56 protein-coding genes and 1 pseudogene (2 of these 57 running past the window's edge) are annotated in these 57,671 nt (G+C 43.5%); 18 read left to right on the top strand and 39 right to left on the bottom strand.

The annotated features are described in order from the left end of the window. The 10 genes from smc to NZ875_00755 all read left to right on the top strand — a co-directional run. A protein-coding gene (smc, locus tag NZ875_00800) for a chromosome segregation protein SMC (protein MCS7174279.1) crosses the window boundary here: on the top strand, positions 1-3,413 show its 3' portion. The gene continues 115 nt to the left of window position 1, outside the view; 3,413 of the gene's 3,528 nt are visible here — the last part of the coding sequence; the start codon falls outside the window, past its left edge; it ends in the stop codon at positions 3,411-3,413. Between the two features lie 6 nt (positions 3,414-3,419). Next, positions 3,420-3,947 carry an NUDIX hydrolase gene (locus NZ875_00795; GenBank protein MCS7174278.1) on the top strand — a complete coding sequence of 176 codons (528 nt, stop codon included), beginning with the start codon at positions 3,420-3,422 and terminating at the stop codon, positions 3,945-3,947. Between the two features lie 4 nt (positions 3,948-3,951). Further along, positions 3,952-4,530, top strand: coding sequence for a hypothetical protein (locus NZ875_00790; protein MCS7174277.1), 579 nt, complete (start codon positions 3,952-3,954; stop codon positions 4,528-4,530). Continuing rightward, positions 4,530-4,931, top strand: a complete 402-nt coding sequence (fliS, locus tag NZ875_00785) for a flagellar export chaperone FliS (protein MCS7174276.1) — start codon at positions 4,530-4,532, stop codon at positions 4,929-4,931. Before NZ875_00790 ends, fliS begins: the two co-directional genes overlap by 1 nt. A gap of 12 nt (positions 4,932-4,943) precedes the next feature. Next, positions 4,944-5,783, top strand: a complete 840-nt coding sequence (locus tag NZ875_00780) for a GNAT family N-acetyltransferase (protein ID MCS7174275.1) — start codon at positions 4,944-4,946, stop codon at positions 5,781-5,783. A gap of 9 nt (positions 5,784-5,792) precedes the next feature. Continuing rightward, positions 5,793-6,767 (top strand): 2-hydroxyacid dehydrogenase, encoded by a 975-nt coding sequence (locus NZ875_00775; GenBank protein MCS7174274.1) that lies wholly within the window; start codon positions 5,793-5,795, stop codon positions 6,765-6,767. Then, complete coding sequence (locus NZ875_00770) at positions 6,755-7,171, top strand: hypothetical protein (protein MCS7174273.1); 417 nt, start codon at positions 6,755-6,757, stop codon at positions 7,169-7,171. Before NZ875_00775 ends, NZ875_00770 begins: the two co-directional genes overlap by 13 nt. Beyond that, the gene (locus tag NZ875_00765) at positions 7,158-8,813 is read left to right on the top strand and encodes a penicillin-binding transpeptidase domain-containing protein (protein ID MCS7174272.1); all 1,656 of its coding nucleotides are present in this window, start codon (positions 7,158-7,160) and stop codon (positions 8,811-8,813) included. The genes NZ875_00770 and NZ875_00765 overlap by 14 nt, the downstream gene beginning before the upstream one ends. Beyond that, a complete protein-coding gene (locus NZ875_00760) occupies positions 8,810-10,600 on the top strand; it encodes a TIGR03960 family B12-binding radical SAM protein (protein ID MCS7174271.1) in 1,791 nt (596 codons plus the stop codon). The genes NZ875_00765 and NZ875_00760 overlap by 4 nt, the downstream gene beginning before the upstream one ends. Positions 10,601-10,688: 88 nt before the next feature. Then, positions 10,689-11,195, top strand: coding sequence for a CPBP family intramembrane metalloprotease (locus NZ875_00755; protein MCS7174270.1), 507 nt, complete (start codon positions 10,689-10,691; stop codon positions 11,193-11,195). On the opposite strand, the gene NZ875_00750 is transcribed toward NZ875_00755, so the two are convergent. The 8 genes from NZ875_00750 to NZ875_00715 form a co-directional block, all read right to left on the bottom strand. Further along, complete coding sequence (locus NZ875_00750) at positions 11,127-11,489, bottom strand: hypothetical protein (GenBank protein MCS7174269.1); 363 nt, start codon at positions 11,487-11,489, stop codon at positions 11,127-11,129. The two genes, NZ875_00755 and NZ875_00750, sit on opposite strands and share 69 nt — an antisense overlap. Further along, on the bottom strand, positions 11,486-11,854 hold the full coding sequence (locus NZ875_00745; GenBank protein ID MCS7174268.1) for a hypothetical protein: 369 nt from the start codon (positions 11,852-11,854) through the stop codon (positions 11,486-11,488). The genes NZ875_00750 and NZ875_00745 overlap by 4 nt, the downstream gene beginning before the upstream one ends. Positions 11,855-11,891: 37 nt before the next feature. Then, positions 11,892-13,064 carry an ATP-binding cassette domain-containing protein gene (locus NZ875_00740; protein ID MCS7174267.1) on the bottom strand — a complete coding sequence of 391 codons (1,173 nt, stop codon included), beginning with the start codon at positions 13,062-13,064 and terminating at the stop codon, positions 11,892-11,894. Beyond that, positions 13,051-14,052: an ABC transporter ATP-binding protein gene (locus tag NZ875_00735; protein MCS7174266.1), complete on the bottom strand. Its 1,002-nt coding sequence runs from the start codon at positions 14,050-14,052 to the stop codon at positions 13,051-13,053. Before NZ875_00735 ends, NZ875_00740 begins: the two co-directional genes overlap by 14 nt. A gap of 5 nt (positions 14,053-14,057) precedes the next feature. Then, positions 14,058-15,038, bottom strand: a complete 981-nt coding sequence (locus NZ875_00730) for an ABC transporter permease (protein MCS7174265.1) — start codon at positions 15,036-15,038, stop codon at positions 14,058-14,060. 14 nt (positions 15,039-15,052) lie between these two features. After that, complete coding sequence (locus tag NZ875_00725) at positions 15,053-16,204, bottom strand: ABC transporter permease (protein ID MCS7174264.1); 1,152 nt, start codon at positions 16,202-16,204, stop codon at positions 15,053-15,055. A gap of 76 nt (positions 16,205-16,280) precedes the next feature. After that, positions 16,281-18,113: an ABC transporter substrate-binding protein gene (locus NZ875_00720; GenBank protein MCS7174263.1), complete on the bottom strand. Its 1,833-nt coding sequence runs from the start codon at positions 18,111-18,113 to the stop codon at positions 16,281-16,283. A gap of 77 nt (positions 18,114-18,190) precedes the next feature. Beyond that, positions 18,191-19,426, bottom strand: coding sequence for an aminotransferase class I/II-fold pyridoxal phosphate-dependent enzyme (locus tag NZ875_00715; GenBank protein MCS7174262.1), 1,236 nt, complete (start codon positions 19,424-19,426; stop codon positions 18,191-18,193). A 100-nt stretch (positions 19,427-19,526) separates the two neighbouring features. On the opposite strand from NZ875_00715, the gene tdh reads away from it, so the two are divergent. Then, positions 19,527-20,558, top strand: a complete 1,032-nt coding sequence (gene tdh / locus NZ875_00710; protein ID MCS7174261.1) for an L-threonine 3-dehydrogenase — start codon at positions 19,527-19,529, stop codon at positions 20,556-20,558. On the opposite strand, the gene NZ875_00705 is transcribed toward tdh, so the two are convergent. From NZ875_00705 to NZ875_00665, 9 genes are read right to left on the bottom strand one after another with little or no spacing between them, the layout of a single operon-like run. Continuing rightward, positions 20,559-22,160, bottom strand: coding sequence for a DAK2 domain-containing protein (locus tag NZ875_00705; GenBank protein ID MCS7174260.1), 1,602 nt, complete (start codon positions 22,158-22,160; stop codon positions 20,559-20,561). 14 nt (positions 22,161-22,174) lie between these two features. Further along, positions 22,175-22,507 carry an Asp23/Gls24 family envelope stress response protein gene (locus NZ875_00700; protein MCS7174259.1) on the bottom strand — a complete coding sequence of 111 codons (333 nt, stop codon included), beginning with the start codon at positions 22,505-22,507 and terminating at the stop codon, positions 22,175-22,177. Beyond that, positions 22,476-24,353, bottom strand: coding sequence for a 1-deoxy-D-xylulose-5-phosphate synthase (gene dxs, locus NZ875_00695; protein ID MCS7174258.1), 1,878 nt, complete (start codon positions 24,351-24,353; stop codon positions 22,476-22,478). Before dxs ends, NZ875_00700 begins: the two co-directional genes overlap by 32 nt. Next, positions 24,319-24,555 (bottom strand): exodeoxyribonuclease VII small subunit, encoded by a 237-nt coding sequence (gene xseB, locus NZ875_00690; protein MCS7174257.1) that lies wholly within the window; start codon positions 24,553-24,555, stop codon positions 24,319-24,321. The genes dxs and xseB overlap by 35 nt, the downstream gene beginning before the upstream one ends. Further along, entirely contained in the window at positions 24,524-25,729 is a 1,206-nt protein-coding gene (gene xseA, locus NZ875_00685) for an exodeoxyribonuclease VII large subunit (protein MCS7174256.1), read from the bottom strand. Before xseA ends, xseB begins: the two co-directional genes overlap by 32 nt. After that, positions 25,726-27,222 carry a hypothetical protein gene (locus NZ875_00680; GenBank protein ID MCS7174255.1) on the bottom strand — a complete coding sequence of 499 codons (1,497 nt, stop codon included), beginning with the start codon at positions 27,220-27,222 and terminating at the stop codon, positions 25,726-25,728. Before NZ875_00680 ends, xseA begins: the two co-directional genes overlap by 4 nt. 4 nt (positions 27,223-27,226) lie before the next feature. Then, positions 27,227-29,278, bottom strand: coding sequence for a sodium-translocating pyrophosphatase (locus NZ875_00675; protein ID MCS7174254.1), 2,052 nt, complete (start codon positions 29,276-29,278; stop codon positions 27,227-27,229). Between the two features lie 12 nt (positions 29,279-29,290). Then, positions 29,291-30,595, bottom strand: a complete 1,305-nt coding sequence (locus NZ875_00670; GenBank protein MCS7174253.1) for a nucleotide sugar dehydrogenase — start codon at positions 30,593-30,595, stop codon at positions 29,291-29,293. After that, positions 30,589-31,725: a DegT/DnrJ/EryC1/StrS family aminotransferase gene (locus NZ875_00665; protein MCS7174252.1), complete on the bottom strand. Its 1,137-nt coding sequence runs from the start codon at positions 31,723-31,725 to the stop codon at positions 30,589-30,591. The genes NZ875_00670 and NZ875_00665 overlap by 7 nt, the downstream gene beginning before the upstream one ends. Before the next feature lie 125 nt (positions 31,726-31,850). On the opposite strand from NZ875_00665, the gene NZ875_00660 reads away from it, so the two are divergent. The 5 genes from NZ875_00660 to NZ875_00640 are packed head-to-tail and all read left to right on the top strand — an operon-like array spanning position 31,851 to position 36,111. Beyond that, complete coding sequence (locus NZ875_00660) at positions 31,851-32,225, top strand: cyclophilin-like fold protein (GenBank protein ID MCS7174251.1); 375 nt, start codon at positions 31,851-31,853, stop codon at positions 32,223-32,225. Positions 32,226-32,255: 30 nt separating this feature from the next. Beyond that, on the top strand, positions 32,256-32,837 hold the full coding sequence (locus tag NZ875_00655; GenBank protein ID MCS7174250.1) for a DUF4897 domain-containing protein: 582 nt from the start codon (positions 32,256-32,258) through the stop codon (positions 32,835-32,837). After that, entirely contained in the window at positions 32,837-33,571 is a 735-nt protein-coding gene (locus tag NZ875_00650; GenBank protein MCS7174249.1) for an NAD-dependent protein deacylase, read from the top strand. Before NZ875_00655 ends, NZ875_00650 begins: the two co-directional genes overlap by 1 nt. A 15-nt stretch (positions 33,572-33,586) precedes the next feature. Beyond that, on the top strand, positions 33,587-34,525 hold the full coding sequence (locus tag NZ875_00645; GenBank protein ID MCS7174248.1) for a ribokinase: 939 nt from the start codon (positions 33,587-33,589) through the stop codon (positions 34,523-34,525). Continuing rightward, entirely contained in the window at positions 34,522-36,111 is a 1,590-nt protein-coding gene (locus NZ875_00640) for a CTP synthase (GenBank protein ID MCS7174247.1), read from the top strand. The genes NZ875_00645 and NZ875_00640 overlap by 4 nt, the downstream gene beginning before the upstream one ends. A 19-nt stretch (positions 36,112-36,130) precedes the next feature. Here the strand turns inward: NZ875_00640 and rny are convergent, their stop codons facing one another. From rny to NZ875_00575, 13 genes and pseudogenes are all read right to left on the bottom strand, one after another. Then, complete coding sequence (gene rny, locus NZ875_00635) at positions 36,131-37,660, bottom strand: ribonuclease Y (GenBank protein MCS7174246.1); 1,530 nt, start codon at positions 37,658-37,660, stop codon at positions 36,131-36,133. Beyond that, on the bottom strand, positions 37,657-38,091 hold the full coding sequence (locus NZ875_00630) for a RecX family transcriptional regulator (protein MCS7174245.1): 435 nt from the start codon (positions 38,089-38,091) through the stop codon (positions 37,657-37,659). Before NZ875_00630 ends, rny begins: the two co-directional genes overlap by 4 nt. After that, complete coding sequence (gene recA, locus NZ875_00625) at positions 38,078-39,133, bottom strand: recombinase RecA (protein MCS7174244.1); 1,056 nt, start codon at positions 39,131-39,133, stop codon at positions 38,078-38,080. Before recA ends, NZ875_00630 begins: the two co-directional genes overlap by 14 nt. Beyond that, positions 39,126-39,689, bottom strand: coding sequence for an RNA 2',3'-cyclic phosphodiesterase (thpR, locus tag NZ875_00620; GenBank protein MCS7174243.1), 564 nt, complete (start codon positions 39,687-39,689; stop codon positions 39,126-39,128). The genes recA and thpR overlap by 8 nt, the downstream gene beginning before the upstream one ends. A 2-nt stretch (positions 39,690-39,691) precedes the next feature. After that, positions 39,692-40,210, bottom strand: a complete 519-nt coding sequence (gene pgsA, locus NZ875_00615; protein MCS7174242.1) for a CDP-diacylglycerol--glycerol-3-phosphate 3-phosphatidyltransferase — start codon at positions 40,208-40,210, stop codon at positions 39,692-39,694. Beyond that, positions 40,207-41,517: a 30S ribosomal protein S12 methylthiotransferase RimO gene (gene rimO, locus NZ875_00610; protein MCS7174241.1), complete on the bottom strand. Its 1,311-nt coding sequence runs from the start codon at positions 41,515-41,517 to the stop codon at positions 40,207-40,209. Before rimO ends, pgsA begins: the two co-directional genes overlap by 4 nt. 1 nt (position 41,518) lies before the next feature. Next, positions 41,519-42,055: pseudogene (locus NZ875_00605) on the bottom strand (DUF4416 family protein). After that, on the bottom strand, positions 42,043-42,624 hold the full coding sequence (locus NZ875_00600) for a helix-turn-helix domain-containing protein (GenBank protein MCS7174240.1): 582 nt from the start codon (positions 42,622-42,624) through the stop codon (positions 42,043-42,045). The pseudogene NZ875_00605 and the gene NZ875_00600 overlap by 13 nt, the downstream one beginning before the upstream one ends. A 23-nt stretch (positions 42,625-42,647) precedes the next feature. Then, complete coding sequence (locus NZ875_00595; GenBank protein MCS7174239.1) at positions 42,648-43,322, bottom strand: deoxynucleoside kinase; 675 nt, start codon at positions 43,320-43,322, stop codon at positions 42,648-42,650. A 1-nt stretch (position 43,323) separates the two neighbouring features. Continuing rightward, on the bottom strand, positions 43,324-43,974 hold the full coding sequence (locus tag NZ875_00590; protein MCS7174238.1) for a deoxynucleoside kinase: 651 nt from the start codon (positions 43,972-43,974) through the stop codon (positions 43,324-43,326). Then, positions 43,971-44,735: an inositol monophosphatase gene (locus tag NZ875_00585; protein MCS7174237.1), complete on the bottom strand. Its 765-nt coding sequence runs from the start codon at positions 44,733-44,735 to the stop codon at positions 43,971-43,973. The genes NZ875_00590 and NZ875_00585 overlap by 4 nt, the downstream gene beginning before the upstream one ends. Further along, entirely contained in the window at positions 44,719-46,695 is a 1,977-nt protein-coding gene (gene uvrB, locus NZ875_00580; protein ID MCS7174236.1) for an excinuclease ABC subunit UvrB, read from the bottom strand. The genes NZ875_00585 and uvrB overlap by 17 nt, the downstream gene beginning before the upstream one ends. A gap of 52 nt (positions 46,696-46,747) precedes the next feature. After that, complete coding sequence (locus tag NZ875_00575; GenBank protein MCS7174235.1) at positions 46,748-47,419, bottom strand: lipid-binding SYLF domain-containing protein; 672 nt, start codon at positions 47,417-47,419, stop codon at positions 46,748-46,750. Between the two features lie 89 nt (positions 47,420-47,508). On the opposite strand from NZ875_00575, the gene NZ875_00570 reads away from it, so the two are divergent. Then, positions 47,509-47,691, top strand: a complete 183-nt coding sequence (locus tag NZ875_00570) for a ferredoxin (GenBank protein MCS7174234.1) — start codon at positions 47,509-47,511, stop codon at positions 47,689-47,691. Positions 47,692-47,837: 146 nt separating this feature from the next. Further along, complete coding sequence (gene dnaA / locus NZ875_00565) at positions 47,838-49,163, top strand: chromosomal replication initiator protein DnaA (GenBank protein MCS7174233.1); 1,326 nt, start codon at positions 47,838-47,840, stop codon at positions 49,161-49,163. On the opposite strand, the gene NZ875_00560 is transcribed toward dnaA, so the two are convergent. The 9 genes from NZ875_00560 to NZ875_00520 form a co-directional block, all read right to left on the bottom strand. Continuing rightward, positions 49,132-50,142, bottom strand: a complete 1,011-nt coding sequence (locus tag NZ875_00560) for an NAD(P)-dependent glycerol-3-phosphate dehydrogenase (GenBank protein MCS7174232.1) — start codon at positions 50,140-50,142, stop codon at positions 49,132-49,134. The two genes, dnaA and NZ875_00560, sit on opposite strands and share 32 nt — an antisense overlap. Continuing rightward, the gene (gene trmB / locus NZ875_00555) at positions 50,139-51,068 is read right to left on the bottom strand and encodes a tRNA (guanosine(46)-N7)-methyltransferase TrmB (protein ID MCS7174231.1); all 930 of its coding nucleotides are present in this window, start codon (positions 51,066-51,068) and stop codon (positions 50,139-50,141) included. Before trmB ends, NZ875_00560 begins: the two co-directional genes overlap by 4 nt. Further along, positions 51,065-52,204 carry a tetratricopeptide repeat protein gene (locus tag NZ875_00550; protein MCS7174230.1) on the bottom strand — a complete coding sequence of 380 codons (1,140 nt, stop codon included), beginning with the start codon at positions 52,202-52,204 and terminating at the stop codon, positions 51,065-51,067. The genes trmB and NZ875_00550 overlap by 4 nt, the downstream gene beginning before the upstream one ends. After that, positions 52,201-53,730 (bottom strand): NAD(P)H-hydrate dehydratase, encoded by a 1,530-nt coding sequence (locus NZ875_00545; GenBank protein ID MCS7174229.1) that lies wholly within the window; start codon positions 53,728-53,730, stop codon positions 52,201-52,203. Before NZ875_00545 ends, NZ875_00550 begins: the two co-directional genes overlap by 4 nt. Then, entirely contained in the window at positions 53,711-54,211 is a 501-nt protein-coding gene (locus NZ875_00540) for a lytic transglycosylase domain-containing protein (GenBank protein MCS7174228.1), read from the bottom strand. Before NZ875_00540 ends, NZ875_00545 begins: the two co-directional genes overlap by 20 nt. Before the next feature lie 23 nt (positions 54,212-54,234). Continuing rightward, positions 54,235-54,948: a prepilin peptidase gene (locus tag NZ875_00535; GenBank protein MCS7174227.1), complete on the bottom strand. Its 714-nt coding sequence runs from the start codon at positions 54,946-54,948 to the stop codon at positions 54,235-54,237. Continuing rightward, a complete protein-coding gene (locus NZ875_00530) occupies positions 54,933-56,036 on the bottom strand; it encodes a tetratricopeptide repeat protein (GenBank protein ID MCS7174226.1) in 1,104 nt (367 codons plus the stop codon). Before NZ875_00530 ends, NZ875_00535 begins: the two co-directional genes overlap by 16 nt. 358 nt (positions 56,037-56,394) lie before the next feature. Next, positions 56,395-57,183: a DUF4895 domain-containing protein gene (locus NZ875_00525; protein ID MCS7174225.1), complete on the bottom strand. Its 789-nt coding sequence runs from the start codon at positions 57,181-57,183 to the stop codon at positions 56,395-56,397. Continuing rightward, positions 57,180-57,671 carry the final stretch of a VWA-like domain-containing protein gene (locus NZ875_00520; GenBank protein ID MCS7174224.1) on the bottom strand. It continues 684 nt past the right edge of the window, so 492 of the gene's 1,176 nt are visible here — the last part of the coding sequence; the start codon falls outside the window, past its right edge; its stop codon occupies positions 57,180-57,182. The genes NZ875_00525 and NZ875_00520 overlap by 4 nt, the downstream gene beginning before the upstream one ends.

Genomic DNA, 57,671 nt, shown 5'->3' with positions numbered 1-57,671 from the left:
ACATAGTGGATGCGATCAGATGGGTGTTTGGAGAACAATCAATGAGACAATTGCGTGCCGAAGAGAAGTTCGACGTAATATTTGCTGGTTCAAGCATGGCTCCCGCTGGCTCATTCGCCTATGTAGAATTGACCTTTGAACACGACGGCGACACCTTCACAGTGGCACGGATGCTTTCCAACGATGGCAAGAACATCTACATGCTCAATGGTGAGTCGGTTCGTTTGAAAGACATTCACGAAAGATTTGCAGGAACCGGTGCTGGGAAAGAATTGTATTCCATCGTCGGCCAAGGGCAAATAGAACGTATAACAAACGCAACGCCGGAGGAGATAAGGGTTCTGTTCGAGGAAGCCGCAGGCACATCGTTCTACAAGGAAAAGAAACGGGAGGCTCTGATGAAGCTTGAAAACGTTTCAAACAACCTCGTGCGAATACAGGATCTTTTGGTTGAGCTCGATAGGCAGAAAAAGTCACTATACCTCAAAGCTAAAAGAGCTGAGCGATACAAAGAGTACGTAGAAAGGTTAGATCAAGTTAAAAAGTTCTTCTTCGGTAATGTGTTGAAAAGAGATCTCAAAAGGCTTGAGAATCTTCAAGCTGAATTTGCGAACAATCAGGAGAAAATCAATCAAGTTCAGAAAAAACTCATAGAACTTGAGTCTCAATGGTCAACACTGAAGCAAGAATTCGCAAACGTTGACAAAGAGATAGAGGCCTTCACAACCTTCCTTGAAGACTACAAGAAACGACAAATTGCGCTCAGTGAGATGAGAGAAATTTACAACAGAAAACTCAGCGAACTCGAGAGCCATTACGTTGAACTGAATACGAAGATATACTTGATCGACGAGCAAAATTCACAACTTTTGAAAAGAAAAGACGAACTCAGTTTGATATTCAAAGCCCTCCTTGAGGAAGTGAATCAGAAGGAACAACAATTGAGACAAGCAGAGCAAGCTAGAGAAGAGATACTTTCAAGATATTCAGAAAAAGAGAAGAATGCACTTCTTTTGAGAGAGAAACTGTCTTCTCTTGAGAAAAAAAGAGTGTCTCTGGAGAATGAGTTGACCAAACTGGATGAAACTCTGGAAGACCTTAGAAGGAGAATCTCCATGCTTCAAACCCAACTTTCGGCAAAAATTGAGAGGTTGAATGCTCTCCAGTACGAACTTTCAACACTTTTTGAGAAATCAAGTAAAACGAGCCATCGAAAGAGCAAACTTTCCGAAGAATTGAAAGCTATCGAATCACAGATTGGCCATCTCAAAGGCGAGCGAGAACAACTCCTAGAAAAATTGGATGAAATTCGCAGAAATCTTAGATATCTGGACGATGAAGAAAAAAGATTGCGTCAACTCATCGCTAGCTATGAAGGATATTCACGAGCCGTGAGAACGATCTTTGCGAAGAAAGCTGAAGGAGAGTTCACAAACGTTCATGACGTCGTGGGAAACTTGCTGAACTTTCAACCAGAGCACGCCAAGGCGATCGAAGCGCTACTTGGAGGGGCAGTTCAACACGTGGTGGTTGACTCCGCCGAGGATGCGCGAAACATCATAGAATGGTTAAAAAAAGAAAAAATTGGTCGTGTTACTTTTCTTCCATTAGATCTCATAGAACCACAATTTGTCAGACTTCGTGAGATAGAAAACCATCCTGGTTTCGTAGGCTATGCCGCACAACTTGTGACCGTCTCTCAACAATTCTCGAACTTACCAGCTTATCTGTTTGGAAGCGATGTGATAGTAAGAAACCTAGAAGACGCAATCGATATGAAACGTAAATACCGTTTGAGATGTCGAATCGCAACCTTAGATGGTGAAATCATTGGACCTCACGGTTCTATTACGGGTGGCGAAACAACCCCAGATAGAGGTGATTCACTCATCATCAGAAAGACAAAACTCAACGAAATCAGCTTGCAAAGGATGCAATATACTTCGTTGGAGAAAAAACTTGATTCTAACTTAAAACAAATTGAAGAGGAACTCGATGGATTGAAGAGACAACGCGAACTCGTTGAGAAAGAGCTTTTGGAGATTGCAACACAAGATGGGATCACGAAAAGAATGATAGAAGAACTCGGAAAAACCTTCGAAGATGTAAAAAAAGAGGTAGATTCACTCCAGCAACTTGAAAGAGAGTACAAAAGTCGCTCAGAAGGACTGAAGCTGAGAAAACAAGAAATATTGAACCAACTCGATGCAGTGAGGGTAGAGGTCGAAGAATTTCAAAAAAACATCGAGATCTTTGACAAGGAATTGGTATCAGAAAAGCGTTTACTAGAAGAAGTTTCCACAAGGTACCTCGAATTGAAAGCCGATCTTACCAGCGCTGTAGAGAAAAAGATCCATTATGAATCAGAACTCGAAAGGATCAAAAGTCAAATGGAAAAATCTTCGGAGGAAAAGATCTATTTGCAACGGCAAGCAGTTGAGTTGGAGACACAAATAGAACGTACCAAACTGGAACTTTTAGAGAACGCAAGAGAATTGGAGTCAATACGCAAAGAAACCGAGGAATTGTTCGAGTCCATGAGAATGCAGAGGATGGATAAAGATCAGAAGTTGAATCAATTGAACGAACTGGAAACGCGAATGAATCAGCTCAAAGAAGAGAGGGAAAAACTGAGGGAGAACTCCCATCACCTCGAGTTGCTCATCCAAGAGGTCAAAAGTAGGATAGAACAGCATTTAAAGGAGATAGATATTGATTCAGCGCAACAAGTTGAAGAATTATCGGAAGAGGTATTGGAGGCTTTAAAAAACGAGATGGAGGATCTCCAGAACAAGATAAAATACCTTGGGCCTGTGGATTTAACAGCAATAGAAGAATACAACGAAGTGGAAAAAAGATATGAAGAGCTGGCAATGGAAAAGAAGGATCTAGAAGAATCGAAAAAGAAAATCGAGGAACTCATAGAAAAAACGGATGAGGAAGCAAGGAAACGCTTTTTAGATGTTTATGAACAGGTGAATGCCGCTTTCTCGCGTTATGTATCTCAACTCTTTCCGGGAGCCGAAGGCGAAATTCGCTTGGAAGCGGGAAAGGATCTGCTCGAATCTGGCCTGGAGATATCACTCAAGAAACCTGGAAAAAGGATGCAAAAACTTCAGTTGCTCTCTGGTGGAGAAAAATCACTCGTTGGCATAGCTCTTTTGTTTTCACTTATGGAAGTCAATCCAAGTCCATTCTATGTGCTGGACGAAATTGACGCGGCGCTGGACGAATTCAACGCGGAAAGATTCAAACGCTTATTGATAGCCAACAAAGATCGTACACAGTTCATAGTGATCACGCACAACAAAGCAGTCATGGAAGCCGCGAGTGTACTGCACGGTATAGCGATGGTGGATGGTATTTCGAATGTAGTACCAGTCGAACTGGAGAACCTAGCTATAGAGGGGTGAAAACACTTGAGGGAAAAAACACTCGTGAGCCGAACTGTTTTCGCTGGTAAAATCATCACTGTCAAGGTGGACCAGGTGGAGCTTGGGAACGGTAGAACTTCATCGAGAGAAGTCGTGCTGCATCCAGGAGCGGTCGCGGTTTTACCTTTATTCGAAAGCGGTGAAGTCGTTTTGGTCAAACAGTTCAGATACCCCATCGGTGAAGAGTTGCTCGAAGTACCGGCTGGAAAACTTGATCGGGATGAATCCACTGACGAATGTGCTTTGAGGGAACTCCGTGAAGAAACGGGACTTTTGAGCAGGAAACTCTCTTACCTTGGTTTCATATACACAAGTCCTGGTTTCTCAAGCGAGAAGATACATCTGTATTTGGCTGAGGATTTGATGCAACTGGAACAACAACTCGACCCCGATGAGATACTTGAAACAGTCAAGCTCCCTCTGAACGAAGCCGTGAGAATGTGCCAAGAAGGCAAAATAAATGATGCTAAAACAGTTGCTTTGATCTTTCTTGCTTCTATGAGAAGGAGTTGATACTGTGGTGAGGGTTCTATTGAATGGGAAAGAATCGGTATTTTCAGAGAGTCAGTTCAAGAATCTCGGTGAACTGTACGATCGTATAGCACCTAAGGGTATGGTACTCAAAAGGATCATCATAGACGATCAAGAAATTGAAACAAACAAACTTTCTGAAAGGTTGTCTGAACCTTTATATGATGGAGAAAGAATAGTCATGGATTTTGTCACACCGCAAAAGTATCTTGAAGATATGCTACCTAGCATTTTGAATTACATAGACACCGTCATCAACTTGCTACCAGGTGTGGCTGGGAGAGTCAGGGAGCTTGAACCTAAAGCCTTCAAAGACATCGAAGATCTATCCAATGCCATTTCTGCTTTGGAAGATCTCAGGCAGAGTGTACAAGTCATTGTGCCAGTGGAAACTGACGGCAGTACCATGGTTGTGGTGAAGTTGAAGAATTTTCTGCAAGCTTTAGAAAAACAAGATATGAGTTTGATAGCTGATTGTCTCGAAAAAGATATGCCTCAGGTCATGCGCTTCTATGCAACGCTTTTCGAGAAAGCTCTTTCAAAGTTGAGGGAGGCGAGAACTTGATGAAAGATTTTTATCTTGAAAACGCTATAATGACGGCCAGCCCGGCGAAGTTAATTGAGATGATGTACGAAAGGTCAATCGAACTTCTCAAAGAAGCGAAAGAACTCATTGAAAAAGAACTTTTTTTAGAGGCCAACGATAGAATCAAAAGGGTGCAAGACATATTGATGGAATTGAATGCCTCGTTGGATATGGAGAAGGGTGGACAGATCGCTCAATCTCTCAGATCTCTCTATCTCTACATGTACAAAACCCTGGTAGAAGGCAACGTTAAGAAAGATATCAAGAAGATCGAGGAAATCCTTGGTTACTTCGAAGAACTGCTAATGGCCTGGAGAACCGCGATGAAATCCTCAAGCGTTGAACGAAAACCTGAAGGGGGCTTCAACATATCGGTCTGATGGGGTGAACGCATGTACGAGATAGTTAAGGTGTCAGACTTTCCCTTGATACGATTTTTGAATTTGGTGAAGGAGATATTCCAAGATTATCCTTTGCCTATCCAGTGGGATTTGTTCTCATTCAACCTCGATGTGAGAGAAAATTCGCTTTCACTCTCCGATTCGTATATCTTTTTGAAAACTGGAAAACCCGTTGGCTTCGTTCTATGCTGCATCAGGAGAGATAGAGGAAGGATCGATTCTATGGGCGTGATCCACGAAGAAAGGGGAACGGGTTTAGCAAGGGAAATACTCTCATTCGGTCTTGAGGGACTCAAGAAGAGGGGAGTAAAGAGCGTTGTTCTTGAAGTTCTCACAACCCAGGAAAGGGCTTTCAATTTCTACTCAAAGTTTGGTTTTAGAGTCACAAGAAGACTGATCTCTATGATAAAGGAAATTCCAAATCCACGATTTTCAGCACATTTTCTCAGTACCGAAAGAAAATCCATCCACAAATCTGCTTTGGAAGCGATGGTGAGACTTTCTAGACATCCCAACTGGCAGAGGGAGCCAGTCACGCTTCTGCTTTCAGGTGATAGATACAAAATGGCCAGAATTGGACAGAATCTTTCAGGATATGTTGTGTGGGGCAAAGGTGAAGAGAACGCATTCATCGTGGATTGTGCTCCAATCAAAGTTGAGTACTCGTACTCAGAGCTGGTTGAACAATCTGCCAATTTCGTTTGCCAAGTTGAAAAGAGAAGAATCTGCTATTTAGGTAATGTTCCAGAGAACGACCCATTGTATCCTGCCGCAAAGCAAGCTGGGTTCCAACCTCTGTTTGAACAATATGAGATGTCGCTGCAACTTTGAGGTGATATTATGATCGTCCTTTTTATGAACAGATTGGATATCGAGTGGTTGAATAGGATAAATGAATTGAGAAAGAGATATCCACATGTAACGTTTGAAACCCGTTTTGAAAACCCGGCGGCAAATTCTTTATTGAAAGTAGCTGAGGTTGTTGTGGCAGGAAGATTGTCAAGAGAGGATATAAGCGAAGCAAAGAATCTGCGTTTGATAGTGGTTCCTATGGCGGGTGTAAACGCCCTCGATTGGCAAGCAATCAGAGAGAAGAAAATAAACGTGTGTAACTGCCATTCGAATGCCTTCGCCGTTGCAGAAAGAGCTCTCGCACTCGCTTTGTCTTTGCTTGGCCGTGTCGTGGAATATGATCGAGACCTTCGACATGGAATTTGGCATGGTTATTCTATTCGTGGAGGAGAAAAAGATCACTGGACCAGTCTGCGCAACAAGCGCGTTTGTATCGTTGGATTCGGACATATCGGTCAAGAGCTTGCAAAGTTACTGGAACCTTTCAAATGTCAAATCATCGCAGTGAGGAGAAACGCCCAGAAAGTAGAAGACAGTATAACTTCCGACCTAGATTGGGCAATAGAAAAGAGCGAAGTAGTCTTCATCACTCTTCCCCTCACGAGAGAAACGAGAGGTTTGTTCAACAAAGAGAGGTTATTCAAAATGAAAAACAAGTTTTTGATAAACGTTTCGCGTGGAGAAGTGGTGGATGAAGAAGCTCTCTTTGAGGCGTTGAAAGAAGGAATTCTTGCCGGTGCAGCGATCGATACCTGGTACGTCTATCCCAGCTCGGAAAGGGAATGTGTCCTGCCGAGCAAATATCCTTTCAATGTCATGAAAAACGTTGTCATGTCACCACATGTAGGAGGATATTGTCTAGAAGCATCTAAAGGCTTGATGAACGAAACTTTTGAGATCCTTGAAAGGTACATCTTGACTGGCGAATTGATGAACAAGGTGGATCCAGAGTGCGAATATTGAGTACTCGGTGGGTTCGAAGTCTGATATTGATCGCGGTTGGAACGATCTGTCTTATTCTAGATGGAGCGTTCCTCGATTTGTTTCCATCTTTGATTTTTTATCTTGCTTTAGAATATCTTTGGTTTGAGTCTGGATTGGACGCTCTCCGCGTGATGATCATTCTCACATTTCACTCAGTAGCGTGCTTCGGTAACATACGAATAGTGTATGTTGTACTGTTCGCTCTCCACGAGTCGTTTCTCCTTTGGAGAGAACTCTTCCTCAAACCTTTCGTCCCCTTCGTCATCTATTTGGTGACTATCTGTTTCATTTGCTCGATCATGGGAAGTTACTGGATCGGAGCTGTTGCCGTCACACTAGTGGCTTTATCACTCTGGAGGGGTAAGGTTGTTGAAAAGATCTGAGATTCTTCTCAGAGCATTACTCTTTGTTCCCTTTGCAGCGTTACTCATCAGAGCTTTCGTTCTACAAGTCGTTCAGTATAGATCTCACAGAGAATATGTTGAATCACTCAGAGTGCACGTTAGAAGTATCGAAGCTCCGAGGGGTCGTATACTGAGCAGAGACGGCGTGATACTCGCTTGGGATGAGGAAGAATTGGTAGCTCACGCAACGCTAGCAACCGATTTTCAAGAGGTTGGTAAGATAATCGGCTCAGAGAGAAAAATTGAACTCATCTTGAACGGACGTTTGAGAGTCACGGAAGCTGAGGCTATCAAGTTACAGCAAGCTGGTGTCTATATAGAAAAGAAGTACATACGAAAATATAGAGGCACAGCCGCACACGTTGTAGGTTATGTTGATGTCTCCCGCAGTGGTGTGACAGGTGTAGAGAAAAAGTACGACTCCTTGCTCAAGGGCAAACCTGGCTATGAACTGGTGAGTGTTTCACCTTCTGGGAAAGTTCTTGGTAGATTGCTCACATCAGCGCCACTTCCTGGAAAAGATCTCATTCTCACTATCGATTCCAGGCTTCAAGAGTACGCAGAAAACTTGCTGAAAAGATCGAACCGTAGGGGTGTGATTTTGGTCCAATCAGTGAACGGCGAGATCCTCGCACTGGCGTCTCATCCGAGTTTCGATCCGAACATTTTGACTCAAGGTGTTGAGCCGAGAGAGTGGAACTTGCTTGTAAGTGATCCTCAAGCTCCTCTTTTAAATCGAGCCATCAGTGCACTGTACCCAGTTGGTTCCGTCATAAAACCTTTATATGCAATTGCTTACTTGGAAAAATTCAATCAGAGCGATTTAATCGTGAACTGTCCGGGATACTATGAGTACAGAACATCGACTGGCGCGGTTGCTGGTGTTTACAAAGACTGGTACATAGCTGGGCACGGACTAACAAACCTTCGAAAAGCTCTGAGGGTTTCCTGTAACGTGTTTTTCTATCAACTCGCGTTGAAACTTGGCATTGAGGAAATGAAAACGTGGGCTGAGAAATTCAAAATATCTTACACCACGGGTATCGATCTACCGGGAGAAGTTGGAGGTCTTTTTCCAGACCCAAGTTGGAAACAAAGGAGATTCGGCGAACTTTGGTACCCCGGCGATACTATTCTGTGCGGTATAGGACAGGGATTCATCGTGATGACTCCCATACAGATTCTAAATTTCTTCAACACTCTGGCCAACAGAGGAATATGTTACACTCCACACGTTTTACTGCAGATTTTTGAACCAAGTACAAAATCAACTGAGCAAGTACAACCATCGATATCTTTGACTGTCCAAATAAGTCCAGAAACTTGGTCTTTCCTCACAAACGCTCTGGTTGAAGTCGTGGAATACACAGATGGTCCTCAGGACGAAGGCACAGCATATCAAGCTTTCAAAGGTGCCCGGTTCAAGGTAGCCGGTAAAACAGGAACGGCAGAAGTTGGTAAAGCGGGTCAAAGGCCTCATTCTTGGTTTGCGGGTTTCAGCCCCGTAGATAGGCCACAAGTTGTCGTCACTGTGCTCATCGAAAATGCTGGCTCTGGTGGTGAAGCTGCTGCACCGATGGCAAGAAGGATTCTTGAATACTATTGGGAGTTGAAAAGATGATTCTAAGAAAAATTCACGAGATTCTGAACGATGTTGAAAAACCTGCAAGATACATAGGAAATGAATACAACCAAATCCTTAAGGATCCATCAAAAATTCGGCTCAGAGTAGGTCTGCTTTTCCCAGACGTTTACGAAGTTGGTATGTCGAATCTAGGTTTGGCCATCATCTATGATGTTCTGAATGAAATGGAGTATGTGTGGGCTGAGAGGGTTTTCATGCCTTGGATCGATATGATGAATCTCATGAAGAAAAGAAGCATACCTCTTTTCACCCTCGAATCGAAAACACCTGTCAAAAATTTAGACGTGCTCGGCGTATCATTGCAACATGAATTGCTCTACACAAATGTGCTGAAAGCTCTTGAGCTCGCTGGTATACCTCTGCTGGCTGAAGAAAGGAGCAACGCTGATCCCATAATTTTGGCCGGTGGTCCTTGCACAGTGAATCCTGAGCCGATAGCTCCCGTTTTTGATGCAGTAGTGATTGGAGATGGGGAAAGTGTGGTTCAAGAAATCTCGAAATGCTTGATCGAAACGAAGGGTGCAAATAGAAAAGACAGACTCAAAGCTCTCTCACAAATTGAAGGTGTGTATATCCCAATGTTTTACGACAATTCGACTCCACCAAAGCCCATTTCTCATGATATTCCTGAAAGAGTGAGACGTAGGATCGAGCAGAACATCGAGAGACAGCTCACGAAAAGGATCATCCCCCACATTCAACTCGTGCACGATAGGATCTCTGTTGAGGTCATGAGAGGTTGTACGAGGGGATGCAGGTTTTGCCAAGCAGGTTTTGTGTACCGTCCCGTGAGAGAGAAAAAGTCGAGTTCTATCTTCTTTGAGATAACTAAAACTTTACTCTGCACTGGTTACGAAGAAATCGGCTTACTCTCGCTTTCTAGCGCAGATCACTCAAACATATCCATGATAATTGAAAGACTGAAAGATCTTTCAGAAACAAACCTCATATCTGTGTCCATTCCTTCAACGCGCCTTGACGCATTCGGCATAACCTTAGCAAATAACGTTGGAGGAGCTAGAAGAACTGGATTGACCTTCGCCCCAGAAGCTGGCACTCAAAGACTCAGAAATGTGATCAACAAGGATATTTCAGATGAAGATTTCATCAAATCCCTCGAAATTGCCAAAAAACACGGTTGGCGAAGAGTAAAACTGTATTTCATGATAGGCCTTCCCACCGAAACAGACGAAGACTTGGAAGGTATAGTGTCAATGGCAAAAACCGCGAAAAAAATTGGCTTTGAGCATGTGACATTGTCCATCGCAACCTTCATTCCAAAACCCCACACGCCGTTTCAATTCGCTGAACAAAAGAATTTGGATTACTTTAAACACGCTGAAAATATACTGCGTCAAGCAAAGAAATTTGCCAAAGTGAACTTTCACAATCCAAGCATGAGCCTCATTGAGGGTGTTCTATCACGAGGTGATAGGAAGGTATTTTCAGCATTGATAAAGGCACATCAAATGAACGCGTGCTTCGACAGCTGGGAGAACATTTTTGATCAAGAGAAATGGTTGAAATCGTTCGAATTGACGGGATTACAAGTTGAAAAATATTTGCGCAGTAGATCCCCGCACGAATCGTTACCCTGGGACCACATAGATACAGGGGTCGACAAAAAGTTCCTCATCAGCGAGTTCGAAAAAGCCATGAGGGCAGAAACAACTCCAGATTGCCGTTGGAATGGTTGCCAAGCTTGTGGGGTGTGCAACTCCATAGTGAAGAACACACTTGAAAAACATGCTGAAAGTCATTGAGGGTATAACACTATTATCAATTTTCCTAATCTTGCAAAATCTATGTAGGCTCGTAAAGTTTAATCTTCGACTTTTTTGTATTTCCACTGTGCAGTTGACCTATTCAACTTTGGTTTATCTTTTAAAATCTCAATTTGGCTTTTCCCCACACCTAAAAGGTTTCATACCGTTCGGTTTACTCTTCATCTTCACCTTGTTTGCAGGCAAATTTCTCGGGGCAAAATCGGCTCGTGTTGAATTCAAACCAACTTTCAACAATTTGATAACGATCGGTCTTTTGATACCAATTTCTGAAGAGCTTCTTTTCAGAGGAACTTTACTAAGTCTGTGTCCAAACGTTTTGACCAATGGAATAGTTTTTTCAATCGTTCACCTTCTAAACGTTGCCTCAAAGTTTGAAACGTTTTCGCTGTACAATTTGATCTACAGGTTTGTGGTGGGTTACATCTTCGCTGACTCGGTGCTTGCAACAGGAAGCCTCTTTTCTGCCACGATTTGTCACGTTTTAAACAACTTTCTTGGTATCTTACTTCCTTGGCTTGAGCATGAAACCAAAAAACGCCGACAGAACAGTCGCGGTGAAAAACACGAGTAATGAAACAGAAACGGCTTTCATTGTTAGAGTCTGAACCACAAACTGTAGAGTCTCCTTCATGTAGTAACTTATCGAAACATAGCTCAAAACTCCAGCAATTATGAAGGAAAGTGTCATAACAAATAGCGATTTAGAAAAAGGTCTCAAATCGTTACCAACCCTCAAGGACAACACGAGAGAAAGCACCCAAACCGCAGACGAAGGTAGCGGTGAAAAATCATTCAGAAGCAATTCGAACACCGCCGCGTGATAAACCAAAACCATCACACAAATGAAGAAAACCGTTCTCCTCATTCAATTTTCACTTCCAACGGAAGATAGAGATTCACTTTCAACCAAAGCCATTTGATCAACACGTTACTGTAACCCTGAGCCCTCCATTTCTCTTTACCGTAGCCTTCCCAAACACTGGTAGAAAATTGTGCCGTCTGATGGCCAAACATAGAGTTTGAAATGAGCTTCAGAACATTCCCTCGTTCATCTTGGAAATAAATCTGGTAATCCACCGGATAAATCTTTAATCCATCGAAACCTTCGATGAGTACAGTACCGTGAATTGTTCCACCGTCGAACCTGATCTTGCAGACCGCCTTAGCTTTGGACAATTTTTGAGCGTAACCGCGATAAACAAAAACCCCAGCAGTATAGTTCAAAGCCACCAGGACAAAAGCGGTCCAAAAGACAATTCTGAGAAAATCAATTCGCCTCGCCTGAGACGACATAGCACGCCACGAAATGATTCGGAGCAACTTCTTTCAGTGGGGGATGATCATTCTTCTCACAGAACTCGACTGCGTAAGGACATCTATCAAAAAACCTACAGCGTGGAGGTGGATCGATCGGCCTCGGAACGGTTCCTTTGATGTTTGGTTCCCCCCTCTTGATCTCAGGATCTGGTATCGGAACTGCTGCGAGCAGTGCCTGCGTGTACGGATGCAGTGGATTCTTCAGGACCTCCTCAGTTGGACCCTTTTCAACTATTTTGCCAAGGTACATTACAGCTATGTCGTTACTCATGTACCTTGCGACTGCTAAATCGTGAGTGATGTAAAGATAACTCATCTGATGTTCCTCAGCGAGCCTCATCATGAGCTTCATGACCCCTGTTCTTATAGATACATCGAGCATTGATGTTGGCTCATCCGCAACGACAAAAGAAGGATTCAATATCAACGCCCTAGCTATAGCCACACGCTGTCTTTGTCCACCAGAAAGTTCATGTGGGAAACGAAACATGAAAGTCTCTGGAGGAGTCAGACCAACATCGGCAAGCATTTTTGCTACCATCTCTTCTCTTTCCTTCAGGTTTCCAATTCCGTGTATGTTCAATGGTTCAGCAACGATGTCGAAGATCGTCATCCTTGGATTGAGAGATTCGTATGGATCTTGAAAGATCATTTGGATCCTTTTCCTTAACTGCCAAATTCTCTCGCGCCTGTTTTGAAGCAACTCATCAACAAACTTCGCTTCGTTCTTTCCCAAATCCAAAAATCTCTGTGCATATATAGCATCGATACCAGTTAAAGACTTCAGTTGTTCATCACTCATATTTGAGAACCTTTTAACGTATGTCTCTCTAACGTATTTCCTCGCAGCCGATTCATCTTCATAAAGTAGTGGCGTTACATCCTCTTGTTCCACCACGATCCTACCGGATGTAGGTTCTTCTAAACCTACAAGAACTCTACCGGTAGTGGTTTTTCCACAACCAGATTCACCAACCAAGGCGAGCGATTCTCTTCGTTTTATTTCGAAGCTGATCTCATCAACTGCATGAACAAAATGTTTGACCTTACCGAAGATCCTCCGCTCGGCGGGAAAGTACTTGCGAAGATTCTCTATTTTCAGAACCACGTCATTCTTCTGCATAGAAACGCACCACCTCTTTGGGTTGAATCGGATGATGGCACATCACGAAGTGACCTTTCTCTATCTCCCGGTACTCCGGCTCAGTTTCTTGACACAACGAATCGGCTTTCGGACAGCGCGGTGCAAAACGACAACCTTTTGGAGGATTCAACAGATTAGGTGGTTCTCCAGGTATCGTGACCAGTTCGATCTTCTCACCAACCGTGCTTGGAAACGCATGCATGAGACCGTACGTGTATGGATGCATGGGACGCTTAAAAATTGTTACTGAATCAGCGAGTTCAACGAATTTTCCAGCATACATGACAGCAATTTTATCGCTGACCTCTGCTATCACTGCGATATCGTGGGATATATATATCATTGCCATATTGAGCTTCTTTTGAATTTTTCTGATTTCTTTGAGTATTCTATCTTGAACTATGACATCCAAAGCTGTTGTAGGCTCATCAGCAATTATGATTTTGGGATCACAAGCGAGTGCCATCGCTATAACTGCCCTTTGTTTCATACCTCCACTGTACTGATGAGGGTACTGATCCATACGCGATGGATCCAAACCGACGAGTGTGAAAAGTTCCGCGACCTTTTCTCTAGCTCTGTCAACTGGCATCTCTGGAAAGTGATTTTGAATGGCTTCTACGATCTGATCACCAACTTTATAAACAGGGTTCAAAGAATTCATGGCAGCTTGGAATATCATCGAAATGCCGCGCCATCTGTATTTTCTCATCTCAAATTCCGGTAATTTCACCAAATCAATTGGACCATTTCCCATATCGAACAACACGCTACCGCTCTTAAATTCTGCATTATCTGGGAGCAATCTCAAAATAGTCATCGATATAGATGTCTTACCACAACCAGATTCACCGACTATGCCTAAGCTCTCACCATGATTCAAATCGAAATTTATTCCATCAACTGCCTTCACGTATCCCATTTTTGTTCTGTAGTACATTCGCAGATCTCGCACCGACAGAAGCACTGAGATCACCTCTTCCTCAGTCTCGGATTGACTATCTCTTCAAGACCGCGACCTAAGAAATAGAACGAAGAACACAGTAGCGTGATGCATGCACCCGCAGGAAGCCACAACCACCAGTACGTACCAATGCTGGCCCCCATCAGATAACCCGAAGATTCAGCCATCTGTATGATGACTCCCCAGCTCATGCGTATATTCGCTAAACCAAGGAACGACAAAACAGCTTCCGTGAAGATGGCTCCAGTGACGTTGAACATCATGTAGAGAAACGAGAGTGGCAGAATGTTTGGAATAATGTGTCTGAATATGATGTAGGCATCACTTGCCCCAGTTGCTTTAGCCGCATCTATGAAAGGTCTCACCTTCACTGTCAAAGCTTGAGCCTTGAGGACCAACGTTATTGAACCAAAACCAGCAAGAACACCCATGATCAGTGCAAGCCTAAAGAGCGTCAATTCAATGAAAGCACTCAGTACCATCAACAGTGCTAAGCTTGGAAACAACATGACGATATCAGCGAGCCTCATGAAAAACGTGTCTATGATACCACCATAGTAAGCGGCACTGGCTCCAATGATCGTTCCTATGATCACGGTGATGAGTGCCGCAGTGATACCGAGTACGAATTCTCTTGGTGTACTATACATGATCATCGCTAAGATATCTCTTCCGAGCGGATCCGTCCCCAAAGGATGCCTGAGAGAAGGTGGTGATGGATGAGTGAGTATGTTAGGATCGAAACCTATGACTGGATCGTAGGGCATGAACGTTTGGTAAGTGAAAAGATCGTTTTTCCAAAAAATGTTTTTCATCAACCATGGATAAAATGGATACATCAAACCAAAGATTGCGAAGAATATTATCACACCTAAACCAAACAATGCAAGTTTTTTCTCCCTGAAGAGCTCCCAACCAGTCTTAAGTGATCTGAGCCAAAGCCTTAATCTTATTCTCCACAGAGGTTCTGCAACTGTCAGATCAGTCACCTTAGACCACTCCTTCAGTACCTGATGCGTGGATCGAGAACAGCGTAAAGTACATCAGCCACAAGATGGGCAATTAAAACGAAGATACCGGTGAAGACCAAAAGACCTATCAACAAAGGTGTATCCTGAGCGTTCAAAGCTTCTAAGTAAGCGCGCCCAATGCCAGGCCAAGAGAACATCGTCTCGGTGATGATGCCTCCCCCTACTGTGAAACCCAAACTGATGACGAAGTTGGTTACTAAAGGCAGCAAAGCATTTCTCGCCGCGTGTTTGTCACGAACAATGTCGTCCGGCAAGCCCTTGGCTTTGGCGGTGGTTATGTAATCCTCTCTGATCACATCCAACATGGTGTCGCGCATGACGAGCATACTACCAGCGAACGAGTAAAGTGTGAGAGTTAACACTGGAAGTACCATGTGTTTTATGATATCCCAGGCATAAATTGAATAGCCTGAGAGGATCCACGTCACGATCGAAATTACTATCGTGGAAATGGAAGAAGCATACAAAACAGCTTTTTTGGCAAGCAATGTCTTGAGCTTACTCGACACCAAGAGAACTATCAACAAAACGATGAGAAAAATCAAAGCGTTAGTCAGAAGCTTTATGAATATCGACTGGGCAGAGAACGTGGTTGTCTTCCACAAATTTGGATCGATGAACTGGTTCAAAGGAAGTATTTTCAGTATCACACCGAACAGCCAAATGTTGAATATCGCGAGTAGGGGTAAAAAAATCGTCCAGAAAACGATACCAACAAGAGTGGTAGTCTTATCAAGAGCACCACTTCTTTTCCAAGCTGCACGTTTTCCCAGATTGTACCCAAGGGCATAAGAAACAAGAGTAGAAGTGACAAAGAGAAATACAGTCCTTGGCAGTCTTTCAGCAATGATGGTGGTTACTTTGGATGGGAAATATGAAAAAGAAATCCCCAAATCTAACGTGAGAAAGTTCTTCATGTAGATGAGATATCTCATGTGAGCAGGTTTATCAAAACCAAACTGGCGCTTTAAATTTTCTCTGATTTCAGGTGTGAGCTTTGGATTCAATAAATACTGATCGACGAAGCTACCTGGCATTGCCTCGATCAACCAATAAACCACCGTCACATAGATGAACATGAGCACAACTATTTGCAGCACCCTTTTGCCCAGAAATTTCAGCACGCTATATCTCCTCCCTTGTTAAAAACCCAACCGCCCTTGTTGGGCGGTTGGGCATTCAGAGAAAGCCCATTCAAACTTACTTCACAACTTTGACCAGAGTTGGTGTACCAGAGACGTATTGCAATCCTGAAAGTGTTTTTTCGTATGGGAAGATGATCTGATCGATTCTGTAAGCTTCGAGTATCGGGGTATCGAACAAAACGATGTATGGAAGATCTTGAGCCAAGATTTCTTGCAACTTGAACGCAAGTTCTTTTGCTTTAGTTATTTCCGAAGCTGCGAGGAATTCGTCAGCAAGCTTGTCGAACTCAGGATTGTTGTATCCAGCGGCATTGAAATCACCAACACCAGCACGTTTGCTGTGGAAGAAGTCAGCAATGTGATCTGGATAATAACCCAAGCTCCAACCAAGCATATAAATGTCAAAATTGAATGGTTCGTCCCAAACTTTTTGCACGATGTAGTTGAAGTCGACCAGGTTAGCCTTTATGGGGATACCTATTTCGTTGGCCCACCTTTCAATGTAGAGAGCCATCGTTGCTCTCATCGGATCGTAACCAGTGCCAGGCGCAAGCAATTCAATTTGTTCGATCCTTTGACCGTTTGGAGCGATAAGACCTCTACCTTGTCTAACCACGTTGTTGCCCTCAATCTTGGGTTCAACTACCCACTTGAACCCCGCTTTTTTGAGCAGATCGATGGCCAGTTTTCTCCTATCACCGTAACTCATGTTGTAACCAGGCGAAAGCTCTGCAGTCTTTGGATTGTACCAAAATACGTTTCCAGACGGCACAACACTGTACTGTGGGAACGCTTGGCCTCCAAGAACCCTTGAACATAGAAATTCCCTATCGATGAGAGCAGCTATAGCTTGTCTGAACTCTTTGATGCTCATTGGATATCTTCTCAAGTTGAATGCCATGTACCTAAAGCCGTTCACGTTGTTGGTTATCATCTTTATTCCGCTGACTTTCGCCAGTTGATCCATTTCTCCTCTAACCAAACCGAGTGGGTTGAATATGAAGCTCACATCTCCATTGATCAACGAGGTGATCGCAGCGGCTCTGTTCAAATAGAATCTGTAGATGATGTCAGATACGTACGGCCCTGTGACTAATTCGAGTTCTTTTTCTCCCTTCGGTTCACCATATCCAGACCAATAGAAACCGGTGTTGGGATTCTTAATTTCAACAGCCCCGTTTTTGAACAGCGTCAGTACGGCACCTTTATCGTAGTAATCCGCTCTAGCCTTGACCTGCACGAAGGCACCTTTTTCCCACCTGACGAAGCTGAATGCCCCTACTATCGGCTCATCAGCTATATCGTAGTTATAGAGAGTCTGCAATGGTGCTCCCGTTTTCAGTGCTTCTTCAACTTTTGGTTCCCAATATTTTTTCGACAGTATAGGCATCATCAAAGCTCCAAAGTTAGCTTTCGCCAAACTGGGTTGTGTGAAGTATACTTTGATCGTGAAGTCATCGACTTTCTCTGCCTTGACAAAATAGTCCTTGTCGATCATACTCGCCCAGTTTCCACCAAGACCGTAATCTACAATCAACTTCTTAACAGTATTCATTGTCCAAACTACATCATCAGCGGTCAAACGGGTACCATCGGACCATTTTACATCCTTTCTGAGTGGAACGATGTACACCCAGAGGTTTCCTTCCTGAACGATCTTCGGAAAGTCTGACGCAATGCTTGGGATCCAGTCGAATCTCACGTCAGAATAAGCGTACAATGCACCATACCTTGGTCCCAAGATGTAACTGTTCCATACTGTGGCGTTTGGACCGTAATGGTTCCAAGGATTCAACGTTTTTGGTTCCTGTAAGAAAGCCCAATTCACGGTTTGTGCAAAAACTGAGAATGCGACGAGAAGTGTAACAACTACTAGTAATTTCTTCATTCCCTCTACCTCCCTTCTTAGGTTTTCATAGCAGCATATATTATACTACACTCAAAACATCGTTATGAATACCAACATCAAACTTTTCGCTCTTTTTTGTATTTTTCCAACACACCCAGTACGTAATCTATGTCAGCAGGTGTATGATCAGCGTTCACTTGAAATCTTATGGTCTCATCACCCTTTGGAACAACCGGGTAATTTAAACCTGTTGCGAGTACGCCATGCTCGATCAAATAATTCACCATATCGGCAGTTCGTGCAGTGTCCCTGACAAGCAAAGGTACGATGGGATGTTCACTCTCGATCGTTTCGTAACCCAATCTGACGATTCCTTCACGAAACCTTCTTGTCAAACCGCGTAGATATGAAAGCCTTTCTCTACCTTCGGAACTATCCAAAATCTGAAGAACTTTCAGGGCACAGGCAGCTTCTGCTGGAGTGATTGGATTCGAATAGATGTAAGTGATGGCTTTTTCTCTGAGGTACGTTATGACAGTTTCACTCGAAACAACATAACCTCCATTGACACCAAACGCTTTACCAAGCGTTCCGATGAGCAAGTCTGCTTTAGATCCTGTCACTTCCTCTGTGCCTCTACCAGTTTCACCGAACGCACCAACTCCATGCGAATCATCAACAACCGTGATGATGTTCTGACTGAAATGTCGATCATATTTCTCAGCTAGTGCTTGTATTACATTCAAAGGTGCGTAGTCTCCCCTCATGCTGAACACACCATCAGTAACGATGATCAACCTTTCGGCTTTACCAATGCTTTGAACGATCTTCTCTTCAAGATCCTTCATGTCGAGGTGTCTGTAAATGAGCCTCTCTTTGGGTCTTGCCAGCCTCACAGCATTTATGATGCAATTGTGATTCAATTCATCGCTGATCACAATTGTTTCGGGCGTGACCAAAGCAGCTATGACGCCTATCACAGTGACATACGCTGCACTGTAGATCATGGCTTCCTCTCTCGCATGGAACCTTGCTAAAGCTTTTTCAAGATCTCGGTGTGGCTGAAAAGTCCCACTGATGAATCTCACAGCCCCAGGTCCCACACCGAACTTTCGAACCGTTTCTTCCTCGATTTTTATGATTTCTTCTTTCAATGACATACCAAGGTAAGAGTTTGAATTCATCCTTATGAATTCCCTCTCACCAAACCCTTTCAAAAGATACCTTGGACCCTTCCCATCGGAAGGTTTTTTCACATCGACTATGATGAACTCTTTACCCTTTGCTCGTCCTTCTTTCTTCAATTGTTCTATTTCTTCGAACAAAACCTTTTCCAATCTGTCTACCGCCACGATTTTTCACCCCCTTCCACGCCGATTATACAATCGGCATTTCGTTTTTCATAACTATTTGTTGTACACTGTTCTGTGGAGAAAGAAGGAGGGATGAAACGTGAAAGCTTTGGTTAAAACATCCATGGCGGAAGGTCTCACAATGATGGAAGTACCGGAACCGCAAGAACTTGGCCCAACTGAAGTACTAATAAGGGTTAGAACAGCTTCAATTTGCGGTTCAGACGTTCATATTTACAAATGGGACAGCTGGGCTCAAAGCCGTATAAAACCACCCATCATAATTGGGCATGAGTTTTCTGGCGTTGTGGAAGCTGTCGGTGAAGCTGTTGAAGTCGTAAAAGTTGGTGATTATGTGGCTTGCGAAACTCACATTCCATGTTTGAGCTGTATTCAATGCCGCACCAACAGGATGCACGTGTGTAGGAACATGAAAATCATCGGTGTGGACATCAACGGTGCATTCGCTGAATACGTGAAAGTACCACAAACGGTCGTCTGGAAATTATCTGCCGAGATAGAGCCAATTTTCGCGTCAGTCATGGAGCCATTTGGTAATGCAGTACATACGGCCTTAGTGGAAGATCTAACTGGTAAGACTGTGTTTGTGAGTGGTGTGGGACCTATAGGTGCCATGGCAATACAAATAGCAAAAGTGTCAGGTGCCGCTTTGGTCATAGCTTCAGAAATCAAGGAATATAGAAAATCACTCGCCATTGCTAACGGAGCTGATATTGTGATTGACCCAACAAAAGAAGATGTCGAAAAACGAGTAATGGAGCTGACTGATGGAAACGGTGTGGATGTTTTTCTTGAGATGTCTGGAAGTCCTGAGGCACTCAAGCAGGGATTAAAAGTAACAACGAACGGAGGAACTGTGTCCATCCTCGGACTCTACGGTAGAGATATTCCCATCAATGTGGATGAATTGCTAACCTTCAAGGGAATCAGAGCATTCGGGATAACCGGCAGAAAGATGTTCGAAACTTGGTATGTGGCAGACAAACTTTTGAAGCACAAGAAGGTCGATCTTTCCAAGATCGTGACACATGTGATAAATTTCAATGATTGGGAAGAAGGCTTCAGATTAATGATGAGTGGGCGATGCGGAAAAGTTGTCATGAAGTTCTGATCATTCGATCATCAACAGGTATGGATAGTGCGGTTGACCTCCTTCATAGATATCGATCTGAGGATTTTCCATAACCTTTTGAAAGACATTTTCCAAAATCGACACCTCTTCATCGGAGGCTTCCTGACCTTTAAAGATAGTAACGACTTCCCTTCCCCTTAAGTCTAAAGCTAACAAAGCTCTATGTAAAGCTTGTTTCAACGATTGACCATGCGCTACCAGGGATTTTCCTTTCATTATCATATATTCTCCCTTTTTGATCTTCGTGCCGTTATGCTTTGCGTCCCTCACAGCTTTCGTGATGCTCAAGGCGATTATATAACCAGCAGCCTCGTTGAATTTTTTGAAAAGCGTTTCTTCTGACTCGTTGGGGTCGAACGCCATCATCGCGGAAATGCATTCTTGAACCGTGTTTGTTGGTATCAGAAAGATCTTTTTATTGTTGATCTGTTCTGCTGCTTGTTTCGCAGCCAACTGAATGTTTGGGTTGTTGGGAAAAACAAAGACCACATCAGCATTCACCTTTTCGATGGCGATTTTCAAATCAGCCGTGCTTGGATTCATCGTTTGCCCACCACGAACTATTTGATCTACACCGAGGTTTCTCAGTACAGTGCTAATGCCTTGTCCCGGTGAGACCGCGACGAATCCATACTTTTTCCTCTGCTCAACTTGTTGTACCACATGTTCGTGCTGTAATTTCATGTTGTCTATCTTGACTTTCAAGATTTCTCCGTACTTCAGTGCTTCCTCTATGACTAAACCAGGATTGTTCGTATGCACGTGCGTTTTTAAAACATTCACGTCGTGCACTACTACGGCGGAATCTCCAAGTTTTTCCAAAAAGTTCCTGAAGGTTTCTATATCCGCACCAGAAAAACTGTTTTCTCTTTTTATCATCACCTCCGTGCAATATTGATACGTCAGTTCTTCCTGGGGTAACTCGATCGTCACTTCTCCCGTGACACTGGTCACAAGCTCTAAATTTGCTTGTTCACCGAGTGCCGCAGCATAAAAACCTTTGAGAATATAGAAAAGCCCTTTCGCACCCGCGTCAACCACATTTGCTTCCCTCAACACAGGCAGTAATTTTGGTGTTTCTCGAACTGTTTCTTCCGCCACCTGCACGATCCAACGAAACAGTTCTGAAAAGTCTTGTAAATTCTCTGCCTCGCTCGAGCGCTCCACAATCCTCCTCAGCACCGTGAGTATGGTACCCTCGACTGGCTTGATGACGGCTTTATAAGCGACATTCTTGGCTTCCTTGAACATCCCCAGTATATCCTTTGGTTCCAATGTTTTCTTTTTCTCACAATAGATGGCAAAACCTCTGAAAACCTGGGAGAGAATCACACCGGAATTTCCACGCGCTCCCATGAGCGTACCATTCTTTATGGCTTCCATAACAGATTGCAAATCAGTTTTTGTCAGTTGCTCTAAGTATTTACACCCTTCCCTCATCGTTGCGAGCATGTTTGAGCCAGTGTCTCCATCTGGGACTGGAAAAACATTCAACGCGTTGAGTTCATCAACATGAAGAGCGAGTTCTTCAGTTCCTTTCTCAAACGCGAGCTTCATGAATTTGCCATTCACTTTCGACAATTGCGGGCACCTCCTCAACGAACACCCGTTACGTGTACATTGACTTCAACATCTTCACAACCGCCAACACTACGCATGACATGTGAAACGCTCTCCATGATGTTCTTGGCCACTTCGGTGATCTTCACACCATACTCCACTTCTATGTAAATATCAACTACGATTTTCCCATTATCGTGCTCTTCAACTTTGATTCTTTCTTCCTCTTTCTCACCGAACAACTTTCCGAAAAAACTGTCCGAGGAGATGTTCACAGGACCATAACTTTGCAGAGTCGCTATGTAAGCAAGCTTCTTCAGCGCTTTCAAGCTCACTTCAAGATCTCCGTATTCCAACTTGAATACCACGTGTTTCAACCTCCTTTCCAAAAGATGATACCACACGATTACGAATGCTCTCGGGATCAAGCTCAGATAACCTTAGGAGCTCCTCTCTGCTACCGTGTGGAACGAATTGATCGCCTATACCTATCAAAAGCACTTTTCTATGTAAACCTTTACCATTGAGATAACTCAACACTGATTCTCCAAACCCTCCGTTGATGATTCCTTCCTCTACTGTGACTATAAGTTCGTGATTTTCTGCAATTTTCATCAAAGTTTCTTCGTCCAGCGGCTTGACGCATCTTACATATGCCACAGTGGCATCGAGATTAGCCTCCAAAACATTTTTTAACATTGTACCAACGGCTAGAAAAGCTACACTGCCCCCTTCCTTGACTATCTCCCAACGAAATGGATCTATCAACTTTGATCTTTGCCATAATTCTTCGAAGTTTGCCGTTTCCGTTTGCCTAGGGTATCTGATCGCAACGGTTCCTTTCACGTTCGTTTCAACCACAGTCCTTAACAAATCAACAAGTTCTTGCAAACTCGATGGTGTAAAGATCCTACTTTTCGGGACAGTTCGAAAGAATGCAATATCAAAGATGCCATGATGAGTTGGCCCATCTTCACCAACCAAACCTGCTCGATCCACAGCGAATATCACATCCAAATCTTGAAGCGCCACATCGTGAATGATTTGATCGTACGCCCTCTGTAGGAAAGTCGAGTATATGGCAACAACTGGTCTGAATCCAACACTCGCCAGTCCGGCAGCTAAAGTCACACATGATTGCTCCGTGATACCAAGATCAATGAATCTTTTAGGAAAGGTGTTTGCAAACTTTCTTAAGCCTGTCCCGTCTGGCATAGCAGCAGTTATAGCGATCAATCTTTCGTTTTTCTGAGCCAACCTCAAGAGAGTCTCTCCAAAAACTTCACTGTAGGAAATCTGACCATGAACCGTTAAAGCTTCACCCGACTCTGGATCGAACTTTGGGGAACTATGGAAGAAAACACAATCCCTCTCTGCTGGTTTGTATCCCTTACCTTTCTGCGTTACAACGTGCACTAAAACGGGGTAATCGTAGCTTTTTATTCTTTCGAAAATCTCAATTAACAACTTCAAATCATGACCGTCCACCGGTCCAATGTGCTTCAAACCTAACGCCTCGAAAAAGTCCACTCCTTGTATGAACTGCTTCAATCCTTCCTTGATCTTTTTCAGCTCCTCTTCAACGTTTCTTCCAACAGAAGAGCTCTCCAGCACCTTCTTTACTAAACCTTTGAAAGTCACGTAAGCTTGATTCGTACGTAATTTTGCAAACATTTCCGAGAGAGCTCCGACGTTCGGAGCTATGGACATGCCGTTATCGTTGAGTATTATCTTCAATTTTGAATTCATACTTTTCATTTGGTTCAAACTTTCCAAAGTTTCTCCGTTCGTGAGTGCCCCATCACCGAGTACGACAACAACGTTTCTCTTTTTTCCCAATAAATTCAGACCTCTCTCTATCCCTAAAGCAGCGGCCAGAGCTGTTCCGGCGTGTCCGGCGCCAAATCTATCCAGCGGACTTTCCTTGAGGCAATTGAAACCACTTATTCCACCAAGCATTCTCAAGGTAGAAAATTCGTTCCACCTGTAAGTCAAAAGCTTGTGTGTGTAACATTGATGTGATGTGTCCCATACGATCACATCCTCTTTTGGATCGAATACTTTATACAAAGCTAGCGTCAACTCGACCACACCCAAGTTGGAAGCTAAATGCCCCCCATTCTTTGAGACAACCTCGATGATTCTTTTTCTTATTAACTCTGCAAAAAGCTTCAAATCTTCAATCGTTGCGTCCTTCAGTTGGTCGATTGTCACCATCGTTCTCCACCCCATCGTGTTGTAACTGTGCATATAAATCTTCTATCTCAACTTTGATGCTCTTTAATGCTTCTTGCAACTTTCTGTAAATTTCAACACCTCTTTTGTACATGTTTAAAGATTCATCCAAGGTCAAATTCTGCGAGTTCAATAACTCTACGATCCTTTCAAGTTCGTTCATCAATTCTTCTATCTTCATCGACGATCACCCTCACTGACCCATCGTGAAACCTCAGCAAAAGTATATCGTTTTCGTTTAACTCGTTCTTCGATCTCACCTTTACTCCATTTTTCTCCACAATCACATAACCTCTATTCAATTCGTTCATTGGATTCAATAAATCTAGCTTTATCCTGAGTAACTCGAGATTTCGTTCCAAAGAGTCAATCCTGTCTTCCAACAGAGATTTCAATTCACCGAATTTCGATTTCAAGCGCATCTCGAATCTCTGCAGCAAATCAATTGAATTTCTTCTCGCTTCCTTCAAGAGTTCTTTAGAACGCTCATTTGCATTGTTCCAAGTTGTCATTAAGTTGACGAAAGATAACTTTAAAGAATGCCTCACTTTTTCGACTATTTCTCTGATGTCCGGTACCGCGTACTGAGCAGCCGCAGTTGGAGTGTGTGCAGCCACATCTGCCACTAGATCCACCAAAACTGTATCTATCTGATGACCAACACCTGTGATCACTGGATGCCTCATGGAATGAACAACCATAACCACTTCTTCATCGTTGAACAACCAGAGATCTTCCGTAGCTCCTCCGCCTCTAGCAATTATGACCACATCGAGTTCATCAGAGTTAGCATCAAGCAATGCTTTCATCAATTCTCTCTTTGCTTCCTCGCCTTGTACAGCGGTGTGATAGAGCACAACCTTTACAAAGGGAAACCTCTCCGAGATCGTTCTGAGTATATCTTGAAAAGCTGCCGAATTTCTTGAAGTTATTACGCCTATTTTTGAAGGGAATTTTGGTAGTGATTTCTTGGGTTTCGAGAACAAGCCGAGTTTGCTCAATCGTTCGTATGTTTCCTTGAGTTTCAAAAACATAGTACCTCGACTCGGAAGCAATTTCAAACGCTTACAAAGGAGCCTGTATTGTCCCCTGAGCGCATAAACCCTCACATCACCGGTAACCTGAACCATCTGACCATCCATAATTGAGACTCCCATGTACGCTCCTCCAAACAGGATACAACCAATGGTCGCATAGTCATCCCTCAATGAAAAGAACAAATGACCGTTTCTGCTTTTACAATCAATCACTTCACCTGCGACCGTGACATCGGTCAGTTTTGGATCACCCAGAAACAAATTTTCGATGTAAAAGGTGATATCACTGACACTGTAAACACGGTCTATGAAGCTCAACCCCCAGAATAATTTTCAGCTTTCTTGACGATTTCGGAAGGCACACCAAGTTTTTCAGCAAGCTTCAGGGCGATCTTTTCAACATGTTTTGCACCTGGGACGAGAGAATAATCAAGCATTCTGTGTGGGTCTTCTTCTTCAAGATTCTTTATTCTACCGCAACTGTAGACGTTTTTGGCTGCTGATACAACGCGTGGATAATGCGTACTGAGCAAAACATAGTCTTGTGAGTCGGAAAAATGCTCAACGATTGCCAGCGTGAGTGCTTCCCCTTCAACTGGGTTCGTACTCGTTCCGAATTCGTCAAACAGGAGAAGCTTTCTACCATGACATTGAAGAGCTCGTATGAAAGAGCGAATCTCCCTAGCGAATGAACTGAAACCTATTTCCTCTCCTTTCGAGATGAAACGAACATTACTAAAAACAGGACTTGAAAAGTACTCCGAAGGAATGGGAAAGCCAAGATGAAACAAAGCTACGAAGGCTCCTACAGTCTTGAGAGCTGTAGTTTTTCCACCCATGTTCGGTCCGCAGAGCACTGTCACTCCCGATTTCACTTCAATGTTCATCGGATAGTAGGTGTAACCTTTCGCTTCACAGTATTCAAGCACAGGAATAAACCTACCATTGATCACTCGAATTTGGTTACCAACTTCTGGGCGACAACAATTGTAGCGAGAATACATTCTGTAACGACACAGATCAATGTCCACAATTGTGACAGCTTTCTCACACAACTTGAGCAAATCGAGGTGAGCTTGTATTTGTTTTCTGACCTCATCCAACAATTCCTCAGCTTCAAGCTCCATCTTTTCCTCTAGTTGCTTCATGCTTTGCCTTAGTTGAAGCATCTTCTCCGTTTCAATGAGACGCAGATGCCATCTTTCTCCATAATCTTTCACCAATTGCGCCAAACCGTGATCGATGAGCTTTTTACCAATTTGTGCTTGGATAGTGAACTCTTCGTTGTTTGGTCTCAAACCAATCAAACTGTTAATTTCACGGCAGAGCCGAGAAAATTCCTTCTTCAATTGATCAGAGAGAATCAAATGAGCTTTCCTCAGCGCTAGTAACTTTTCTGATTGAAGCTGTAGAATCTCCCCATCACCGAAAAAATGAAATAGAACCTTCCAGATGTCATCCACATCTGGAAGGTCCCATACTGAGCTTGCCAACGTGTAAAGTGATGAAAAATTGTACACGAACTTCTTTAACTTCGCAAAATCTGATATTTCAACAAAACCGTTCTCAATTTGATGACTCAGATCTGGTATTCTTTCCAGAATCCTCTCCACACTTGATATGAATTCTTCGTTTTGCTTGAGAACTCTTTCCAACCTGTACCAATGGGAATGAAATTGCTGTTCCGACGCCAAAACACAGGAAAGCATTTCTATGGTCTTTCTTCCATATGGCGTTTTTGGTTTGAATGGTTCTAAGATTTCGTCGAGCATTGTGAAAGACCTGGTCGGTTCGTCTAAGAAAAGTTGCATCCTCTCACCGACTCAAAATCAGCAACAACAATGGTGCAAAAACTTCCGCAACCAGAGACATCACAGTGATCATAGTGTTGAGAGAAGGGCCAGCAGTATCTTTGAATGGATCTCCGACCGTATCACCAACGACCGCAGCTTTGTGTGCCTCAGAGCCTTTTCCACCGAAGTGTCCTTCTTCTATATACTTTTTTGCATTGTCCCAAGCTCCACCAGCGTTAGCCATGAAGAGTGCAAATATGATCCCACTCACTATACTACCAGCGAGAAAACCAGCAAGAGCTTCTCTACCGAGTATTACAAGAGTCAACGCTGGTGCTACAATGGCGACTATGCCGGGGAGCAGAAGTTCTCTCAATGCACCGGCTGTAGCTATATCAACGCACTTCGCATAATCTGGCTTCGCTTTTCCATCCGCCAAACCAGGTATCTCACGGAATTGTCTTCTTATTTCTTCAATCATCCTTTCAGAATTTCTACTGACGGCCAAAATCAGCATTGCTGATAGCAACGGTGGCATCATTGCACCAATGAATACGCCAGCGATCACTCTCGGTGACATGAGCTCCAGCGTTTTTATATCAACCAAGTGTGCATAGGCAGCAAACAGAGCGAGAACTGTGAGAGCCGCAGAACCTATAGCGAAACCTTTCGTTATGGCTTTAGAAGTGTTCCCGGCCGCATCGAGCATGTCCGTCACAGCTACCACTTCTTCACCCAAGCCGGATTGTTCTGCGACACCTTTGGCATTATCAGAAATTGGACCATAAGCGTCGGCGGAAATCACAGTGCCTACGATCGATAACATCCCGAGTGCTGCCGACGCTATGCCATAAAATGGATCTATTCCAAATCTTTGAGCTAAGTACCAAGCGGCGATGGTTGCAGTAGCGATACACAAAATTGGTGGAACGATGCTGATCATGCCGTATGAAAAACCCATGAGTATGTTTATTGCGGTGCCCGTAACAGATGCTTCAGCAATGGTTTTAGTCGGTTTCTTTTCTATGGATGTAAAGTAATCCGAAGTGAGTCCTATCACCATACCTGCTCCGAGGCCGGCCAGAGTGGGTAGAAAAACGCCCAACCAAGAATCGCCTTCAAGGTTAGAGAACCGTGTCGTGAAGAACAGAAACACGACGAAGATAAAGCATGTCAAGAACGTGCCGAGATTCAGAGCTCTACCGGGACTTCTTTTGATACTACGTGCAACAAACATCAGCGAAAGTATCGAAGCGAACAGACCCGCCGCCGCTATCGTCAGGGGTAAGACGGTGAGTGTCTCGTTCGCCATTTCAGCGCCAATGATCATCGTAGCTACCACGCTTGCTATGTAGGAATCCGTCAAATCTGCGCCCATGCCCGCCACGTCTCCGACATTATCCCCAACGTTGTCTGCTATCACTGCCGGATTCCTCGGATCGTCTTCGGGTATCCCAAGTTCCACTTTTCCCACCAGATCTGCACTTATGTCTGCCGTCTTTGTGTAAATACCCCCACCAGCCTTGGCGAATAGAGCCAAAGCGCTGGCTCCAAAACTGAAGCCTAAAACCACCGTTACAGCGTCAGCATCGACCCAACCTAGTAGTACTTTGAACACAAAAAACAGAATCGATATACCAAGCAGTGATATTCCAACCACAAACAAACCCATTACAGCTCCACCGTAGTAAGCTATCGGAAAAGCGGATCTCAATCCTTTTTGAGCTGCAGCAGCAACTCTGACGTTAGCCTCAACGGCCGCTCTCATACCTAGGTATGCGGCAAGTGTCGTGCACGCTGAACCAAGCACGTAAGCGATTGACATTGACAAACCAATAGTTGCTCCCTTAAGAAAGCTCACAACTGTGCCAAGTACGATGGTCATCACTAAAACGAATATGGCGAGCGTTTTGTTTTGCCTCCTCAAATAAGCGAGTGCCCCTTCTCTGATGGCTGCATGGATTTGCCTCATCCTGTCGTTTCCAGTGTCTTTCCTCAAAACATAAACCATCAACATGAGTGCGAGAACCATTGAACCTGCTCCTGCCAACAAACTCAGTATGAACCAAACCACGGTTTCACCCCCTCACAGCACCACGATATTTGGTCCGTGCAGATTGAAACTTTTAAGAACGTTCTTTGTATCGAAGATGAGCTGGCAGTTCTCCACTAAAATTCTATAATCGACGCGCTTTTTGTGTGCTGTAGTTATGATCGCTATATCAGCCCATCGCGCAAGTTCGACAGTCAGTGGTTGTGTCTTTCTCTCGACATTATTCCATTTGAACGATTGAACGTATGGATCCACCACTATCACATGTGCTTTTTCTTCCTCCAAAAGCTTGAGCACTTTCAAAGCTGGAGACTCTCTCACATCGTCCACATCACCTTTGTAAGCTATCCCCAAAAGTAGAACACGAGCTGAATTGAGGCACTTTTTTCGCTCGTTCAAAAGTTTCATCACCCTGTTCACAACATACTCGGGCATCGAATCGTTTATCTCTCCAGCAAGCTCAATGAGTCTGGTGTGATAGCCGTACTGTCTGGCTTTGTAAGTGAGATAAAAAGGGTCGATGGGGATGCAATGTCCACCAACACCTGGGCCAGGATAAAAGGGCATGAAACCGAACGGCTTGGTGGAAGCTGCCTCTATAACCTCCCAAATGTTTATTCCCATTTTCTCAGCAATAATCGCCATTTCGTTCGCTAAGGCGATGTTGACGATCCTGAAAGTGTTCTCCAATATCTTGGTCATTTCAGCTGCTTTCGCGGAAGAAACTGCGAACACTGGCGCATCGAGCACGCTTTCATAAAGCAATCTTGCAAGTTCTGTGGATTTCTCACCGATACCGCCTACAACTTTCGGTGTGTTTCTGGTTTTGTAGAGCAAATTTCCTGGATCTACCCTTTCTGGGCTGAAAGCGAGATAAAAATCTTCCTCGCATTTTAAACCACTCGATTCGAGAATTGGTTTAACCACCTCTTCAGTTGTACCAGGGTACGTAGTCGATTCGAGAACTACGAGCATTTCTTTGTGCAGTCTGAGGGCAATCTCTTTCGATGTGTTCACTACATAGGTGAGATCGGGTTGCTTGTACTCATCTAAAGGAGTTGGTACACAGATCGTCACCACATCACAATCTCTGATCGCTTCATATTCAGTAGTTGCTGATAATTTTCCTTCTTTCACAAGCTTTTCTAAATCCTCAGGCACCACATCTCCAATGTAGTTCTCTCCACGGTTCACTTTGTCAACCCGTTCTTTTTGAATGTCAAAACCCACCACTGTGAAACCAGCTTTAGCTTTTTCAACTGCGAGTGGAAGTCCTACATACCCTAAACCTATCACACCCACGATCGCTGTTTTGTTGATCAACTTATCTCTCAACACAAACATACCTCCCTGAAGTAATCTCTAACACAGCTGACAACGTACTCTATCTCTTCCTCACGCAGTTCTGGAAACATGGGGAGAGCCAAAACTTCTTTGCAAGCTCTGTCGGTTTTCTCGAGCTCCACAGACGGCAGATGAGAGAAGCACTTTTGTCTGTGCATACCTAAAGGATAGTAGATCGCTGTTTCCACACCCTTAGATTCAAGGTAGAGCCTGAGATTGTCCCTGTGGCCTTTTTTGACCCTGACTACGTACTGGTGGAAAATACAATCAAGATCCCTTCCAAGGGATGGACATACAATGTGTTGTGTTAATCCGAATTTTTCGAACAACTCGTTGTATAATCTTGCGATTTCTCTCCTGCGCCGGTGGTACTCATCGAGTTTCTTAAGCTTCACGCGCAGGATGGCAGCTTGAACCTCATCCAACCTACTGTTTATACCTTCTACCTCATGGAAATATTTCACCCGAGCACCATGTACCCTGAATATTCGACAAAAATCTGCTATTCGATCGTCGCTGGTAAGAATCATTCCACCGTCGCCGTGAGCTCCGAGATTTTTGGTCGGAAAGAAGGAAAGTATCGATACATCACCAACACTACCACTCTTCTTGATCTCACCGTTAGAGAAATGCCATGTTGATCCAACCGATTGAGCACAATCTTCTATGATCTTCACTCGATACGTATGTTTGATATACTCCAATCTCTCTAGATCCACGGTTCGACCAAACAGATGAACAGGTATAACTGCCTTGATTTTTTCACGATATGGATGCGTCCTTAAAACATGCTCGATCTGATCCAAATCTACGTTGAACGTGTCTTCGTCAATGTCTACGAAAATAGGTGTAGCATTGTTTCGAGTGATACAACTCACTGTGGCAAAGAAAGTGAATGCGGTCGTGATCACATAATCTCCATGGGTGATTCCGAGTGATTTAACTGCGATGTACAAAGCATCCGAACCGTTCGCAACTCCTATCGCATGTTTCACGCCAAGATAATTTGCGATTTCTTCTTCGAATCTTTCAACGTTCTCACCCATGATCAACCTACCGGATTTGAAAACAGAATCAACAGCGGTCAATATTTCATCTCTGAGTGACCCGTATTGCCGCGTCATATCGAACAATGGCACTCGCACCCTCCCACACCCTCCCTCTACCAACTACATAAATTTTACAACGCCATACAGTTGAACTTTCCGGCAGTTTGCTCTAAAATCTTTGAAGCGGGAGGTGGGAGTTTATGAAGCTGAGATTCATTTTCGGTCAGATCGAGTGCGTAGCAGAGCTAGATGAAAAAAAGGCGCCTCTCACAATCGAAGCTATAAGGAAGGAACTTCCCATCAAAGCTGTAGCAAACCGTTGGGGTGATGAAGTGTATTTCGAAACGCCCGTGCGACTGACCGTAGAGGAAAACAGCAAGGACGTCGTAGAAGAAGGCGATGTGGCTTTCTGGATACCTGGAAGGGCCATATGCATCTTCTTCGGAAAAACTCCCATCAGTGATGACAAAATCAGGCCAGCCAGTGCAGTTAACGTGATCGGCAAGGTTAAAGAAGGTTTAAGCTCGCTCAAGGGTGTGAAGAGTGGTACCAAAGTCATCGTTCAAGCTGAGTGATTGTGTTAACATATCTTGGGAGGTAAAGGTTTGAACCAACGTACCTTACTTTATTTGTTGATAGTTTTCGTGTTGTTTTTCACGGTGATGCAATTGATAGGAGTGTTCCTACAACGGCCGGCTTTCGAGGTTGTTTATTACAGAAGCAAAATGGAGTACGATTACTCAGGAAATGCGATTTTCACCACCACGGCCGGCCTTTTCTTTAAAGATAGAGCTAAACAACAACAGTATGTGCAGAATTACAACCAAGGTTCACTTGAGCAGTTTAAACAGTATTTCACAGAAATCAGCAAGAGAGTCGGTAGGCAAATAGAAGTCATTTCGATGGAATCCACGATAACAGAAAGAGCAGGAATAGTTGAGGTGCTAGAAAAAGCTATCCTGTCTAATGTGGCCTTGGTTATGAACGATGTGATCGATACGAACTTGAAGGACATTTCCATCAACGCGGTTTCTGATTCAGAAATCGTTGTCGTTGTCCCTGAAGACGCTGTGTTGTTGTCTGTAGAACCCACACCTGCAAAAACTGTAGGTAACCACATTTACTGGAAACCAACTGGTTCGATGAACTTCCCACGTGTCGTTTTCAGAAAAGGTGATGGGAAGTGATGGGAAAAGACCTAATCGATGAATTAAAAAAGTCACACTATACGGTGGCACTCACGGGAGCAGGCGTGAGTACTGGAAGTGGCATCCCTGATTTTAGAGGTTCGAATGGTGTGTACTCAAAGTATCCGGAATACGTGTTTGATATAGATCATTTCTATACCGATCCTTCTGACTTCTATCGTTTTTGGAAAGAAGCCTTCCCACTCATGATCCAAGCCAAGCCAAACAATGTCCATTTATTGCTCGCAGAACTCGAACGAATTGGACTTCTTAAAGTTGTGATAACACAGAATATAGATGGCTTGCACCAAAAAGCTGGCAGTAAAAATGTGATAGAGCTACATGGAAATATTCACGAGCACTATTGTTCAAGATGCAAGAAGAAATACGAAGTGGAAAAAGTGAAGGAATTACTACAGAAAAGATCTGTACCCTATTGTAACTGTGGCGGTTTGATAAGACCTAACATCGTTTTTTTTGGAGAAAATCTGCCGAGTGAAGCTCTAAAAGAGGCGATAGAACACGCTAAAAGTTGCAACATCATGATCGTACTTGGAAGTTCTCTCGTTGTGTACCCAGCCGCACAACTTCCGATCATCGCAAAGGATCACAATGCCATGCTGATCATCGTTAACCGAGGAAAAACTGGGTTAGATGATCTTGCCGATCTCAAACTTGATGTCGACCTAATCGGATTCGCAAACGACTTGTTAGAGCAACTTCAGTTGGCTTAGAAAAGGAGAGATTTCATGAATATCAGTGTTACGGTTTTTGGGAAGGTAAATATCGACACGTTTCTCTACATCGACAAACTGCGTATAGGAGAGAATCACTTGTGCTTGAAAACTTTCACGGATATAGGTGGAAAGGGTGCCAACACTGCCATAGCACTAGCCAAACTCAATGTTCCATGTGAACTTGTGGCAACAGTTGGCAGCGATTCTATTTCCCAAACTGCACTCAAGCGGTTAGAAAAGTTTGGAGTCGGCACTAGCTCAATAAAGAGTTGCGAAGAGCAGATCGGCAAGACTTTCATCGTGGTCGAATCCGATGGCAGGAATACGATGTTTCACATACTCGGTGCCAATGCATATTTGACACCGGAGAAAGTCGATTGGACCTTCCTTGAAACCTGTGCCGCAGTCTTCGTTCAACTGGGAATTCCCGCTGAAACTGCGCAAGAAGCTATCATGATGTCCAAACGAAATGGTAAATATGTCTTCGTGGATCCCGCTGGATTTTCGGAATCAACGGATCTTCAAATACTCGCTTACGCTGATACAGTTGCTCCAAACGAAGTTGAACTGCTCAGAATAACGAGGGAAACTGAGATCGAAAAGGCTGTGAAAAAACTATTGAACATAGGTGTAGAGGAAGTGTTGGTTAAACTCGGCAGGAGAGGAGCAAATCTCTATACTGAGAAAGCTTCGTACCATGTTGATGCCTTCGATGTCGAAGTGGTGGATACCACAGGTGCTGGGGACGCTTTCAATGCGGCCTATATATTTGCAAAGCTCAATAAACTTGACCTGAGGGACGCTCTCAAACTAGCCGTTGCTGCTTCGGCTCTGGTTGTGACCAAAGTCGGTAGTTCTAGTGCCAGCCCGACTCGTGAGAAACTCGTGGAATTTTTGAAGCTCAAGGGAGAGGAAAGGTTGGCAAAAGCTGTTCTGGAGGGATCAACGTGAAAAAATTCATCGTTGTTACAGGCGGTGTACTCAGTGGAGTAGGCAAAGGTATATTCTGCGCTTCTCTCGCCAGGTTACTTAAAGAATGCGGTATCAAAGTCAACGTTCTCAAGATAGATCCTTACCTCAACGTCGATGCGGGTACGATGAATCCAAATCAACACGGTGAGGTTTTCGTCACCGAAGACGGCTATGAAGCTGACCTAGATCTTGGTCACTACGAAAGATTCCTCGGGGAAGATATGAGCAGGAAAAACAACATAACGGCCGGGCAGGTTTATTCCACAGTCGTGAGGCGTGAGAGGGAAGGTGGTTATCTTGGATCAACCGTACAGATAGTACCGCACGTAACCGATGAAATAAAGCGAAGAATAGATTCTCTCGAAGGTGAAGCGAATGTGATAGAGATAGGTGGTACAGTTGGCGATATAGAGAGTGAAGTATTCTTGGAAAGCGTCAGACAGCTTGCTTTGGAAAAACCATTCGGAGATTTCATGTTCATCCACGTTACGTACGTCCCTTACTTGAAAACATCGAATGAGTTCAAAACTAAACCCACACAACAATCGGTACAGTTACTCAGAAGGGCTGGGCTCAATCCAGACATGATAGTGGTGAGGACAGAAGTACCAGTGAACTCAGAAACGATCAAGAAAGTTGCACTGTTCGGTGGTGTCCCATATGATATGGTGATAAACCTGCCGGATGTCTCGAACGTCTATTCCATCGTAGAGTTCCTGAAGGAGATCCAAGTCCACAAAAAAGTTGCGAGAAAATTGAATCTAGATTTGAATGATTCAAAATTCAATTGGGAATATCCTAAGAATTTCAAGCATTACAAAATAGCACTGATAGCAAAATATCTCGGAACAGACGATGCTTACAAAAGCATCATCGAATCTGTATTTTTGTCTGGTTGTGTTAAGCCTAAGGTCGTTGATGCACAGAGTCTGGAAGACATGAGCTGGGAACAAACCTGCGAGTTTCTATCTGAATTCGATGGGTTCATTATTCCAGGGGGATTCGGCAAGAGAGGCATTGAGGGAAAGATGAAGGCCATAAGATACGCCAGAGAGTACAAAAAACCGATACTTGGCATTTGTCTCGGGATGCAACTGATGGTTATAGAGTTCGCAAGAAACGTTCTCGGTTACAGAAATGCGAACTCAACGGAATTCGATCCTGACACACCATATCCAGTGATAACTCTGATGGAAGAACAGAAGAAAATTCTACAGCTCGGTGGGACAATGAGGCTTGGCGCCCAACCTATGCGTGTATTGAAAGGAACAAAACTGTGGCAGATCTACAATGGAACTGAAGAAATCACCGAAAGACACAGACATCGTTACGAAGTGAACCACGATCGATTCCCGGAGTTATTCAAGTTACCCGGTGAGACGGGTTACAAACTGGTTATAAGCGCAAGATCAAACTTCGTCGAAGCTGTAGAACTTGAAGATCATCCATTCTTCGTAGGCGTTCAATACCACCCCGAGTTGAAAACAAAGGTCGGAAAGCCTCATCCAATTTTTGTTGGACTTTTGAAGGCTATGGAGGATCTCTCCTCAGTACAGTCAAAATGAGAGGGGATCGAATCCCCTCTCATTTTGCGTACGCTATAGATCGTTTTTCTCTTATCACAACTACTTTGAGAACCCCAGGGTATTCCACTTCTTCCTCGATTTTTTTCGCGATCTCGTAGGCCATTTTCTCGGCTTCCGCATCATCCACCTTGTCTGGTTCTACAATAACTCTGATCTCTCTTCCTGCTTGTATCGCATAAGCTTTTTCGACATTTTTAAATCCCATAGCGATTTTCTCCATCTTCACCAATCTTTTGATGTAGTTTTCCAAGCTCTCTCGTCTGGCACCAGGTCTCGCTGCGGACAAAGCATCTGCGGCGGCTACCAACACTGACTCCGGACAAGTTGGTTCAACTTCTCCATGGTGGCTCATGATCATATTCACTACATATTCCGGTTCACCGTAACGCCTAACGATTTCGGTACCTATCTCCGTGTGGGAACCTTCCACTTCATGGTCTAGCGCTTTACCTATGTCGTGTAACAACCCGCCTCGCTTAGCTTTTTCAGCATCGAGACCAAGCTCTTCAGCCATGAGTGCAGCGAGTTGCGCCACCTCTATAGAATGCGCCAAAACGTTTTGACCGTAGCTCGTTCTGTATTTCAGTTTTCCTAGCAATTTTACCAGCTCTGGATGAATAGCAGTCACACCTACTTTCAACACAGCTTCTTGCCCAGCCTCTTTTATGGCTTTCTCCACCTCTTGTTTGGCCTTTTCATACATTTCTTCTATTCTTGCAGGATGTATCCTTCCATCTGCAACGAGCTTCTCAAGTGTGATGCGGGCTATCTCTCTACGAATAGGATTGAAGCTGGATAGCACAACGACCTCTGGTGTATCATCTATGACTAGGTCCACACCTGTGATTTTTTCGAATGCTCGTATGTTTCTACCTTCACGTCCTATGATTCTACCTTTCATTTCATCGTTGGGGAGGCTAACGGTTGAAACAGTGATTTCTCCAACATATTCTGGTGCATACCGTTGCACCGCAGCAGCAATGATCTTTTTCGCTTCTTTCTCGGCTTCTTCCTCATAACGTTCCTTGATCTGTTTGAACATCACCGCCAAGTCATGCTCATACCTGCTCCGAGCTTCTTCAAGAACTATCTGCCTAGCCTCTTCAACTGTCATACCTGCAAGTTCAGTGAACTTTTCATCCAACTCTTTCTCCCTCTGCTCGATCTTCCGTTTCGCCATTTCAAGCTGGACCCTTAGCTGTTCCAGAGAGCTTTCTTTTTTCTCAACCATCTCTTCACGCTTGGATAGCATCTCTTCTCTCTTCAAAAGCCTTTCTTCGATGAGTCTGATTTCTTGTTCTCTTCTCCTTAACTCTGCTTCCACCTCTTCTCTGAGCCTATGGACTTCTTCTCTAGCTTCGACAATAGTTTTCCGCTTCAGTTCGGCCGCATCTTGCTCAGCTTTCTTTATGATACTTTCAGCGTCTTTTTGCGCTCGTTTGTACGCCTTTTCTATACCTGATTTTGCCATTGAATATCCTATAAACAAACCAGCAAGCGCACAGATCACTGCAACAACCAACGTCATGTCTCAACACCTCCTTCTTCGAGCAGATCTATTTCTCGCTGAGTGAAGCCTCTGCGAAAGAGATACTCTTTCACTTCGACCCCTTCAAGTTTCTTCCTTTCAACAATCTTTTTCAGAATATCTTTCAAATCTGTTTCTCGTAGGACTCTTTCTATCACCCTGTCGATAATATCTGAATCGACCTTGAGCTGTCTCAACTTCACCCTTATCCTCAACGGTCCATAACCATGAACAGCAAGCATGTCACTTGCGTAAAGATAAGCAAACTTCTCATCGTCGAGATAACCCAGCTTTTCCAATTCAACTATGACGGTTTCTACCGTTTCCAAATCAAAACCCTTCATCAAGAGTCTTTCCCTCAGTTCAACTTTTGATCTCATCCTGAACCTCAAAAGTCTCTTTGCATATTTCAAAGCCTCAGCGATTCGCATCTTTTTCCCTCATCGGTAAGTTGTACTTTTTTCTGATTTTTCTTTCAATTTCAGCAGCAATTTGTGGATTCTGCGCAAGGAAGAGCACGACATTAGCTTTTCCTTGCCCCAGAGTGTATTCCTTCCCATCTTCCGACACATAAAAGTACCAACTACCTTTTTTCTGTATCAATTCTTCAGAGACACCGAGGTTAAAGAGTTCGTTTTCCCTGACAATTCCCTTACCAAATATGATGTCTATATCAGCTTTTTTAAAGGGTTGAGCAACTTTGTTTTTGACAACCTTTGCAGAGACCGTTATTCCCATAGCTTCACTTCCGTCTTTGATCACGTCTATTTTTCTAACATCGATTCTCATGGTTGCATAAAATTTTAGAGCGAGGCCACCGGCGGTTGTTTCAGGGTTGGTGAATGAAGAACCTATCCTCATCCTCAATTGGTTAGTGAATATCACCACTGCCTTGGATCTGCTCACATTACCGGCAATCTTTCTCAGCGCCTGAGACATCAATCTTGCCTGCAAACCTACCTGCATGTCTCCCATGCTACCCTCAATCTCTGTGCGTGGAACCAACGCAGCTACTGAATCAACCACTATCAAATCAACTGCATTACTTCGTACCAGCTCGTCGACGATTTCTAGAGCTTGTTCACCATAATCGGGTTGAGAAATGAGTAAGCGTTTGAGATCAACACCCAACGCTTTAACGTACAACAGATCGAGAGCATGTTCTGCATCGATTATTGCAGCTACACCCTTTGCTTTCTGTGCCTCTGCTATCGCATGCAACGCTAGCGTTGTCTTACCGCTTGCTTCTGGTCCAAAGATCTCCACGATCCTACCTCTGGGATATCCTCCCACACCCGTGGCGATGTCCAAAGCGAGGGACCCAGTTGGAATAACCTCAACGGGAGCAACTTTGGTTTCTTCTCCCAAGATCATTATCGAACCTTTTCCAAAACTTGTTTCAATTTTTTTGATTGCCTTCTCTAGAACTTCAAACTTCGCCTTTTGTTCTTTCTCCTTTTCGTTCTCACTCATGCTTGATCAACCCTCCTTCAAAGAGGCACTCGTAGATCCTTCGGTAAACCGAGCCTTTAGGTGTCAAAGTGGAAGAATACACGGAGATCCGATCGACAGCCACTGTGATCGGATCATAAGTGATATCCTCTATCAAAGGTTGCCATGCCGCTGGAAAATCTTTGATCCTCCCAATGGTTATGTGCGGTGAAAATTTTTCTTCGAAACTGAAATTGTGCTTGACTAACTCTGCCTTCACCTCTTCATACAACCTACGTAAAAGCTGGTTAGCCCGAACACCTAACCACACCACCCTCGGCTGATTGTTGCGAGAAAAGCATCCAACCTTTTCAACAACGAAAGAGAAGGAAGGAAAACCTCTAATCCTATGAGAGATATGTTCTGCCACCTGCGAAACGCGGTTGACCTCAACCTCCCCAAGAAAAAACAATGTTAAGTGCACGTTCTCCTTGCTGACCCAATTCGCCTTGAAACCTCTCTTCATGAGTTTCTCGATCACTTGCTGAGATACTTCCCTAACGGTTTCATTCACATCGACAGCAATGAAAGTCCTCACTTTTATCCCCCCAGTGCTTTTTTGTTTTGATACACGTACACTATGGCGGATAACAATGTAAAGAAAGCACAGAGATAAATCAATATCAGCTCAATCAAGTCAAGGGACAACGTAAAGCTTCTGAAGGTTAGCACAGCGACGACAAGAACCATCTGCGTTACTGTTTTCACCTTTCCGTACAAGTTTGCCTGTACTATGGTTCCTCTGCTGGCTACCAGGATTCTGACGGCACTCACGACGATATCTCTCGACACAATGAGCGCTACAAGCCAAGCTGGTACTATAGGTATGAGTGCGATGAGTGTGGAATTCACAAAGATTTTATCCACAATTTGGTCAATAACCTTGCCAACGCTGGTCACTTGGTTCAATTTTCTGGCAAGAAAACCATCTAGATAGTCACTTATCGACCCCACCACAAAGAAAAATAGTGCCCACTCCCAACGGCCTAATTCGATAGTAAGAAACACCGGAACAGTGATCACAAGCCTAGAAAGTGTTACTAGATTCGGTATATTCATATGAACACTCCTTTCATATCGAACCCATCTGCGTCCACTACCTTAACGTTTCGATAAGAGGGTATGCTCAATCTTAAATCTTTATCTTTACGTATTCGAATCACCCCGTCTATCTCCGGCGCATCTAAATGGGAACGGCCAATGTAATGACCTTTCACAGATCTTTCTACGAGTACCGTCAGCTCTCTTCCAAGGAACCTACTCAACCTTTCCTTAGCTATCTCTGCTTGCAAAAACAGCACCTCTTCAAACCTTTCTCTCGCTGTCTCCTCATCAACCTTGTTCCGCAGTCCACTTGCGGGCGTTCCCTCTTCTTCCGAGTAGATAAAGCAACCGAGCCTCTCGAACTTAGCCACTTTCAAGAAATACAACAGTTCTTCAAAGTTCTTTTCCGTTTCACCAGGAAATCCTACGATGATACTCGATCTTATTGCAGCATCTGGCAGCAACTTACGTATCTCAAAAATTATATCCAAAAGCTCTTCACTCCTCCTCGCCCTTCCCATCAACTTCAGTACCTCGTTACTTCCGTGCTGAACCGGTAAATCAAAATAGTGAATGATCCTTTTCGATTCGTGAAAAGTTTTCAGTATCTCTTCATTGAAGTGATCTGGATGCATATACATAACCCTTATTCGGAAATCACCATCTAATTGATCTAGAGCCTTGAGCAAGGAAGACAAGGAGGGCTTCCCATAAAGATCCACACCGTAAGCTGTCGTGTCCTGAGCGACGAGCACGATTTCCTTTGTTCCTTTTTGAACGAGTTCTTGTACTTCTGAGCGGACGCTTTCAATACTACGGCTTTTGAATCTACCTTTGAAGGTTGGAATGGCGCAGAAAGTGCACGAACGGTCACACCCGTCGGCAATCTTGACATAAGCGTAACTGCCAACTTTTGAGCGAGGAGCACAGTCATAGATTGGATCTGGTTCTCTTACTATGAAGCCGACTTTCTTTTCGAGAGCCTCTACGAGGAGTTGAGGAGGCAATACACCATACCACGCATCCACTTCTGGCAGCTCTTTTACCAGCTGTGGGGCATATCTCTGCACAAGGCAACCTTTCACACATAGAAAGAAAGGCTTTTTCTTCTTGTATTCTATGAAATCAAGTATTTCATCTATCGACTCTTTCTTCGCGTCTTCTATGAAACAGCAAGTATCTATTACTATCAACTCGGCTTCGTCCACATTTCTTACAATCTCATGGCCCCTGCTCCGAAGGATTGCCTCCAAAACATCGCAATCCGCTTCGTTCTTTGGACAACCTAGAACCTTTATTCCTATTTTCATCGATCTCCTCACCCTTTAAAAAACATCTCCGTTTCGACAAGTAAAGCTCTCTGATTTTCTTCAATTCTTGTTTGTACTCATCGTTCCTGTAATTCTGGTAAGTGAATTCCCAATGTTTGAACTCACCAGAGAGATACAGTAAGGTCACCTCGGCATACACACCGTTTTTCAAATACACCCTATTACCCCATGATTTTGTGGATGCCAAAACAAAATTCGAATGATGTACATATCCTGGGTCTAGGTTGAACCTCCTTTTGCCTTCCACGCTGTACTTTTTTTCTAATTCATTCGTGTAGAGCTTCACATCGGCAAGTAAGAATGGATGAATCAGCCTTTCAAAGCTCAGTAGCACTCCCCAAAGGTCGGAACCGAGTTCCCTATCGTAATAACTTGTATAAATGCTGAAAGGCAGCTTTTTTGAAATATAATCTATTTTTCCAAAAGCAAACTCAAGCTCTGGCTTCAGAGCTTCCACCCAATAATCTATGTACTGTGAAAAGGCAAAGATGACCAAATTCACAAGTTCTGGTCTCTTCACCTCTCCCACAATACCACCTCAAAATTTTCGATCCTCACTAACCACTGTTTATTGGCAGAAATTATGGTGCAACCACCTTTGTTGTTCTTGATCTCATATTTGCTTCCAGTTTTCAACAAGACAGACTCACCTGGTGCCACCGGTTTGCCATCCAAAAGAATAGCTTGATTACTGGTGTTAACGAGTTTTACGTTCGGTTCGTGAAGCACACCAAAAAATCTGATCACCGAATAGACGAAAAGAAGCAGTGCGGCAAAAAATATCACAAGCATCGTCAGATCGAGCATCTCGGAGAACGGAGTTTTCCTCATCTTACCAGCGGTTTTTACTTCCTCCCTCGAAAAATCCTCTTCGCCTATCAATTGATTTGGATCGAGACCCACTTCCTGTGCATACAATTTTATGTAATATCTTACGTAGAATGGAGCATCAACTCTATCGAACTGCCCTTCTTCTATGAGCCTGAGTTTCCAGATAGGTACATCTATTTTTTGCGACAATTGCTCAAGACTTAAGTTATGCGCCTCCCGCGCTTTTTTCAAAACTTCACCGATTGTCTTCCACTTTTCTTTTTCCACAAAAACCACACCTCAGGCTTGACCTAAACCTTATTATACCAGTTTTCCAAGTTTCTCGCTCCGTTGCTGCTCAACCAATGGATACCTCCGAGCCTTAGACTTTCTTCAATGGCTTTCAGCACCAACAAGCGATGATGTTCGTTTTCAACGAAGTCTATCTCATCTCCATCGATCACCAAAACGTTTCCCTTCAAATTGGAAAAGAATGTTTCGTCGTAAAACCTCACCAATTGATACCAATACTCTGGCTCGACTGTCAATTCGTAAGGTCTGCCTCTTTTCTTTATTCGTTCCATTGCTGTTTTAACTTCACATTTTATGTATATCAACAGTCTGGGTTGTGGTGATATTTTCGACATGGTTTGATAAAACTGCTCGTACACTGCGTATTCTACAGGTTGGAGAAATCCCATCTGTTTTTGCATCTTCACAAAGACTAGATCTCCCAGCATGGATCTATCCATCACAGCGCGATCAATTTGGTTTGCTTGCTGTAACTGAAGGAATCTTTTATGCAAGAAATAAAGCTCCATCGTCAAACACCATCGATGTTTGTCTGCGTAATATCTTTCCAATAACTGATCGGCAAGTTTATCGTTCATTTCGTAAAAAGCTTTCATACCCAGTTCCTTTTCAAGTATTTCCACCATAGCCGTTTTCCCTGCTCCAACCGTTCCTTCAACTATTATCTCGAGCATGTCAGCTCCTCCTCACCAATTTGTCACCATCATAAATCCAAACACCTCTACGTTGAACTTTCAAGACGGAAGAAACGACGTTTTCAATCCCTCGAAAATTTTCATCCAGCCGATCCGATTCTACTATCAGTAGAGGAGACAAGCTATAACTTGAAAAGAAATTTTCATATTCCTCATTCAGGGCATACCAGTAATTCTCATCGATGGTGAGTTCCCATTCACGTCCCCTTTTCTTGATCCTTTCTATCGCTGTCTGTGTTGAACAGCGCAGATAAATCATTAATTTTGGAGGTGAAGAGTATCTCAAGAATTCGTTATGAATTTCTTTGTATATTTCGTACTCCAGTCGACTCATCTCACCCCTTTTCAGAAGGACCATCGGAAAGATGTGGTCGCAGTATATACACCTATCCATCACCACATTACCCAATTTTTTCGCCAGCTCCATTTGCTGAAATCTTTTTGTCAAGAAATACATCTGCAGATGAAAACCCCACTTTGCTGGATCAACGTAGAAAAGGCTTAGTAACTCAACAAGCTTCTCATCGGTCAACTCGAAAAGCGGCTTCAACTTGAGCCTTGCGGAAATAAGATTGATCAAAGTTGTCTTACCTGCCCCAACTGTTCCCTCGACCACGATCTTAGGTTTCACAGTGAAACCAGAGCAGATTTCAGCTGCCCAAAGATCGACGGCACCGCTGCTACTATCTCGCCGCTTTCCAGGTTGAATTCACCCCGTAGTCCTTCCACAATTATCCCCGCTTCTCTCGCAATCAAAACACCTGCAGCTACATCCCAAGGTTTTAAGCCAACTTCCCAATAACCATCGAACCTTCCTTGTGCCAAATAGCAAAGCTCGAGGGCTGAAGACCCTATCACTCTAACCTCTTGACAAAGGCCCGCAAGTTTCTCAACACTTCTTATTGCCCAGTTGAACTTCGTTTCATCGTAAGGCCAACCTGTGACCAGAAGTGATCTATCGATACTGGGCTTTCTGCGATTCACAATACGCTTATAGTTCATAAAGGCTCCTTCACCAAGCTTTGCGTAGAACATCTCATCTGACCAAGGGATATACACTGCTGCTTCTACGATCTTTCCAAAATTGAGCATCGCTATGCTCACGGCAAAATACGGTAGAGAGTGTGAATAGTTCAAAGTCCCATCTATAGGATCAATCACAAAGACCGTTTCCCCTTCGGGTATACTCATCCCCTCAAAACCTTCTTCCAACATAAAAATTGCCTCCGGATAGTACTTTTTCAAAGCCTCAACGATGATCTTCTGGCATTCTACATCTGCTTGAGTCACTACGTCTGCCCTCATGCTCTTCGTGCTCACCGAAAGTTCCTTTTTAAGAAAATCCATAGCCATCTCTCCGGCCATCTTTGCGGCTTCACAAATGGGTTTCATTCTTTCTCAACTCCTCCCTTAACCTGAATATTTCATCCCTGAGCACAGCTGCATCCTCATATCTCAGTTCACTTGCAGCTTTGTACATTTCTTCCTCTAAAATTGCAATACGCTCTTCCAAGCCGAGATCTTTTGTGAGATCTGAATAATCCAGTTTTGGTTTCTTATCCATGAACTGCTCGAATACTTCCATTTGCAGAGGTTTTATGATGGGTTTTGGTACTATGCCATGCTTTTTGTTGTATTCAATTTGGATCTGTCTTCTTCTATTCGTCTCTTGTATGGCTCTCTGCATGGCGGGCGTCACGCGATCTGCGTACATGAGAACTTTTCCATTGAGGTTCCTAGCCACTCTACCCATGATCTGTATCAAAGTCGTTTCAGATCTCAGAAAACCTTCCTTATCGCAATCCATTATGGCGACTAAAGAAACCTCTGGAAGGTCTAGCCCTTCTCTGAGCAGATTTATGCCAACAACGACGTCTACATCTCCTCTTCTAAGCTTTTTTAAAACCTCGATTCGTTCAATGGCGTCGAGCTCTGAATGTATATAAAGCGATCTGATGCCCAGCTCTGTTAGATACTCACTCAAACGCTCCGCAGTTTTCTTTGTGAGCACGGTCACAAGAGCTCTTTCACCTCTCTCTACAACTTTCTTAATCTCGAAAACGAGATCGTCTACCTGTCCTCTGGTGGGACGCACCTCAACCTCTGGATCAACCAATCCTGTTGGTCTGATCAATTGTTCAACTATTCGCTCACTCACTTGTAATTCAAAAGGCCCAGGTGTGGCTGAAACGAAAATGATTTGTGGAACCTTCTTCAGGAACTCTTCAAAAGTCAAAGGCCTATTATCATAAGCAGAAGGTAATCGGAAACCGTAATCGACCAAATTCTTCTTTCTTGAGAATTCCCCACGCCACATGGCTCTCAGTTGTGGTACTGCGATGTGAGATTCGTCTATAAAAACGATGAAATCTTCATCGAAATAGTCCAAGAGCGTGTAAGGTGGCTCACCCGGTTTACGTCCATCAAAATGTCTAGAATAATTCTCTATACCTGGGCAATGACCGATCGACATCAACAGCTCCAAATCATGCATCGTCCTTTGTTGAAGTCTTTGCATTTCTAAAAGTTTTCCTTCTTTCTCCAATTCTTGAAGCCTTGATTGTAACTCCTCTTTTATAGATTCCACAGCTCGTTCCAGTTTCTCTTCGGTGGTGATGAACTCTACGGCTGGATAAATAGTTATTTTCTGATACTCCTCGCTGATGGTTCTGTTCAACTTGTCAAAAGATTCTATTCTGTCCACTATCGAACCGAAAAACTCGACTCTGATACCTTCTTCTTGATACGTAGGAAATATTTCGAGTACATCGCCTACCAATCTGAAGCATCCTTTCAAGGTGATTTCGTTGCTCCTGGTATAACCTATTCTCGCTAAGTTTCGGGCCAATTCATGTGGTTCAATCTTTTGACCGACATGCAGTTGAATATTCATGTTGTCGAAATCTGCCGGATCTCCCGAAGCGTAAATACAAGATACGCTCGCAACGACTATTACGTCTCTTCGCGTCCTGAGTGATTTGAAGGTTGACATCCTCATGCGCACTAGAATGTCATTTATATCAGCATTTTTCTCTATGTAAAGGTCCTTAGAAGGCACGTACGCCTCTGGTTGATAATAATCGTAATAACTGATGAAATACTCAACCTTGTTTTCTGGAAAGAATGACTTGAACTCGCTATAAAGCTGCGCTGCTAAGGTTTTGTTTGGTGACACAATCAAAGCTGGCCTATTCAAGCGAGCAATGACGTTGGCCATAGTGAAAGTCTTACCACTACCGGTCACACCTATTAGGGTTTGAAACCTATAACCTCTCAGAACACCGTCAACGAGATTTTCAATCGCCTGAGGTTGATCTCCTGTGGGCTCAAAATCACTGATGAGTTGGAACAAAACGTTGATACCCCCATCTTCAAATCAACTTGAGTATGAGGTCGTGATATCTTCAATCTCCAGGTTGCAAGTAAATTAAACTGTTAAGAAATTTTATCAACTCAACCGCTTCTCTGGTGCTGGGTTCACGTTTCATCATTTCTTCGGTTGTCAACAAAGTACCATAGTACTCCTTATTGGCGTCGTTATCCAGTTGAACCATGGAACCCTGCAAGGACAAGCCAGCGAAGAAACCTTTACTCACAGAGTAAGAATATATCGACGCTTGAAGTTTGTAGTCAGTCTCGGCGGAGAGAGATCTACCCAATGGTCCGGCAGCTATACTGACGTTCCCGCCCAGCGTCACGCTGGCTGAGAGCAAACTTTTCACAGCTTGTTCGTTCATCAAAACGAGAACCAATCCGACATTTTGAATGCCTAGCTGTGCTCCCAAACTCAAACCTGTGAGTTTCAGAAACACAGGCCCATACCATTTACCTCTTGCCACGTCGCGCTTGAGGAGAAAGCCTTCACCGTATTGACCTCCTATGACCAAGCCAATCCTGATCAGCGAAGGAAAAATCGCTAGACCCTCCGACTGTCTCAACAACTCAACAAAAGCACCACTGTCAGGAACATTCGAAAGCTCTTTCATGATCGAAAGGGCTGAATTGAGCCTCTCATTTGCGGAAACTGCGAAAACGAATAAAGGAACGCATATCAAGAAAATCACCACCCTTTTCACCTTAAACACCTCCTCTTAGAAGTTTACTACCACAATGTAGTTTCTACTATAATAAGACTTAGGTTTAAAAACAGCAGGAGGTGTTTCCAATGAGAGTCAGGGTTGACGAAGCTGCTTGCATCGGATGCGGTGTCTGTGAAAGCCTTTGTCCAGAAGTTTTCAAGCTGGCGGACGATGGCAAGGCAAAGGTTCTCCAACCGGAAACCGAAGAAAACTGCGCACGCGATGCCGCTGACAGCTGTCCAACAGGAGCGATCCACATCGAAGAATGAAAAGAGGCGGAACCCCGCCTCTTTTCCCTCATTTTAACCCCCTGGATGGAAGTTTTTTAGAACATAAACAATTCTGTTCCTTGATCCCACACTTATTTAGAGACATAATAGTAATTGCTCACCTCGAAAGAGATAGGGGTCTCATCATGAAGGAGAAAATCATTGAAACTTTGAAGGCGAAGTTGAACCGCCGGGTTTGGGATAGTTGGTTCAGTACTTTCGAAGTTAAGGAAATAGGGGAGAACTGTGTCGTCTTTCAAGTTGGGAATCTCTTCATAAAAGACTGGTTGGAGATGAAGTACGGTAATCTCATAGCCCGGACACTCAAAGAGGTCTTCAATCGTTCCATTGATTTTAAGATAGAATACGCACCTCTCCAAGATCAACCGATGGAAGACGAAAGTGAGCCGTTGGTCAGAAAAAGACCACTCGTTCTTACACCCCTAAATCCCATATTCACATTTGAAAACTTCGTCACTGGCCCAAGTAACATGTTTGCTTACAGTGCTTGCCTTGAAGCAGCTAAGAATCCCGGCAAGTATAATCCACTCTTCATCTACGGGGACGTTGGTTTGGGGAAAACACACTTACTCCAAGCTATAGGACATTATCTCTTCAAACATAAACCTGAACTACGGGTGGTTTATCTGACCAGTGAACGTTTTCTCAACGAGCTGATAGAAGCTATTCAACGAGGTACCACTCAGGAATTCAGAGAACGCTATAGATCCAAGATTGATGTGATGTTACTGGATGATGTACAGTTTCTCATAGGGAAAAACGGAATTCAGACGGAACTCTTTCATACCTTCAATGAACTTTACAATGCAGGTAAACAGATCGTCATATGTTCAGATAGAGATCCACAGATGCTTGATGGATTCCAAGACAGGCTCATAAGTCGCTTTCAAATGGGAGTCGTGGTCAAAATAGAAAAACCAGACATAGAGACATGCTTCAAAATAGCTCAAAAAATGGTTATGTTTGAAAATGGAGATCTCCCTGAAGAAGTTTTGTTACTGATAGCAGAACATTTCAATGATAATTTGAGACGGCTCAGGGGTGCTATCGTTAAACTGTTGATGCACAAGCAAATCTACAATGAAGAGATAGATCTTTCCAGAGCAAAACAGATCCTATCCATAGAACCGGTCAAACCAAAGTGTAAATCCGTTGAAACGAGGTTATTCGATATCCTCTGCGAACTTTTTAATGTGACACCAGAAGAACTCAAGGGTAGTTGTAAGAAAGATAGCGCGATCGTCGCGCGACAACTGGGTATGTACGTAGCAAAGAACTATATGAATCTTTCGCTCAGAAAGATCGCCGAGATGTTCAACAGATCTCATCCAACAGTCTCGAACACGATTCAAAAATTTGAAATCAGTCTTAGGACTAATAAATCCCTTGAATCGATGTTGAACAAAGTCAAGGAACTTTTCAGAGAAAAGACGGCAGGTCAGTTACTATGAAATTGCTCTCCATCTTCAAAGGTCTTCTCATTAGTTGTTCTATGCTCAATTTGGGGTCTTTCCCATTGAAGAGTATTTCATAAACCTCTCGAGAAATTGGCATTTCAACGTTCAAATCCTTCGCCAATTTTAGAAGTGGTTTAACGGTGTGAACACCTTCAGCGACCATTTTCATAGAAGAAAGTACGTCAACCAACCTTAGACCTCTAGCAACCTTCTCTCCAACTTGTCTGTTTCTACTGTATGGGCTGTGACAAGTAACCACGAGATCCCCTATTCCAGCCAGCCCCATGAATGTCAATGGACTTTCCGCACCAAAAGCAAGACCAAAACGTACCATCTCGTGCAAACCACGTGTGATCAGCGCAGATTTCGCGTTGTACCAGCCACCAAGACCATCTATTATACCGGCTGCTATGGCGATGACGTTTTTGACAGCTCCACAGATTTCCACTCCAATGACATCCTCACTCAGATATACCCTGAAGTATGAGTTGCTCACTGCAAGTTGAATAGTTTTGGCGAACTCGACATCTTTCGATGCAATCACGACAGCGGTGGGAAATTTATTGGCAACTTCGATTGCATGGCACGGACCTGAGAGTACAGCGTATGATGACCTTGGCCAGATATCTTTTATGATTTGACTAACGGTTTTTAAATCCTCATCGATCCCTTTAGACAGATTCAAAACGACTTTTGGGGGAGGTTGGACATGCTTCACAACTTCCCTGATGTGCTTAACAGGGATCGAAAGTACAAAAATATCAGAGAACAGTTGTAGTTCGTTCAGATCTGTCGTGGCTCTGATAGCTCTAGGTAACTCAATGCTTTCAAGATATTCGTTCTTGTGCTCTTTATTGATTTTTTCTGCAACTTCGGCTCGTCTGGCCCAGATGAGCACTTCGTGGCCATTTTCCGCGAGCAACTTCGCAAACGCTGTTCCCCAACTACCGGCGCCCAGGATCGAGAATCTCAAGAACTTATCACCTCGGCGATCTTCTTTACAGAGAATTTGACCACAAAAGTTCTATAGGCAAAAGCATCAGGGTCCAGCTTGATCAACCATCCTTCACCCTTTCGTTCAACGCTGATAAAATATCTTTGCTGAAAATTGGACTCGTTGGACACGATCCTGAGTAAGTATTCATTCACCGATTCATAAACATCCTTCACCACGAACACTCCACGATCGTGTTGAAAGATTTGTCCTTTCAATTGAAGCAGTTTTTCAGTGTCTATGTTTTTCACATGTACGTGAGGCATTTCTATCTCTCCCCAGGTCCATCTCTCAACTGTCGCATGTTTCACTTTGATGGCTTTGACGGTGTAACTCGCTTTTCCTTGCGATATCCACTTCCTCTCGTAGCGTGTTCCAAATACCACATTTTCATTCTTCAAAACTGTGATTTCATCAAAATATCCGCTTTTTTTAATCAAACAGGTCATATCGTTCACGTACCAATCCACATCGCTCGTCAATTGAAAGAAACCATCCTTTTTGAGAACTGCCGCTACCGTTTGAACGAACTCACTCTTTGTGAATCTTCTATCTGAATGTGACTTTTTTGGCCAAGGGCAAGGAAAATTGATGTAAATTGATTCAACTGACTCGTCCTGAAAAAACTCTCTTAAACCAAAAAAACCGTCAACCATGAAGACACGAATATTCGTTAGACCTTCTGAATGGATCTTTTTCTGAACCTTGACGATACTGGTGAGTGAGGTTTCGAAACCAACATAATTCCTCGAGCAATTTTTCTTAGCAAGTTCCACGAGGAATTCCCCATTACCAAAACCAAGTTCAACCACCAACTCTGCTTCTCTCCCGAAAATCTCTTTCCACTCAATCGGGAGAGACAATCTTCTAGCATCGACACAGTAAGAAAAGACAGACAAATTCATTGTCCTATCCGACTCAAAAATGACTTTGCATAACCAGCGTACTGACTTGTCGGATAAGCTTTCAAGAAACTATCGAAAGCCCTCTTGGCTTCTTCATTGTTACCAGCGTAGTAATAACTCAAAGCCATGTAATAATGTGCGTCATCCTTGAAGTAAAGATCATTTTTCAGATGACTCAACAAACTTTTGAGCAATTCTGCGGCATCCAGGTAATAACCTTTTTTGTAAAGACTGTAGCCAAATAACCAAATAGAACGCGCAGTATCAGTATCGAATTCCGATTGCAACGTGTAAGTTTTTCTGACAGAAGATGTAGTAATAAGCAATTGTTTGATTTGATCGACTGCATCAAGAACAACTTGCCTGCTGGATTCAATTTCAGAAAGAACACCGTTTATTTGACTCTTCAGTACTGATAAGTCCTGGGCGAGTTTAACATCAGTTTGAGTCATCTCTTGAAGCTTCGATTCGACGGATCCGATCTGCATCGATAATCGTTTCGACATCTCGTTCAGATTTTTCGTCTGCTCGGAGATCGGTGCCAGTTTTTCCTCAAAAATCTTTGAAAGCTCAGCTTTTCTGGGACCGGAGAAAAGCACACCTAAGATGCTGAAAATGAGTGTGGCTGAAATCAAAACCAACATGATCATGTCGAACGAAAGTTTTCGAACCCCTTCTGACTTCTTCAGCAAGGTAGGATGGGAAGCATCGAGTTTTTTCAAAAGATCTTCGAAGATCTTTTCTCTGGCCTTATCCCCCTTTCTTCGAGCCAATTCTAATTTCAATGCGATCACTTCTACCAACTCTGGATAAGTCTTAGAAACAGATTCCAATATAGCCATCGCACCTTCAAGGTTTGCCCTGTCCATTTCTTCAAAAGAGTCTTTGATGTCCTCTTTGTAGTTTTCCTTCACTCGTTCCTGGGCTGTCTTGTAAAGAGTCTTGTATTCCTCCTTTTTTTCTTCACTCAAACGCTCGTACAACTTCAGTACAGCCATCCAGTTACCAGACGCAGCCTCGAGTTCGAGCATCAAATGAGGATAGTCATCTTGAAAAATACTCAAAATACCACGTGCTTTGGACAACTGATTCTCTCTTATGAGTTCTCTAATCAGTCTTTCAACCGCATCACTCATTTGGCCACCTCCTCAATGGCATACGGTATGAGATCCACCAGCTCGCTGACCAGCATGGTCCCCTCTTTCGAGTGGTACTTCTCACTCGCAATTCCGTGAACGTAGATACCCAACAAACAGGCATCTAAAGGTTTCACGCCTTGTGCGAGAAAGCCTCCGATTATACCAGATAGAACATCACCACTACCGGCCTTTGCGAGCGAAGTATTTCCGGTTAAATTGTAATACGTAGTCTTTCCGTCGCTCACAATCGTGGTTGCGCCTTTCAGCACCACAATAACACCGTGTTGCAGAGCAAACTGTTCGACCAAATGATAGTTGTATCTGACTTGATCGATGGGATGTTTAGTTAAACGCGAAAACTCCCCAGGATGCGGTGTCATGATCACAGGTGCGTGTAACGATCTTAAAATGCTCAAATCTTTTGAAATACAATTGAGACCGTCTGCGTCAATCAAAATAGGTTTTTCAACAAATTTGAGAAAATTCGAAACAAATTCGCACACTTCTGCTTCGCATGTTAATCCAGGGCCAATAACGATTGCGTCCGCTTCTTTTGCTAACTCTATCGCCGATTCAACATCCTTCAAAGATAGTCTTTCACCCTTGATAGCAGAAAAGACCAAACCAGGTTCTTTCCATATCGCCAAACGTCCAACTTCCTCATAGCTGAACAACTTCACATAACCACAACCACTTCTCAACGCCCCGACACATGTCAAGACTGGTGCTCCCAAATACTGACGAGAACCGGCTATTACGAGTAAAGTGCCAAAAGTTTTCTTGTGTGAATCTCTTTTTCTCTCCGGCAGTATTTCTCTCACCAAACTTTTTGTTACAATGCTTCTTTTCAAGTTCATCGAAGCAGCCAGAGATCTTGGTATACCTATATCTGCCACTTTCAACTTTCCTGTCAGCTCTCTGCCAGGAAAAAGTACGTGGCACGGTTTTGGAAAAGCGAAAGTAATCGTGAGAGAAGCTTTCACAGCTATACCTAGTACTTTACCACTGTCGCATTCTAAGCCTGAAGGAAGATCAACTGAAACAACATAGTTACCGTAAAGGTTCACTAATTTGATGATATCCATCAACGGTTCTTTGACTTCTCCACGTGCCCCAGTACCCAGTAGAGCATCTATGATGACGTCGCTCGACTTTATCAATTCGATTAGATCGTCAAAGTTTACATCTATGCCAAATTTTCTGATATCAGCCCCGAGCAACTTGAGTCTTTCAAAATTTTCACGCGTCAAACTCGTCATCTTCTCTTCTTCACCAACGACGACACAACACACCATGTCCGTATGATCTAGCAAATTCCTCGCCGTCACTAGGCCATCTCCACCGTTGTTTCCAGTACCACACAAAACAAGGAAAGACTTGTTCGAAAGATCACCGAGTTCCTGTTCGAGCGCTAACACGACAGCTAACCCCGCTCTCTCCATAAGAAAAGAAGCAGGTATTTTCAACGATTCTTCTGCCAAACGCTCTAGTGTCCTCATCTCTTCATAGGTGACTACTTTCATTTTTCCACCTCATCCAAAAGTAGAGTGCCCTGTATATTTTATAGTATCTGATCACCTTCCTCAGATAATTCTCCGCTTCCTGCTCGAACTCACTCACACGCGATGGCCCGACATAGTAAGCCATGAGTGCTTTTTCCACATCGCCCTCATACAAATTCTTCAAGTACCTCAGATAGAATAAGCCAAACACTATGTTGTCTTCAGCACGTCGAACGTCCCCACTCAGCTTAAATTTACTCTTCAACCATTCTGCGGTTTGAGGCATTATTTGCATAAGTCCAACTGCACCCGCGGGGGATACCACATCCTCTCGAAAACCACTCTCAACTTTTATCAACGCCATCACAAGTAAAGGGTCCAATTCTTTGCACTCTCTTGAGACGATGTCGTAATACCTGATAGGAAAAAACCTGTAAATTACAAAAGCCGTGATACAAACTGCGAAGAGAAGAAACATCGAGAAATACTTAGAACCGTTCATCGATGACCCCTTTCAGAAACGGCTCAAAAAAGTGAGTTGATCAACAGGACAATGTAACCGGCCGGTGCCAAGAATGTACCAAACGGGATTTTCTGCTTTAGTTCAAGTTTCCCTTTTCCCTTCACAACTGCATATATTATCGCTGAAACGGACGAGGCAAACAGCACGTAAAAAGATTCCATGAAACCTGCAGCGAGCCCAATGGCTCCTATCAACACGATGTCTCCCTCTCCCATACCACCTTTATAAGCCATACCCAAGAACCACAAGAGGCACATCGCGGCTACTGCGCCCAATATGTTCAAGATGACGAAACCTTTCGTCCACCAGATCAGGACAGCTGCAACCCAGCTTAAAACAAGCGTTACATCTGGTATAGCTAAGAATTCCAAGTCAATACAGCTGATAACTATCGCACAAGAAACGAACAAACACATCGAAAAGGAAAGCAATCTATTAGATATGAAAGAATTTGCCAAATATGCGAGGGCGTTCATGATCTCAACAAGGGGATATCTCAAACTTATACGCTCACCACAATTTCTGCATTTTCCCTTCAGGATGAAATAACTCAATATAGGCACATTGTCATACCAAGCGATCGTAACCCCACACTTGGGACAGATGGATCTTGGAGGTTTAACGAGAGTCAAATGTTCTCTTGGTAATCTGTATATCGCCACATTCAAAAAGCTACCAACGATGGCTCCAAGTAAGAAGTTCAAGAAATACCACAAGCACGCATTTCCTCCTCAGTGAGGAGTTCGGAGAAAAATTCTTTATTTCCATACAGATACCAAGGACTTTGGTCTTTAACTTCGGCAAATGCCTGCTTGGCTCGCTCTTGGTTTCCTTGCTTCAACTCGCAGAGTGCGAGGAGCAGCTTAGCGTAAGGCTTGACCTTCTCAGAATTTGGAAGCAAGCTCAGAAACTCCTGAACAAGTTTGTAATTTCCACGTTTCAATTGCATTCTCGCCCATGGTTCTATATCTTCCATGCGCGTCGGCCTTGAAGCGAGGATTTTTTCCTCCATTCGTTGTGCTTCTTCGATTTTTCCAGCATCTTTGTAAGCTTGTGAGAGTTGATACATGGTCACGATGCTCTCCGGATCACGTTTTAAAAGTCGTTCTAATACATCGTACACTTTATCATAAGCTTTCAGCTTTCTGTAAACATCGGCCAACATGAAATAAGTGAGTTTATTGTCTGGAGCATATTCGATTTCTCTTTCCCAATAGGAAACTGCTCTCAAATAATCACCACTATTGTAATAAGCCTCGCCCAGAGAGGAATAAGCGGGCACCAACCATGGATCAATCTCAATCGCCTTATCCAAGTATCTGATCCCCTGCTCGATCTCTCCCTTTTCGATGAGAAGAGAACCATAGAGCTCATAAGCAGGGGCATAATTCTTGTCTACCTCGAGCATGTATCTGATCACCTTGAAAGCTTCCTCATGAAGATCCTTATCTGCATAATCCAAAGCCAGATCGTATAATCCTGCCAGTGAAGCATGAACGAAATCTTTTGGGAAGATCTTTTTTTCTTCAAGCCAATCTTTTAACTCATCAAAACATACAGGTTCATAAACAGTTTCATTCAACAGGACCACACTTTCTTCAATGCAAAGACACTTTTCGATTTCCTCAATAACATCTTTCTTGTCTTTCAGATCTTGCCTCATTGTGTGCCAATCTCCGTCGTAAAACAAATCTCTAACGATCACAACGAACGGTGTGTCTGTGGTGATTTGGACACTCTTTTCCCCAATGATCAAGTCAATGACTCGTTCCACAGGACCACTCCCTTGAAATCTTCGTTTCACTTCTGCTTTACATTATAACCCATATCTTCAAAAACTTGCACAACGTCCTCCCAAACTCTAAACGATACTGAACAGAGCCAAGTTTGAGGAAAAACGCCATTTCTCTCAATTCAATTGCAAGCCAAGATTGTCAAATCCTCGACAGCACGCAAAAACATTGAATTTACAAAACGAACTGATGGAAAAAACTCATTACAACTCATGTTAAATACCGAAACGCTGTGGATAAGCCATGATTAAGGAACTGAAAAACACTGATGGGAGATGTTATTATGAAAGTGAAACACACAGGCGGCCACCAGCAACCTCTACCCATACAAGCACCTTCTCACACTTTGGGGGGCATTGCCCCCTCTTTTTAAATCGCTCGCAAAACACATTCGTAAGCTTTCATCAACTTGTTTGAAAATTCTTGGCAAAAAGCTCCTACGTCGAATCCTCTGAGAAAATGCTCATAATCAATACACAAACTTGTCAATACAGGCGCTGCCGAAACTATACTTTGATATTTTGTCCTACAAGTGAATGTATATCTCCCTTTGAGAATGTGAGCTATTTCTGCCAGTAGAGGTACGTGGGATCTGTCGATGTCTTTTGGAACCTCCACCAAACAAAGTATCCCTTCATCGAGCAAACGGATCTTTATTAAACCTATCGTTGAGCTGTTGAGAGCTTTCAGCTTGTTGTAAATGAGCTCATCTATTATCTCTGCAAAGGACAATTTTTTCTCTCCGTAGACTTTCTCTTTGAAAATTTCTTTACCAAGAAAGTCTTCATCCCCTACCACACAAATCGCTTTGAAATTTAAGGGAAGCTTCACAATACCGCACCTATGAAATTGAGGTTGGATACCAAATAACTCTTCATAAATCTCGGCAAAACTCACCTGCTGTTGAAGTACGTATATGGGTAAATTTCTCTCGAAAGGATTTGAGATCGAGAGTCCCGCCAACTTCCTACCGAGGTGATCTACGGCACCAAAAAGATAGAAACCATGAACCTCACCAACAGAAGCCAGCACTACATGCTTGTGATATTGATCCAACTTCTCTTTCAAATTTTCCATTTGGCTCAATAACTTACTCACTTCGATCTTTTCCAAAGCTTTACTGAGCTTGTTTGTGATACTCTTTGGACCAAAGTTCACCAACTGAGCACCACCACACTTGAACGACCGTAAGTGTTACGTGCTTGGGTGATGAATTCATCGTTGTGATACTTTGACAATATGAACAATACTCTCCTTTTCACTTTCGGAAGATCTGCAAAACCATCCGTAAAGATGACAATACCTTCAGGCCTATGGTTATGTTCGAGGTAATCCACTGCAGGTTGAAGATCCGTTTCGCCACCCCCGATGATCTGCATATTCCTCCACATGCCTCTGGTGTAATTCACTTTCAAATTGACGGCCCTGTCTACTTGGACTAAGATGAGAGTTGTATCCACGTAGCGTGATAATGACTCTATTTCTGTGAAAAAAACATCCAATTCTTCTTGAATTATGCTACCGCTAGTATCGACGATGATCCCAAGCCTTGCTGCGTTTGCAACTTTCCACCCCGGTTGATCCTGATATCTCCTGTTCGGTTTCAAAGGAGTGAGGTATCGCTCACCGTACTCGGAAACACCTGC

It is taken from the genome of Pseudothermotoga sp. (assembly GCA_025060105.1).
GTDB lineage: Bacteria > Thermotogota > Thermotogae > Thermotogales > DSM-5069 > Pseudothermotoga_A.
The sequence above is the reverse complement of the archived record's forward strand: the minus strand, read 5'-3'. Positions and strand labels throughout refer to the sequence as shown.

Excerpts from the sequence above, each read along its gene's own strand:
- fliS (MCS7174276.1), top strand. The coding sequence starts at position 4,530 with ATGAAAGATTTTTATCTTGAAAACGCTATAATGACGGCCAGCCCGGCG.
- NZ875_00780 (MCS7174275.1), top strand. The coding sequence starts at position 4,944 with ATGTACGAGATAGTTAAGGTGTCAGACTTTCCCTTGATACGATTTTTG.
- NZ875_00775 (MCS7174274.1), top strand. The coding sequence starts at position 5,793 with ATGATCGTCCTTTTTATGAACAGATTGGATATCGAGTGGTTGAATAGG.
- NZ875_00760 (MCS7174271.1), top strand. The coding sequence starts at position 8,810 with ATGATTCTAAGAAAAATTCACGAGATTCTGAACGATGTTGAAAAACCT.
- NZ875_00750 (MCS7174269.1), bottom strand. The coding sequence starts at position 11,489 with ATGAGGAGAACGGTTTTCTTCATTTGTGTGATGGTTTTGGTTTATCAC.
- NZ875_00740 (MCS7174267.1), bottom strand. The coding sequence starts at position 13,064 with ATGCAGAAGAATGACGTGGTTCTGAAAATAGAGAATCTTCGCAAGTAC.
- NZ875_00720 (MCS7174263.1), bottom strand. The coding sequence starts at position 18,113 with ATGAAGAAATTACTAGTAGTTGTTACACTTCTCGTCGCATTCTCAGTT.
- xseB (MCS7174257.1), bottom strand. The coding sequence starts at position 24,555 with ATGAAGATAGAAGAATTGATGAACGAACTTGAAAGGATCGTAGAGTTA.
- NZ875_00680 (MCS7174255.1), bottom strand. The coding sequence starts at position 27,222 with ATGCAACTTTTCTTAGACGAACCGACCAGGTCTTTCACAATGCTCGAC.
- NZ875_00665 (MCS7174252.1), bottom strand. The coding sequence starts at position 31,725 with ATGACGCGGCAATACGGGTCACTCAGAGATGAAATATTGACCGCTGTT.
- NZ875_00660 (MCS7174251.1), top strand. The coding sequence starts at position 31,851 with ATGAAGCTGAGATTCATTTTCGGTCAGATCGAGTGCGTAGCAGAGCTA.
- NZ875_00650 (MCS7174249.1), top strand. The coding sequence starts at position 32,837 with ATGGGAAAAGACCTAATCGATGAATTAAAAAAGTCACACTATACGGTG.
- NZ875_00645 (MCS7174248.1), top strand. The coding sequence starts at position 33,587 with ATGAATATCAGTGTTACGGTTTTTGGGAAGGTAAATATCGACACGTTT.
- rny (MCS7174246.1), bottom strand. The coding sequence starts at position 37,660 with ATGACGTTGGTTGTTGCAGTGATCTGTGCGCTTGCTGGTTTGTTTATA.
- NZ875_00630 (MCS7174245.1), bottom strand. The coding sequence starts at position 38,091 with ATGCGAATCGCTGAGGCTTTGAAATATGCAAAGAGACTTTTGAGGTTC.
- recA (MCS7174244.1), bottom strand. The coding sequence starts at position 39,133 with ATGAGTGAGAACGAAAAGGAGAAAGAACAAAAGGCGAAGTTTGAAGTT.
- pgsA (MCS7174242.1), bottom strand. The coding sequence starts at position 40,210 with ATGAATATACCGAATCTAGTAACACTTTCTAGGCTTGTGATCACTGTT.
- NZ875_00595 (MCS7174239.1), bottom strand. The coding sequence starts at position 43,322 with ATGCTCGAGATAATAGTTGAAGGAACGGTTGGAGCAGGGAAAACGGCT.
- NZ875_00585 (MCS7174237.1), bottom strand. The coding sequence starts at position 44,735 with ATGAAACCCATTTGTGAAGCCGCAAAGATGGCCGGAGAGATGGCTATG.
- NZ875_00570 (MCS7174234.1), top strand. The coding sequence starts at position 47,509 with ATGAGAGTCAGGGTTGACGAAGCTGCTTGCATCGGATGCGGTGTCTGT.
- dnaA (MCS7174233.1), top strand. The coding sequence starts at position 47,838 with ATGAAGGAGAAAATCATTGAAACTTTGAAGGCGAAGTTGAACCGCCGG.
- trmB (MCS7174231.1), bottom strand. The coding sequence starts at position 51,068 with ATGAATTTGTCTGTCTTTTCTTACTGTGTCGATGCTAGAAGATTGTCT.
- NZ875_00550 (MCS7174230.1), bottom strand. The coding sequence starts at position 52,204 with ATGAGTGATGCGGTTGAAAGACTGATTAGAGAACTCATAAGAGAGAAT.
- NZ875_00545 (MCS7174229.1), bottom strand. The coding sequence starts at position 53,730 with ATGAAAGTAGTCACCTATGAAGAGATGAGGACACTAGAGCGTTTGGCA.
- NZ875_00540 (MCS7174228.1), bottom strand. The coding sequence starts at position 54,211 with ATGAACGGTTCTAAGTATTTCTCGATGTTTCTTCTCTTCGCAGTTTGT.